The sequence below is a fragment of the Acinetobacter sp. YH12218 genome (assembly GCF_013417925.1).
GTDB lineage: Bacteria > Pseudomonadota > Gammaproteobacteria > Pseudomonadales > Moraxellaceae > Acinetobacter > Acinetobacter amyesii.
This window is the reverse complement of sequence record NZ_VPDB01000005.1, coordinates 1-57,296: the sequence shown is the minus strand read 5'-3', so window position 1 is coordinate 57,296 and position 57,296 is coordinate 1. Positions and strand designations below refer to the sequence as shown.

The window sequence follows — 57,296 nt, the reverse complement described above, 5'->3', positions numbered from 1 at the left end:
TGCGCCAGCCAAATTTGTCTGCTCCCCCTGAGCTTAAAGTCATCCATCCTTTAGGAAAGTCGCCCATATTGCAGGATGATGGACTGGTCTTGGTAGAATCTGCAGCGATCTTGGAGTATTTACAAGAGAAGTACGATCGGCATGATTTTTTTGCAGCCAAGGCGGAACATTCAAAACAACAATATCGCTTTTGGATGCATTATGCCGAAGGTTCTCTGATGCCGTTATTGGTGATGCAGTTGGTCATGAGCAATGTGCCACGCCATGTACCTTGGGTCATCAAACCCGTAGCTAATCGCATTTGTGATGGGGTCAAAAAAGGTTTTGTACGACCTCGCTTAAAAGAACATATCGAGTTTTTAGAAAACCATTTAGCGGAAAATGAATATTTTGCGGGACCGTTTAGCTTTGCGGATATTCAGATGACGTTTCCATTAGAAGCAGTCATGACCCGAACGCAAGGGCGATATCCACAAATTCAGGCTTTCTTACAACGGATGCAACAGCGTCCTGCATATCGCCGTGCCAAACAACAAGAACAACAGTTGGAAGCACAGCAAGACCGGCGGGATGATTCTGCTTAGCTCACATGATACAAGCGTTCTTTAGGGAAGACGACTTTAAACAGCGAACCACGGTTTTCTTTGGACTCAATTTCAAGGTGTGCCTGATGTTGCATCAAAACGTGTTTCACGATGGCAAGACCTAAACCTGTTCCTCCCGTTTGGCGACTACGTGCGCTGTCCACACGGTAAAACCGTTCCGTTAAACGGGGTAAGTGTTTCGGGTCAATCCCGATGCCAGTATCTTCAACGGTAAAATAACCATGCGTACCATCATCATGCCATCCAATGGTCACAGTACCGCCTTTGGGGGTGTATTTAATTGCATTGGTGATGAGGTTACTAAAGGCACTCGCCAATTCCATATCTGATCCGATTAGGTCACAGTGACTATCAATCTCGAGATTCAGTGTATGTCCATAATCCACATTGTAAGCATGTGCATCGTCATATAGTTGGTTCATTAGGCTGGGCATTTCAATGATTTGATTTTTAGCAACTTTTTTATCATTTTCCAGACGAGATAATAATAACAAGTCATTAACCAAAGCATTCATACGGCGGGTTTGAGACTGCATTTGATCGAATGCGCGTTTCCAGCGTGGATTTAAATCTTCCTGATCGGTAAAGGTTTCGATATAACCACTTAAAACCGTGAGCGGTGTGCGTAGCTCATGTGAAATATTATCGACAAAGTCTTTACGCATCTGCTCAAGGTTATGCATACGTGTGACGTCATAGGCCACCAGTAATCGACTTTCGCGACCAAAACGGGTCAATTTCACTTGCACATAATGGTCTTCAAGTACCGATGATTTCATTTTCAAACCATCGGGTGCTAAATCGATATTGGTAAAGTATTCGATAAAACTGGGCTGTCTTAAAATACTTAAAATATTGCGCCCTTGATCGAGCTGTTGAATCCCCAAAAGCTTTTCTGCGGCAGGGTTCCACCATTCGATTTGGTGTAATTCATCAATCAATACCACCGCTTCAGCAAGTGCCACCAAGGAAGATTGAGCGCGGTCGATCAGACCAACCATTTCAGCTTGTACAATGCGTTCTTGACGCTGCGCACGGTATACATTAAAGAGCAAAGCCCCCCAAATACCGTCTAAATTTGGCGGGACATCATAGGGACGATTTGAAATCCATTCGTTGACCAAGTACAGCGAACGCATTTGCAATGCAAAGAACACTGCAAAGGCGATTAAGATGCAGATCCATAAGTACCCGATACCAAAGCCGATGAGTGCAGCAATGAGTAGGAAAAATGCCAGAAGTCTCAAATCCTGCTTGGCAAAAGTCCATAAACTGCTGTAACGGAATTTTTTATGTTCACTGGCAAGTTCAGGGACGGGATACGGTTCGTACATAGAAAATTAAAGACCTAAAATGACTAACCCATCACAGCGTCTGCACGGGTAGAGAAACGGTAACCTGTACCACGAACAGTTTGGACATAACGATCGGCTTGGAAAGGTTCAAGAACTTTACGCAAACGACGAATATGCACGTCAATGGTACGGTCCTCAATATACACGTTTCCACCCCAAACCTGATCTAATAATTGAGCACGGGTATAGGCACGTTCAGGATGAGTCATGAAGAAGGCCAGTAGACGATATTCAGTCGGTCCCATATCTAAAATGGTGTTACCAAAGCTGACACGTTGGCTGACTGGATCGAGGATTAAACCATTGGCATCAATGGTTTTTTCACCACCCAATGCATTTGAGCGACGCAGCACCGCTTTAATGCGTGACACCAACTCACGGGTGGAAAAGGGTTTGGTCATGTAGTCATCTGCGCCTGCGTCTAGACCTTGGACTTTATGGTCTTCTTCACCGCGAGCAGTGAGCATGATGACTGGAATTTCTGACAAATTTTCATCGCGTTTTAAACGACGACATAGGTCTACACCACTCACGCCACCAGGCATCATCCAATCTAATAAAATCAGTGCAGGACGCTGATCCACAATCATTTGGTGCGCTTGTTTGGCATCTTCAGCTTGCTGACATTGAAAACCAGCCATATCCAGTGAAGTATGGATCATTTCCCGAATCGGGAGTTCGTCGTCGACGATTAAAATATAGTCATCTTTCACAGCGCAATACCCTATTTTATGTAAACGGTAGACCGTTTTATATTTATGACAGGCTTATTACAAAGATTAATTATGACAGTATCATTGCAAAAATGATCTTTCATTGGGGTTTAGAAAGAAATTGTGACAATTTAAATCCTGAAATATTCAACAACATGGGCTTTGCATCATGCTGTTGTCACAAAAAAATCATTCAAAAAATTGTAAAGATCAATGTTGAGGACAAAATTTATTTCCTGGGTTTTTCATAAAAAGCATCCAACAAGGCCAAAAAGACCACGCTACATGACGATAAAACTTCATCAATCGGCTGTTTATAACCACTCATGACCCAGCGAATCGCGATTTGGGTGACATAACCATTGAGACCTGTTGCGACCATTGAAATTTCGCGTTCTGAACGATCAATATTTGGCATCATGAGCATGACAAAGGCATGAATCATACGGTCAAAGCGCATCATGGTTTCATGAATCGTGGCTTGGTTATGTAGCTCTTGTACCAACATGGCATCGATATAAATGATGCGCGCCATGCGAGGATTATTTTTTAAGGTTAACAATAGGGCGGTTAAACCTGCTTCAATCATTTTTTTAGAATCGGTTGATGCTTGCATGATGGCTTGCATCACGTTTTGTTGCAGTTCATCGATTAATTTTAAAAAGATGGTCTGGAACAGTTGCTCACTTTTCTTAAATGATTCGTAAAAATAGCGTTCGGTCAGCTTGGCTTCCAAACAAATATCTTTCACGGTCACGGAAAAAAAGCCATGTGTACCATAGGCTTCTATACCGGCTTCAATCAGTTTTTCACGTCGCGCTTGCTTACGTTCACTGAGAGAAAGCCCTTTAAATTGACGTTCCTTCACATTTTTTGCCTGTTGTTGTTCTGTGTGATTTGTTGCATCTGTCATGAAAATATACGCTGAACTAAAGCAGAATTTTGTCTTATTTTAGCAATAATTTCAGTTTAAACCTATGTTTAAGCATTGGCGATTTCAACAGCTTAGCACGTCCTAAGATGACATTGACAATATGTATTGTCAAAACTATATTAAGTCGACGAACTGCACACATTGGCAAATGAGATCACGCTGTGATAAAGCCAAGCGGCAGCATAAAGGAATAAGGAATCACAATGAAAAACTTCAAAAATAAAGTGGCTGCCATTACAGGTGCAGGTTCAGGTATTGGTCAGCAATTGGCAGTGCTTTTGGCGAAACAAGGCTGTCATCTGTCTTTAAGCGATGTGAATGAGCAGGGTCTTGCGGCAACCGTAGACTTAGTGAAAGCCAGCAATGTACGTGTAACCACGCAAAAACTCGATGTGTCAGACCTTGCGGCAATGAAAGCATGGGCAGCACAGACCGTTAAAGATCATGGTTCGGTGAATATGATTTTTAACAATGCGGGTGTGGCATTGGGCACGACCGTTGAAGGCGCAAGCTACGAAGAGCTGGAGTGGATTGTCAATATTAACTTCTGGGGTGTGGTTTATGGCACCAAGGAGTTTTTACCGTATATTAAGCAAAGTGGTGAAGGTCATATCATCAATATTTCCAGCTTGTTTGGCTTAACGGCACAGCCAACACAGTCGGCATATAATGCCACTAAATTTGCAGTACGTGGCTTTACCGAATCTTTACGCCAAGAATTGGATATTGAAAACTGTGGCGTGAGTGCGCTATGTGTTCATCCGGGCGGGATTCGTACCAATATTGCCAATGCCGCAAAAATGAATGATAGCCTGAAAAGTTTAGGCATGAACCCGCAAAAATCGGCACAGTCCTTTAATAAATTCTTGCGCTGTCCACCTGAAGAAGCGGCTCGTCAAATCATTGAAGCAGTACAAAAAGATAAGCGTCGTTTATTGATTGGTAATGATGCAAAAGCGATTGATTTAATTCAACGTTTTCTACCGACGGGCTATCAAAAATTAACAGCGATGGCGACTAAATTTGGTCAATAAGCGGTAATTATAATCGATTGAAAAGAGCCCACGTCAGTGGGTTTTTTTATGCTCTAGTAATATCAGAAGCGCAATTTGATCCAAATAAAAGAACGATACGCGGTAGTGTCATCCGCAATTGTTTGAGACAAGACGACTTTTAATCAAAAATGTTTTTGCGATCCTTTGAATCATTTGATGGTATTGAACGAGTTTTGTCGGTGAGGTGTATTGCACCGCAAGATGGTTTCCTTGCGAAGCACGCTTCTCATTTTGTCGAATGAGAAACAACGTTTCGTAAGAGTACCTCCAGCCGAAGGCTAATCCCGTTATTCAATCCCTAGATGTAAGACTCCATCGAATAGATTTAAAAATCATTTTAAAAATCCGAAATTACTTTGATAGGCGTAACATTAGTTATTAAAAGCCCAAAGCGTATTTCTTATTTCATAAAATGAGATATAAAAATGGAGATATCTGATGATTTGAAATAAGCAACTGTTGAATAACCAACAGTTTTTTGGCATTAAAACCAACAGAATTTATCGGGTTTGAATAATAAAACTTTAAAAAATAACTACTTAAGATGTTGGCACAGTTGTTGCCATATTAGAGTGAACAAAACTCACCACTGTATGGAACATTTATGAGTACTTTTACGCATCGATATCTTTCTGCTTTTCGTGTCCTACAACAGGCATGTTGTTGTGCTATGACACTCGCGATGATGCGCGCTTAAATTCTAAAAGCTGTCTTCGAGTTTCGGTCGTGCATAAGTTGAATAAAACCTACGACCACTCAGATTAATTTTTAAAAAACCCACGCAGTACATTCACTTCATGCACCTTGCATGGGGTTGGGGGATTTTGCGCTTTGGGAAAAATGTTAGTGAAACCAAATCATGAAAAAAACCACATTAACCGTTGCGGTCGGACTGATTTTATCCGCAACCAGTCAGCTGAGTTTTGCTTCGGATGAAGCACTTCAGCAAGAACTGAGCAGCTTAAAACAACAAATTGAGAGTTTGCAAAAACGCTTAAATGCAGTGGAATCTGGTACGACGAAAAGCCAAGTCGTCGAAACGGCCACTGTGACGACAGAAGATACGAGCAACGCCGCTGATGTTGAAGGTGAAACGCAGGTTGCAGAAGTGACCACAGCAACATCCGAAGATATCGACGGCTTACGTGCAGATATTGAAAACTATAAGTACGATCAGTCACGTCAATATGAACGTCAAACCACCAAATCGACCCGTGACACAACCCTGTATGGCACGGTTCAACTACGTGCCAGTGCGCTCGATGAAACGGGTGTGTTGGGTTCAACCAAATCGACATTTGATATTGGGACTGCGCTGATCGGTGTACGCGGGAATTTATTCCGTGATTATAACGAAGGCAAAAACCTCGACTATCAATTGTCCTTTGGTTATGGCAAACGCAATGATGGCACCAATAACAGTAACTTTAACTTACTAGATGCCTTTGTTCGCTATAACGCTTTTGCCACCAATGCGGGCCCTGAAACTGCCAAACTCAACTTTACGCTCGGTCAGCAGTTATTGCCCTTTGGTCTAGATGTGCAGTCTCCTGAAGATTTGCGTCCGACCATTAATACCGCTGCAGCTTCGACCTTTCTAGGACTGTTTAACCGTCAAAATGGATTTATCGTCCGTGGAGATGCCAAACCTTTTGTCGACTTTGCATCGAACTACCGTGCGCCGCTATTTGAGTATGCCTTAGGGTTGACCAATGGGAACGCCAGTAATAAGGCAGATGACAACAACGGCAAAGATTATATCGGTCGTGTGGCTTTTACCTTGCCAGTGGACTACGCCAGCATTTTCCGTGAGTTGAAGTTTGGGGCCTCTTATATCAAAGGCGAATCGAAAATTTCAGCCGGCGGAATCACTGACGATGCTGCAAAACGTGATCGTTTGGGTTTCGATATTTATTATAACCACGCCCCATTTGGTGTGACTTATGAATATGTGCAAGGGAAGACCGATTATGTCGACACCATAGCCCAAGACATCAAAGAAGCCAAAGCGGAAGGGCATACATTTACTGCCTTCTACACCTTGGGCGATCAGTTCTACAACAGTATTAAATCCAACGCCAAATTTGATGATTTCTGGCCAAAGTCAGTCCAAGGCTATTACCGTTTTGACCGCTATAACCCGAATAAAAACAACGCAAGCTATCTCGACACCGCGAGCGGTCGTATTGGTGAATATGACATTCACTCTTTGGGCTTAAATCTGTTTTTTGCGCAAACCACAAAATTCCAATTACAGCTGAATCACTACCTGTTTGATGTCGAAACGGCAAATCAAAAAGACACCAATGAGCTGCAAGCTCAGGTTCAGTACACCTTTTAATTCAAATATTTAAACCATTAAGGAACATTTAAAATGAAAATTATCTCTAAAAAAATCGCAGCTACATTCTTGGCACTTTCAGCACTTGGTTTAAGTGTTCAATTGCATGCTGCCAATCCCAAAGAAATTCGTATTTCTGTATCAGGCGCGGGTGAGGGGGGTAAACCCAAAGTGGGCGGTAGTTTTGTAGCTACAGCACATTTACGAGGTGTGCTCGAACAAGAATTTAAAAAAGATGGCATTAAGGTGAATTGGCTGTTCTTCCCCGGGGCTGGACCTGCAACTAACGAAGCTTTAGCTAATGGCAAAGTTGACTTTGCATTGCATGGCGATTTGCCCTCATTGGTTGGACGTTCAACAGGATTAAAAACCAAAGTGTTGTTCTCGACAGGGCGTTTTGGCCCAACTTATGTGGTGGTGCCTGCCGGCTCTAATGCCAAATCCTTTGCAGATCTTAAAGGCAAAAAATTCTCCGTTTTCAAAGGCACCAATGGTCAGATCGTCTTTAACCGTGTGTTAGCGAAATACAATTTAACAGAGCGTGATTTACGAGTGATTTCGCAAGATGCCTATTCGGCACGTACGGCGTTAGCGACGGGAGATATTGATGCCACGATTACTTCGCCATTTAGTTTGCAAGCACGTGGTGTGGCGAAAACATTATTGGAAATTAAAGATCCGAAAGTTGCGCCGATTGCGCACTTTTGGGTGACAGAAAGCTTTGAAAAACAATATCCAGAGGTGGTGCAACGTGTCGTGACGACACTGATTAAACAGGCGCAGTGGAGTTCTCAAGAAGCCAACCATAGTGCGCAATATAAACTTTGGGCACAAAGTGGCATTCCGTTGGTGGATTATCAAAAAACGTGGGATGGCTGGAATTTAAAAGACCGTACTACACCATTACTCGATGAATTCCATCGTTCACAAATTGACAGTGCTTTAAAAATTGCCAAAGACGCTCGTTTAATCCGTCGTGATGTGGATACCAAAACATGGTATGAGCCGAAGTATCTAAATAATGCCTTGAAAGAGCTGAAGTTAGAGGGTTACTGGCGCCAATTTAATGCTCAAGGTCAACCGAAGTAAGTCACAGCCATGAGTCGTCCGATTGAAAGCAATGTGATTGCCAGTCCATTAACCACCAAATTTATGAGCAGTTTTGTGCTGCTCACGATTTTGGCTGGACTAGGGGTAGGCGTAGCACGGGTATTAATTTCCTTGTATGCCGTGCATTTAGAAGCCACCGAATTGCAATTGGGGCTAATTTCTGCAGCGCAAAATTTTGGCATTTTGATCATGGCATTGCCGATTGGCGTGTTGGTACAGCGCTTTGGGTCTTTGAAAATATTCTGCATCGGCAGTGTGTTGGGCGCTGTGGTCTATAGCTTAACGCCACTGAAAGCTGGTGCATGGTACCTCTTTGCGGTGACAGCCTTGGTGAGTTTTGTCTTACCCATGCGCTTTGTTTCGATCAATACCGTTTTTTTGAGCAACTTAAAACGTTTAGGTCCAGTCCGTGCGGGTTGGTTTCGCGGTTCGCACATGATGGGATATTTCCTGATTGCGCCTGCATTGAGCGTGTTGTTGGTCGAGCATTTCGGCTATGGCGGAAGTTTTTATGTGGTGTCTTTGCTTTTTTTAGGCACCTTGCTGTTGGCTCCGTGGTGCTTTCAACGTAGTACTCCGCAAGCGACGAATCGCCCGCATTTTCAATGGCGAGATATTGTGGCGCCTTTGGCACTCATCAAAACCCATGCCTCGCTGCGGATTGTTTGCATATTGGAATTTTTGAGCAGCGTGGCAAATAACTACTTTGGCTTTTTCATTGTGGTGATTGCTATCCAAAGTTTTGCACTTTCGGAGCCAATGGCAGTGATGCTGCTGACCGTACAAGGCATTGTCTTTGTGGGATCGCTATTTAGCATGGGCGGTTTGGCTGAGCTGATGGGTTATCAAAAGTTTTATTTGATTGGCCTAAGCCTGATGGCAACGGCATTACTGATTTTAGCCTTAACCAAAATCACGCTGTTGATGTGGCCTGCTTCGGTCATGTTTGGACTTGGACTCGGTATGTTGCATATCGCCAATTTTATGTCTTTCGCCCGAGTCGGTGAGCAAACCGCGATGGCAAAGATTTCTCCAATTTTAGCCCTCGTCGGACCTTCAGGTGGACTGTTGGGTGGCTTGATAGGCGCCGTATTTGGCGCACAGGTTGGACTACAAAATTTATTTTTACCAATCGGGCTGGTGTTTATTGGTCTGATTATTTTGATCAGCAAAGATCAGGAATTTATTCAATTTTTAAAACCTGATGTCTCAGAACAGAGCGTAAAAGGACAAGAATTATGAGCCTTACGGATGTATCTGCACATTCGGTTCCCTTGCAAAGTGACCGAAGTGCGTTGGATTTTTTTAAGACCTATTTAAAACTAACTTTGCAAGTGGTGTGTGGACTCCTGATGCCAGTTTTGTTGTTCGGTCTATGGTATGTGGCAACACTTAAACAGTGGTTGCCTGAGCAGATTTTACCTGCACCGAGTCTGGTGTGGCAAAGCACAGTCGAATTATGGCAAAGCGGTGAATTGAGTTTTCATTTTGCCATCAGTGCCAAACGTATTTTATGGAGTGTCTTGCTTGGTGCCAGTGTCGGGATTTTGCTTGGTACTGTGTTGGGATTGGCCAAACGTAGTCGGGACTTTATTTTTCCGACGGTGAATCTTGTTGCGCAATTTCCCATAGTTGGCTGGATTCCATTATTGATGATTTTCTTAGGCATCGATGAGGCTTTGAAGATTGCCGCTATTTCATTGGCTGTTTTACCACCGGTGTTGATTGCAACCTATAAGGGCATTACTCATGTGCCGAATAGTTTGATGGAAGTGGCAGAGGTTTACCAATACAGCAATTGGCAGAAACTCAAAGAAGTGATTTTCCCAGCTGCACTACCCAGTGTGATCAGTGGTTTACGTCAAGGCATTATGCAGGCGTGGTTGGCATTGGTTTTTGTCGAATTATTAGCGAGTAGTGAAGGAATTGGTTATCTCATGGTGTGGGGACGTCAGCTAATGCAGATGGACTTGATCTTCATGGCGATCATCATGATTGGTATTACGGGCTATGTCTTAGATACCTTGCTGGCTTGGTTAGAAAAAACGGCACGCTTTCACGCAACCCGAGTAGGAGGCAACTCATGAGCATTCTTTCATTACACGGGGCAGCGCGCCAAGTCTTAGTTAAAGCAGCAAAAGCACTCGTTCTACCTGTGGCATTTATCGCACTGTGGGCAGTGGCCTCACAGCAAAATTGGGTCGATCCGAAGTTGATTCCTAGTCCATGGCTCGTGCTGCAAAAAGCTGTGACCGTGCTCCAACAACCGAGCTTTTTGACAGGCTTTGCCGAAAGTTTGGCACGTAATTTTATTGGCTATGGCATAGGTGCGATAGCGGGTGTGTTATTTGGGATCTTGATCGCGAGTTCACGCCTTTCGAATTGGTTATTTGCACCGAGCTTTCATGTATTGCGTCAAATTTCGCTGTTTGCATGGTTGCCACTAATTTCGACTTTTTTAGGTGAGGGACATGGCGCCAAAGTGCTGTTTATTACTTTGTCGGTGTTTTACCCCGTGGCGCTACATACCTTTGAAGGCGTGAGCAGTATTTCGCATAAATATCGTGAAGTGGCCGAAGTCTACCAATTTCCCAAGACATACGCGTTTCGTAAATTGATTTTGCCTGGCGCTTCGGCACAGATCTTTGTTGGTTTACAACTTGGGCTGATTTTCGCATGGCTTGCCACCATTGGCTCTGAATTTTTATTGGCGAACTATGGCAATGGTCTGGGCAATATCGTGATTCAAGGGCGTCAGGCTTTTGATGTCGAACTGATTATTTTTGGCATGTTGCTGATAGGAATTGTGGGCGTGTTGCTCAATACGGTACTGACTTGGGTTGAGCGTAAAGTTTTAGCTTGGCAGCAGGTTGGATAGGAGAACATAACAATGAAAAAAATGACAATCCATAACATTCCCCATCTCTGGCGTAGCCTATTTTTAGCTGCCTTGGTCGGTGGCACAGCCTTGGTTGGTTGCAGCACGCAGCAAGTGGATGAACCTCAGCAAATGGCTTTAAAAGAACTACGCTATCAAAGCTATCCGGGACTGGTGTCTTTGCCTGAGTTGGCACAAGACTTGGGCTATTTAGGCGACATTAAACTCAGTTATGTCGGCACAGTACAAGGTGGGCCACAAGATTTACTCACCTTGGTGGCAGGAGATGTTGATTTCGCTGGAGCCTTTAATGGCGCTGTGGTGAAAGTTATTGCCGCGGGTCTAGATGTCGTTCCCGTAGTGGCTTCTTATGGCAGTGATGCTGAACAAAACGTGGGTTTCTACGTGCTAGAAAATAGTCCTATACGTGGCCCACGAGACTTTATTGGCAAGAAAGTCGCAGTGAATGCCTACGGGGCACATTATGACTTTGTGGTGAAAGACTATTTGGCTCGTCATGGCTTAACTGACGATGAAATCCGACAAGTTGAGCTGATTATGTTGCCACCAGTGAGCTCAGAACAAGCTCTACGGAATGGTCAAATTGATATTGCGGTGTTCTCAGGCATTTTGGAAAAACGGGCCTTAAAACATGGTGGTGTACGTAGCATCTTTAAAGATATTGATTTATACGGGCCCTTTACCGCAGGCAGTTTTTCGATGCGTGGAGAGTTTATTCAAGCGCATCCTGAGTTGGCTCGTACTTTTGTCAGTGGCGTGGCCAAAGCTCAGGAATGGCTACACAACACGCCGAAAGAGCAAATCATTGCCCGTATGGAAAGCATTATTGAAAAACGTCAACGCAATGAAAATACAGCACTTATTCCATATTACACAGGCACAGGTGTCCACGAAGTCGGTGGCGTGCAAAAAGATCAAGACTTTGCCCCATGGGTGAGTGCCTTAGAAAAAGAACACAAATTAAAACCAAATCAAATTGAGGTCAGTCGCATCTATAGCAATGAATTTAATCCCTATGCGCAAGACCAAAAATCAAAAGGAATATAACAATGACCAGTGCATTACATTTAGATCACGTGCGTAAGGTATTTCCTGCACAAAACCATGTCGGCAGTAAAAATTATAAGCCTGAATTTGTTGCCGTAGAAAATGTCACTTTGGATATTCAGCCGGGTGAATTTGTTTCAATCGTGGGGCCAAGTGGCTGTGGAAAATCTACATTATTAGACTTAATTGCGGGTTTAACCAAACCGTCTGCAGGGCAGATTTTACTGAGTGGTAAGCAGATTACTCAACCGGGTTTAGACCGTGGCATTGTGTTTCAGCAATATGCGCTCTATCCATGGTTAACCGCACTGGAAAATATTGAATTTGGTCTAGAAGCCAAAGGCGTAGCAAAAAAAGAACGCCGTGAAAAAGCCGAATACTATTTGCAGCTTGTAGGCTTAAGTGGCTTTGAAAAGCATTATCCAAATGAGCTTTCCGGCGGGATGAAGCAGCGGGTTGCGATTGCCCGAAGTTTGGCTTATGAACCAGAAATTTTATTAATGGATGAGCCCTTTGCTGCCCTAGATGCGCAAACCCGAGAAACCTTACAAGCCGAGCTGATCAATATCTGGAAAAGCTCGAAAAAAACCATCGTTTTTATTACTCACAGTATTGATGAAGCAATTTATCTGAGTCAGCGCGTGGCGATTATGACCTCAAGACCGGGGCGAATTAAGGAAGTGATTGAAATTCCGCAAAGCCTGCGCAGCTCCAGTGAAGATGTCCGTTCATTGCCTGAATATGGCCGAATTCGCCATAAAATTTGGTCATTGCTCAGTGAAGAAGTGATTAAAGCGCAAGCCCTCGAAAAACATAAACAGCTTGCACATAACTAAAATATTCAGAGGATTTATTTATGTCATCGACTAAACAAGCCATCAGTTATACGCAATCGTATAACGACATTAAACCCAGACTACAATTCACTTGGTTAAACACGGTCTTTAAACGCACCATTGCCATTGTAGCTTTTTTCTTGCTGTGGGAGATTCTGCCGCGGAGTGGTGTGGTCAATCCGGCTTTTTTACCGCCGTTATCTGTAGTATTGGAAACCACATGGCAGCTATATCAAAGCGGTCAATTAGGCATCCATTTCTTGGCCAGTATAAAGCGTTCAATTATTGGTTTCATTTTGGCCCTAGCGATCGCTATTCCTTTGGGTCTCATCATCGGTTGGTACAAGCTCGTGGCTGAAACCTTAAATCCATTGTTAGAACTGTTTCGAAATACCACAGCACTAGCATTAATGCCGCTGTTCATCTTATTTTTAGGCATTGGTGAAACCTCAAAAATCAGTCTGTTAGTGTATGCATGCACATGGCCGATTTTATTGAACACCATTACAGGCGTACAAACAGTCGATCCTTTACTGATTAAATCGGCACGAACCATGGGCCTAAAACCCTATCAATTGTTCCGAAAAGTGATTCTACCTGCGTCGATTCCGACGATTTTTGTCGGTATCCGTCTGGCAGGGGCGATTTCGATTTTGGCCTTAGTGGCAGTAGAAATGTTTGGTGCCAAAGCAGGTCTGGGATATCTGATTATTTATTCGCAATTTAGCTTTGAAATTCCACAAATGTTTGTGGGCATATTAGTCATTACCCTCGTGGGTTTATCCTTTAACTACTTCTTGATTGGACTAGAAAAATACTTTACAGCATGGAAACGTAACCCTGTGGAATAATCTAGACGAAATGGAAATTAAATAAAAACCTCGGGATATACCGAGGTTTTTTATTGCTGATTTTTTATATTTAAAATAATGCAATGAATAAAGAATGATGTGGATGAATATTTAATTGGAAGTTTTTTTCTGGATTATTATTTTAATGTAGAGAAAATAAAAATATGACTTATTTATAATAAGCCATATTTAATTAGGCGAGTGCGAATCACGTTCCTTGTCACTCCAAGCAAACGAGCCGTATGCACTTGATTGTATTGACAGTGCTGATACGCACTTCGGATAAATTTTTCTTCAATCAGCTCATTAATATTGTCATGCTTAAGTTGATTTGCGGCTTGAAAAATTTGTAAAAAGGTCTGCTCAAGTAACTGTCCAGCATCTTGAATATCTTTGATGTTGGCTACAGCAGAGGTGGCATTTTGTAAGTTAAAAGGTTCTGCACGCGAAAACGACGATGCACTTTGAATACTCGAAAAACTAATATCTTCTGGTTCAATCACACCTTTTTCACTGACTAAAATCGCATGTTGAATGGTATTTTCTAATTCGCGAATATTTCCCGGCCAGCTATGTAAATGGAGTTTCTTGAGCGCCAATGGGCTGAGGCGTAATGGTGTGTCATGTGGGTTGGTTTGATAGACCTGAATGAAGTGTTTAACCAAAGGCAAAATGTCACCACGACGCTCTGAGAGACGTGGAATGCGTAGCAACGCCACATGTAAGCGGTAGAATAAATCTTCCCTGAAACGCCCGTCCTGTACGGCATGCTCTAAATCGACATTGGTTGCGGCTATGATTCGGACATTAATTGGAATGGATTTGAGTGAGCCGACTCGAACGATCTCTCTTTCTTGTAAAACACGGAGTAATTTGACTTGCATAGGCAAGGACAGGTCACCAATTTCATCTAAAAATAAGGTGCCATTATGGGCTGCTTCAAACCAACCGACACGGCTATTAATTGCCCCTGTAAAGGCTCCTTTTTCATGTCCAAATAATTCGCTTTCGACTAATGACTCGGTAAAGGCACCACAGTTCACTGCGATAAATGGACCTTTGGCACGATGGCTCAATTGGTGGATTTGGCGTGCAACCAATTCTTTACCTGTGCCTGTATCACCAATGATGAGTGCATTGGCCTCACTTGGTGCAATTTGTTCAATTCGAGACAACAACGCTTGCGATAACGGATCTGCAAAGACCGTTGCTGTTGCCCGTTTATGTTTCAGTGCAGAGGGCACTGCAGGGTGGGTCAAAATAGACATATCGTTTCTTATAGTTGTTGAAAATGCAGATCATGATGAAAGATTTAAAAATAAAAGATAAATAATAATTCGATATTTAAATATCAGTTTCACCGATAAATTCATGCGTGGATTATTTATCTGATTTTAAGATAAATAAAATCGGGATAACTAAAGGATAAATCAAGATATAGCAAGTGATTGAACTGTTTTATAGTAAAGCTCTCTTAATAACAAAAGGCATAATTAAAATGGCGATTACTTCAGTAAATGTGCGAAACCAATTCAAAGGCGTGATTAATGAAATCGTAGAGGGTCCTGTGGTTTCAGAAATTGATGTGGAAACCAAAGCGGGCTTTTTTACGTCCGTGATCACGACGCGTTCGGTGAAGGATTTAGACTTAAAAGTAGGTTCAGAGGTAGTGGTGTTAATTAAATCGACGGAAGTGTCACTGGCTAAACTCTAAGGTTTAGTCCAGCAAAGTTTGTCAGCACAAATAGAGAATAATGATATGAGCGTAGAACAAGCTGGTTCGGTTTCTATTCAGCAGCTAACGAAACATTATCCCACACAAAAGCAAGAAGACTTAACCGTACTTGAGGACATTAACCTGAATATTCAGCCGGGTGAGTTCATCAGTATTGTGGGAAGTAGTGGCTGCGGAAAATCCACATTATTACGGTTGTTGGTTGGTCTAGAGCGTCAGTTTCAGGGCCAGATTTTGGTTGATGGTCAGCCTATACAGGGCACGAGTTTGGAACGTGGTATCGTGTTTCAAGATCATCGCCTGTTTCCATGGTTGACGGTAAGAGAAAATGTACGGATTGCCTTGCATAAAAGTCAGTTTAGTCGTGCAGAAGAAGATGTATTGATTGATGAGCATCTGGAGTTGGTCAAATTAACCCAATTTAAAGATGCTTATCCTTCGCAGTTGTCTGGTGGGATGAATCAACGTGTGGCGATTGCCCGGAGTTTGGTGAATCGACCACAGATTTTACTGCTTGATGAACCCTTTGGCGCACTCGATGCATTGACGCGGCAAAATTTACAGGATGAATTACAGCGAATATGGCAAAGTGAAAAAATCACCATGATTATTGTCACCCATGATGTCGAAGAAGCGGTATTTTTGGGTGATCGGGTAGTGGTCATGCAGCCACATCCGGGACGAATTAAACGTATTGTAGATATTCATTTAGCCCATCCGCGTAAACGCGAAGATGTCCGTCTGATCAATATTAAAAATGACATTTTGACTGACTTTAGTGATCCAGTAAAAGATCAGTTGCTTGAACCTTTATCTCACCGATTTGCCGATTATAAATTTGCATGGTAAGTCTGAATTGACCATCACCTAAACTTTTCAAAGCCCTGAATTCAGGGCTTTTTTTAGGCTTATCAAATATAGGTCAGTATGATCATCGCTTAAGTTGGATCAATATCAGTCCATAAAAATGCCCCTGTTGAGGCATTTGTTTTTCAGTTTTATTAAACGTTGGTTTATGAGGCTTGGGAGGTATGTCTTTTTTCTAAAACATATTGGTTTTCAGGTCGTTTTAAACCTAAGTTTTCTCGTAAGGTCTTGCCTTCATAAGCCGTTCGGAATAGACCACGACGTTGCAGTTCAGGAACGATGAGATCGACAAAGTCATTTAACCCCGCAGGTGTTGTTGGCGGTAGGATATTAAAACCATCGGCAGCGTCATTCTCAAACCATTCCTGCAGTTGGTCTACGACTTGTTCAGGCGTGCCGATCAAGGTCCAATGTCCACGGGCTGAAGCGATATATTGATAGAGCTGACGAATACTAAAATTGTGCTTCCGGGCAATATCAATCATCATCTGCTGACGACTGGAGAAATTAATGTCTGCATCTTCTATTTTCGGGAAAGGGGCATCTAGATCAAATTTGGCCAGATTAATGCCACCTGCCAAAGCAGACAATAAACTTAAACCCACTTCTGGGTGAATTAAACTATTTAAAAAGTCATATTTTTCTTGGGCTTCTTGTGCTGTCTTGGCAACAAAAATCGAAACCCCCGGCATAATTTTCAGGTCATCTGCATGGCGGCCATATTTCACTAAGCGGTTTTTGACATCACGATAAAAGGCTTGCGCATCTGCTAAGTTCTGCTGTGCTGTAAAAATCACTTCGGCATATTTGGCGGCCAGTTCACGACCATCTTCAGACTGTCCCGCTTGTACAATCACGGGATAGCCTTGCGGTGGGCGAGAGACGTTGAGAGCACCCAGTACCTGATAGTATTGGCCCTGATGATTGGGCTGATGTTGTTTTCGGGCATCAAAAAATTGCCCAGTTTCTTTGTTGTAATGGAAGGTATCATCCTCCCATGAGTCCCAAAGTTTTTGAGTCACCTCAATAAATTCATCGGCACGTTCGTAACGCTCTTTGGGTTCAGGGTGCTGCTGAATGTTAAAGTTTTTTGCGGCATCGGCAGAGGCTGTCGTTACCACATTCCACGCAGCACGACCTTTAGAAATATGATCTAAAGAAGCGAATTTTCGCGCCAAAATGTAGGGGTCTTCATAAGTCGTGGACGCTGTGGCAATAAAGCCAATATTTTGCGTCACAGTAGACAGGGCTGCAAACAATGTGACGGGTTCAAAGCCGACGCCTTTATCGCCCAAACCTTTCTCACCTTCGACAGCAGAACTCCAACGGACAGACAGACCATCGGCAAGAAAGTAGGCATCAAATAGACCACGTTCTGCGGTTTTTGCCAGTTCAATTGCATAATCAATATTGAGATGATCTTGTGGGCGAGATTCTGGGTGGCGCCAACCCGCGACATGCTGTGAGGTGGTTGGAATAAAAGCCCCAAGCTTTATTTGACGTTTAGACATAAAAAATTTCTCATCCCAATTATTCTTAAAAGATAAAAGGGATAAGAACAAAATCTATGCCAAACCGTAATTGTTTGAAAATATGCAATTTTTAATTTTAATTGGTTCTAGGTGTAGATAAATCAACAGGATATAAAACCAAATGTTGAAAAATAAACAGCAGTTTAACGGCAAACTTTATGCATGGATCCGTACAAGATTTTCCATATTGAGATGCAAAGCTGCGGATTGGCATTGAACGCTATTAGCGAGCCTTATAGCAATACTTTGATGGCTTTTCGTCTCCATACCAGTTGGTAATACAGCCCTTGTAAAATACATAAGCTGACAAAAGCCAAAGCATAGGCATACCAAATGCCTTTTAAGCCCCACCATTCACTGAATAGGTAGGCACACGGCACTTCAATGCAAATAATCGCCATAATATTAATAATCATCGGCACGGTCACCGTTCCGCTAGCCCGCATAATGGAAGCAAAAATAGCACTGGCACCAAAAAATAAAATCGACCAAAGCACAATGAACAGCAATTCTTGACCGAGAACCACAACTTCAGGATCTGTAATAAATAGCGCCATTAAATATTTAGAGAATAAATAGCCCAATGCCACCAAGATGCCAGTAATAATGAAATTCATCCCGATGGCCGTACGTTTCACGCGATTAATTAGTTCAGATTGACCCGAACCGATGGCTTGTGCGGCAAAAATAGAAGCTGCAATCGCGATGGACAAGGCCGGGAATTGGATATAGTTCAAAACCTGATTGACCGCGCCATATGCAGCAGTGGCATCAGCACCATGGCGGTTAACTAAACCGACAATCACGAGACCGGCCACAGAGGTCGTGACCATCTGTATACCCGTAGGAATGCCTAGTTTTAAGATAATTTTGCTGAGATCATGTTGATGGCGAATATGACGAATCAACTCGAAGTCGAGTTTGAGCGGGTGATCTTTCTTTTTTAAATAGAAATATAAAAATACCAAGGCAATTAAAAAGCCGATATGACTGGCAATGGCAGGGGCAATAATACCTAAACTTGGAAATCCAAATTTTCCGGCAATCAGCACGGGTGTAATGATCAGCCCTGAACCAATGGTCATACCTGACGCAATCAGCGGTGTTGTACTGTCACCGACCCCACGCAAAATCGAGGTGTAAATAATATAAATAAAGAGTAGTGGACTACCCGCAAGCATCCATTGCACATAAGGCAAAGATAAATGCATCACGTCAGGGGCTGTGCCTAAGGCCAATAAAATGGGCTTGGCAAATATAACCCCTAAAAAGGCAATAATGCTGCCACCAATCAAGGTCATAAAAAGGGTGGAACCCACCACAGTACGAACTTTTTCAAGATTCTGCGCGCCCCAAGCTTGCCCCACCAACACGGTTGCACCTGCCGAGAGTCCAATCACAAAAGCCATTAAACAGAACAAGATCGGGAAAAATACCGCAACGGCTGCAATGGCATGCACCCCAAGCATCTGACCGACAAAAACGGTGTTAATGGTCCCAGATAAATTCTGCAAAATATTGGTGGCGATCAAAGGCACCAGAAAAACTAAAAACGTTTTCCATAAATTTTGCTGAGTAACGAGGGACTGTTGTTTTGACATGCTCAGGTCCTAGACGCGGCTTTTTATGATTTTAAGTTACTGATAACACTATCATGTTGGCATTCAAAAAAGCCTTAGTTTTTGAGTAACCAAGGCTTCATTATTTCTACATGTCTGTTTTAAAAAAACGTTTGGGCAGATACGGCTTTAAACCGCGGAGAGAATCTCTGCAGCTTGATCTAAGGTGGCATCTTGTTTGGCAAAACAGAAGCGTAATAATCGTAAATTTTCCGGCGGTTTTTGATAGAACACTGAGACAGGAATCGCCACGATTTTATGTTGCTCTGCCAACAACTGACACATTTCCACATCGCTTAAATCTGGGCGTATGGCACTGTAATCAAGGTTTTGGAAATAGGTACCTGCGGACGGAATCAACTCAAATTTAGAGTGGCTTAAGCCCGCATTGAAACGGTCACGCTTGGCTTGGTAAAAATCGGCCAATTCAGCAATGTGCTCAGGATGTTCTGCCATAAAGTTAGCCAATGCCATTTGTACGGGCGTAACACCGCAGAAATTTGCAAATTGATAGATTTGGCGAAACACTTGCATCAAGGCTGGCGCTGCAATGCAATAACCAGTTTTCCACCCTGTGACATGAAAAGTTTTACCAAATGAACCCACGACAAAACTACGTTCACGCAGCTCAGGAAATGACAAAGCAGATAGATGCTGACGACCATCAAAAATTAAATGCTCATAGACCTCATCCGACAGCACAATAATATTTTTATCTCGAATCAGTTCGATCAAGTTGAGCCAGTCCTCACGATCCCAAATAGCACCTGTTGGATTATGCGGTGTATTGACAATAATCATCCGGGTTTTATGGTTAATCGCAGCGGCAACACGATTCCAATCCACAGTAAAATGGGGCGTCTCTAAGGCAATGTGAATGGGATGAGCCCCAACCAATTTTACACTGGGCGCATAACTGTCATAGCTCGGATCAAAAATAATCACTTCGTCACCCGCATGAACCACGGCTTGAATGGCACTAAAAATACCAATGGTTGCACCCGGGGTAATGGTCACTTCGGTGTGAGGGTCAATATTTAATTGGTCTCGATGGGCAAACAGTTGGACCAATTGCTCACGTAAATGCATCAGTCCATCGCCGGGTGCATATTGGTTAAAACCCTGTTGCGTCGCATCACTTAGCGCATTTAACAGCGCTGGAGGTGCAGGAAAATCAGGAAAACCTTGAGATAAATTCAGTGCATTTAGACGCTGCGCCATTGCGCTCATGACGCTAAAAATAGTCACACCTTGTGCAGGCAGTTTGGATTCAATTGTGATCATGGAGCTTAAAATTTTTAATAGGTTGCATTTTGAGTGTAGCAGCATCTCAGCGGCTGCGAAAAGTTAGATCAGCAAAATTGATCCAGTATTGACGTTCCTATTCTCTTGAATCCTAAAGTGATGCAAAAGCCAAAAAGAAGAATTCAACAATTTACTTACAAAACAAGGTGGACGAAAAAATAATCATTTTCTAAAATACGAAGTTTATAAAAAATATTTTCCTTATAACAATGCTTAAAAATATTCACGCCATGGTGGAAAACTTTGGCTTTAGCGTACAGAAACGTGCGCTACATATTCATTTTTCAAATGAATCATTAAACACAGAAGTTTTTATTCAACGGATTGAGGGTCAACACCGTATCAATCAAGGCTTTCGTGCGGAAATTATTTGTCTCTCGACCAATGCTCATCTGGCTTTAAAGCAGTTTATCGGTGGCCGAGTGGCTGTCGATCAAGTGACAGATTTGGGACAACTCAGTCGCCTGACTGGTGTAATTACGGGGGCTAGCCAAGGTCAAAGTGATGGTGCACTGACCGTTTATAAACTGGTGATTGAGGATGCCACAGCGCTCTGGCATAAGCGTCGTAACAGCCGTGTCTTTATGAATAAATCGGTACGGGAGATGACCGAGATTATTTTTAGTGAATGGCAGAAAAAAAGCACATTATTTGCCGCGAGCTTGAGCCTCAACATGGATGGATTGACTCGAAACTATGATGTTCGACCATTTACTATGCAAGCCAATGAGAGTGACTACGAATTTCTGACTCGACTGTGGCGCAGTGAAGGGATCAATTGGTTAATTGATGAAGCGGAGTTATTTGTCGCATTTTCGGCTGCACCGATGCAAGCACAGAGGCTGCGTTTAATTGATACGAATCAGGCTTATAGTGCTTTAGAGCGGAAAAAAATTCGCTTTCATCGGAGTCATGCCACGGAACGTTTGGACACGATTACCAGTTTTGTGGCAGAACGCTTTTTACAATCGACCACGATTCAAACGCAGCGTTGGCAAGCTCAACAATTGGCACAAGACCAAAGTAATCCGCTCTTAAGTGCCCATGCACAGAGTGAGCAACAGCATAATGAAACCTTAAGTTTAGAGCAGGCGTGGACCGTAAGTTCGGCTTGGACAACTGACCTTAAAGGTGCAGATCAGGCGACCACTTCAAATACACAGCAATTGGATCAGTTGAATCGGCAACTCAATCAATATCAGGAATTACAAGCCAAATATTTTACCGCCAGCAGTAGCGTAAGGGATGCACAAGTTGGGTATTGGTTTGAATTAGAAAATCATCCTGAAATCGATCAACATCAAACGACAGATCGTGAATTTCTCATATTGGGCAAAGCATTTTATAACCAGAATAATTTACCCAAAGATATTTTGGTTCAATTAGAAAAGTTACTTGCGGCGAGCCGTTGGCTATCTTTAGGGGATGAACGGCAGGCCAATGAGTTGTATGTGGTCCGTCGGCAAATTTCCGTGGTGCCTGAATATGATCCTTTATTACACCGGCCACCTGCGTTTCCACAGCGGGCTAAAGTGGTCGGTCCAGAAGGTGAAAGTATTTATGTCGATGCTTGGGGGCGTATCAAAGTTCGTTTTACGTTTACCCGTAGCGATGACCACAGTCATGATGGCGGAGCAGGGAGTAATGATAATGACAGTGACTCGGCTTGGGTTGATGTACTGACCCCATGGGCAGGTGAAGGTTATGGCGCACGTTTTCATCCTCGTATTGGCGAGATCGTGGTCATCGACTTTTTTGAGGGCGATGTGGATCGACCCTTTGTAGTAGGACGAATACATGAGGCTGAGCGCTCTCAGACCATGTTTGATCTCAAAGGTCAGCTTCCTGAAACCAAAAAGCTCAGTGGTATCCGTTCGCAGGAAGTTGCGGGAGCAGGCTTTAACCAACTACGCTTTGATGACACGACGGGGCAGATCAGTACCCAATTACAGAGTAGTCATGGAAATAGCCAGTTAAATTTAGGAAACCTTAGTCACTCAAAAGAAAACGATACAAGTGAAGGTAGAGGCGCTGGGTTTGAATTAAGGAGTGATTTAGCTGGTGCAATACGCAGTAAAGGGCTATATATATCTACATATGAACAACCCAAAGCTGAAAAAAATCAATTAGAAATTAAAGATGCAATTGATCAACTTTCTGAAAGTTTATCAGAGATGCAAATACTTTCTGAGTATGCTGAAAAGCAAAAGGCTGAGCCTGCTGATATGCTTCAAAATATTGAAATTTATATAAAAAAAATTGAAGAGCAATGGCTTGAATTAAATGCAATGAAAGAAGCTTTTATGTTGATAGCTTCACCTGAAAGTATAGGAATGCTTGCAGGGAAAAATATTCATCTAAATGCATTAGATAGTTTAACAATCGGTAGCGGAAAATCAATAAACTTAAGTAGTAGTGAAAATCTTATTTTAAATGCTAAAAAGAAAGCTAGTTTTTTTGTTGGTGAAGATGATTTAAAAGTTTATACAGCCAAAGGAAAGATGGATGTACAAGTCCAAGATAATACGATGGATTTATCCTCAAGGTTGGACTTAACCATTACATCTTCTGAAGGGAAAGTGGAAATAAACAGCCCAAATGAAATAGTTTTGAAGGCAAAAAACAGTGCTATTAAAATTGATGGTAATGGAGTCACTATTATTACTCCTCAAACATTTACATCAAAAGCAAGTCAACATATTTTCACAACGGGTGTATCTGTAACTCCTAAATTGCCAATTTTTCCAAATAATATTTGTTGGGAATGTCTTGCTCGTAGATCCTCTCAAAGAGGTGCATTTGTAAATAAAGGGGACGGGTTGTAAATGATAGATAATCAAATTAATATTTTATTTAAGACATTTGAAAAATATCCTTTAGAAGATATAGGGTTAAATATATATGCACTTGCAGATGCAGCACAAGACAAGAAGTTTTTAACTAAATTAAATAATTTAAGAATGAAATGTTTATTAAAGGAAGCAAGTGGTGATAAAGCGCGAGAAATCTCTCCTCATTTAATTACATTACCAAAAGACTTTGAAAGTATAGAGTGGAGTTGGATTTCAAAAAATATTTCAGGTACTCCTAAAATGACAATTATAATTAGTAAACTTTCTTTTGAGGAGTTATATGATCATTTACGTAGTTTCCTGGAGGTTAAATTTGAAGGTGGGCTTGAAATGATACTAGCTTTTTGGGATCCATTAATACTGGCAACATTAATTGGTAATGAGAAAGATAAAACTTTATATGTTAATGGACCAGTATTTGATTGTGAGCAAGCTTCAGTTTTATTGGAACCTATTCAAAGTTGGTGGTACTGGGATAGATTAGGCAAGTTACAGGTTTTATTTGGTTTAAATAATGTTTATAACGATTTTAAAGAAAACAAAACCCCCCCATTAGTTTTTACCTCTGATCAGGAAGAATTAATGGTTGAAGCAACCTTTCCTGATAATATAATCTATTATCTGAAATTAAATAACTCTTTCTTAATAAAAGATATCCCTGAAATTGAATTATATGATTTTGTTACTTGTTCAATTCCTGAGGCTAGATTGTATGGATTAAGTGGTACAAGAGATATTTTAAACTTTATTTGTATGAAAATAATTTATGGAAATGATTACTTAAATAATTTAAAAGTTAATGAGGTTCTAAATCTATTAAAAGATAAAAAAATAGATATGGATGAAGCAATGAAATTGTTAGTTATTAAGGCTAGTTAGTATAAATATTTAGGAGAGAATAGTGAATATTTTTAAAATAATAATTTTACCTGTTAGTTTGGCTTTAAGCACTATAGGGTGTGCTGGAGTAAAGACTTCTTATATGATGGCTACTACTTCATTTAATTATAGTCCTCATTATTCCGATTATATGTTGAAAGTAAATGGAGAGGAAATAGGAGGAGGGTTTGGTAAGGCAATTTCTACAAATAAAATTCATGTTGGTAAACAAGAAATAGTATGGGGTGAGACTAATAGTGAAAATATCCACTTTTCTAAAAATGAAATTTTTCTTAATAAAGCTGAATTAAGGAATAAAAAATATCTTGCTGCTCATATTTACCCAGATGATACTGTTGAAATAATTACATCTAATAATTTACCAGTACCGACAGAAAAAGGCTTGAAATGGTTAAATAAACTAAAAAATAATAATTAAGCGAGATTTAAAATGTCTGAAATAAATCGTGTAATTGAAACAAATAGTGATGTTCCAAATAATGAACCTACTGCTAAACAAGATTGTAGCGATGTAGTACATATTTCAGTTTTCTTCGACGGGACTGGAAATAACAAGGACAAGGACAGTGATAAAAAGAAATGGTCTAATCCAGCACGACTATGGCGAAATGCTCGTACATTCATTGATAGTCAAAAGGGAGATTGCTCGAATTATGCGATTTATGCTTCTGGTGTTGGTACTCGTTTTAACGCCGACTTAAATTTTTTTCAACGTGCTATTTCGGTACTTCAAGATCATTTGGGTTTAGGTGCAGGTTTAGGGTTAGGTGGGGCTAGGCGTTTAGATTATAGCGAAGAGCAGTTAAACGATGCACTTAAGCAAGTCATGATTTTTAATGCACAGAAAGCTGAGATTGATGTTAGTAAATATGTTAATGAGAAAAAAGATTATAGTTTTGCTGAAATAGCTAAAAGTTTGGATGAGCATCGTTTAATAAAAAAAATTAATATTTCCACCTTTGGATTTTCTCGAGGAGCTGCTTTAGCAAGGGCATTTACAAATCAGTTTATGTGGCAGTGCGAATCCAGTTGTGATGGTTTAACCTATGGAACAGGTAAATATCCCATTGAGTTTAAATTTATGGGTATATTCGATACTGTTGCATCTTTTGGTTTGCCTGCAGCAAATTTAAACAATAATATTACATTTAAAGGCCGTGATATGGTAATTGATGAGCGCGTAAAAATGTGTGTTCATCATGTGGCTGGTAATGAATTGCGTTTTGCATTTCCTGTTGATTTAATACATAAAAAAAATGGTGAAATATCTAACTCTAATTGGAAAGAGTTGGTATACCCAGGTATGCATTCTGATGTGGGTGGTGGCTATACGCCAGGTAGCCAAAATGTAAATGATAACTTTGCTAGAATTCCGTTAAAAGACATGCTTCAAGAGGCAACAAATGCTGGTGTAAGAATGCTGAGTTATGAGGAGTTAGAGAAAGATCATAGCCAACTTTTTGAACAGCAATTTGAAATTAAAGAAGAAACGCAAAGATTATATAATGCAGTAAAAGATAAAATATCTAATGCTGGAAGTATTGAAGAGCAGATTATTTCATTTATGAAAGTTTATTACAGTGCTTATGGCACCTTATCTAGAAATAATGTGGATTCTGTTAGTGAAAATGCGAGAAAAGGCATAGGTAATAAAGTAAAAGATACTTTGATGTTTTGGAGTCCTCGAGACATGGCTACAGAAATGGACCGGTTGCAGGCATTAAGAAATGGTGCTGGAATATTTAAGGTGACCTCACCCGTATCTGAAAGTTATGAATATCTAATTAATATGGAAAACTGGATTTTAGAGAGTTGGAATGAACCTGCTCATGAAGATGTAACAAAATTTTATTCTGACTTTGTGCATGATTCTAAATATGGTTTTTTATTCAATGCTGAACCATTTAGTTATTTTAGACAAAGAACTGTATATGAATCACGTAGAAGTGATCAAGGTAAAGAAATAGATAAAAAGCTTAGTGAAGAAAAAGCCGTTTGTGAAATTAATGCTGATGATATTCCTCAAGAGGAATTTATTGATTCATATGAATCTGCTGTTGCTAGTAATTATGAAATAGCGTCATGAATGTATAAACATATAATAAATGAAGCCGACACTCGTCGGCTTTTTCTACTTTACCCTTCTAAAACTTCTTCCAACAGCTCTTCACTTGGTGCAAAGTAATACGCTCCGTCCATTGGCGTAACAAAGTGAAGTAAGCGGTCATGAATGCCGTCACCACTGGTGCCAAACATACGAACCAACATACTGTCGATAATGCTGAGATCTTTGGTATAAGCAATAAAGAACAAACCTTGGTCACCGCGGCCATCGCCATAAGGCAATGAATGACGCAAAATTGCGAGTTCTTCACCCTCACCATCTTCAACAACGGTACGTGATATATGTGAGTTTTCAGGTTGTTCGTCTTCGTTCAACTCAATCGATTCAAGTTTGGTACGCCCAATTACATGTTCCTGAGCATCTACCTTTAACTTTTTCCATTTATCTAAGTTGTGTGCATATCGCTGCGCAAACACAAAAGAACCATCTGCAAAAATGCCTGCTTCTTCAGAAAGTAAAGCTGTTTCAGCGCGGTCATCTGGAAATTGAGGGTTTTCAGTACCATCAATAAAGCCAGTTAAGTCACGGCCATCGAAATTACGGAAGCAAACACGCTCATCTAAAACCTCCACTTTATCTTGAATGCCATCAAAGAAAGCTTGGCTTAAAGCAAAGCAAATATCTGTACGCTGTGCTGCAATGTGAATCAGTACATCTGCTGGGGCTACAGGCATGTTAAATGAACCTTGAATTGGATCAAGTTGTTTAAAGCCTGCCGGAGCTTGACTGTAAAGTTGTGCCCAAAGTTCAGGTCCAAAAGCCACAGCTGTTTTAATCTGTGCATTAGGATGTTGGGTAATTAGACGATCACGAGTGCTAAATAAGTCTTCAAGTTGTTCTTTTAATTCGCTAATCGTTAAATCTTTTAAACGTAAAACAATAAAACGAGCATGATCTGAGGGTAATGGCAAAATTACAGATTGAGCAGACATTCATGGCTCCTAAAAATTATAATTTCTGAGTGGCTGTGTATATTGTGCCTTAAGCAGCGCTGAGAGTGTAGCCTTCATTTGGCCTTTTAGCGTGCATTATTGTCATGAAAATAGAGTAAATGTCATATAATACAGACCCATTTCAAACTTGAGCTAATGATGTCCTATCAAATCTGGATTGCATACATGTTGGCATGTTGGGTAATTAGTGTTTCCCCAGGTGCAGGTGCAATTGCGTCTATGTCGAGTGGTTTGAATTATGGGTTTAAGCATGGGTATTGGAATGCAATCGGCCTGCAATTGGCACTTTTGGTTCAGATCGCCATTGTTGCAGCTGGGGCAGGGGTCTTATTTGCGACGACACCATGGGCTTTTCTGATCGTGAAATGGTTTGGAGTGGGATATTTATTGTATCTGGCTTATTTACAGTGGACAGCGCCAACTGAGTCAATTGAAATCCAACAAGATTTACCAAATAAATCACGTTTAAAATTAGTTGTACATGGCTTTTTGGTCAATATGAGCAACCCTAAAGCGATTGTATTTTTGTTGGCGGTTTTGCCGCAGTTTTTAGATTTATCCAAACCCCAATGGATTCAATATGTCATCATGGCTGCAACAATGATTAGCATTGATCTGATTGTCATGGCGGGGTATACCGGTCTCGCTGCAAAAGTACTGCGATTATTAAAATCACCCAAACAACAAAAATATTTGAATCGAACCTTTGCGGTATTATTTGCTTGTGCTGCGAGTTTATTGAGTTTGGTGCATCAATAAATCCAGTTAGATGATTCTGAGCATCGTATTTGACGTGCAAAAAAAAGCCATGCAACTGCATGGCTTTTTTATTTTGATATGTGGCGAATTGAGCAATGAACGTTGCTACTTAAGCCACTTTCTTAAATTTTTGCATAATAAAAATCAGGGCAAAGAGCAGCGCCATGGTTAATACAATAGTCAGTCCTGTAGAGGTGTTTAAACCAGCACTTGACCATAACCCCACGGTCACACCGACTTGGGCAATGATGAAAGACCACAGCACCATTTGTTTCGGGGAATTTGCCAATAAACGAGCGGTTAATGCAGGAATCACTAACAATGCACCCATCAGCAATGAGCCGACAGCACGTAAAGCCAATACGGTAAATAATGCCAGTAATAACATAAAAATCAGACGTTGCCATTTAGCGCTGACACCTTCACTGACCGCAATATCGGGGTCAATGGCAATCTGAATCTGCGATTGCCAACTTTTATACAGCACGGTCAGTGCCACAATGATCACCACTGTAAAGACAGGCAAATCTGACCAAGAAATGGTGAGTAAATCACCAAATAAATAGCTGAGTAATTCAGGTTTTAAGCTGGGCAAACGTTGTATGAAGAGTAAGCCAGAGCACAGGAGTGTTGCTGAACATAGCGCGAGCAAGGCGTCATTGGGCAAGCGAGGGTCGTGTAACACCCATAAGATTGCAACCAATAAGAGCGCAATCAATGTAACGCCTGTCCAAAGCGGTAAACTCATCGCACCGGCAATGGCGACACCGAGTAAAGTGCCATGTGCCATGGTGTCCGCAAAAAATGACATGCGACGCCATAACATTAAACAGCCAAGCGGCGCAGTCAGGAACACCAGCAAAGTGCCCATGATCCATGCTGGCAAAAGGAGTTGTAGCCATTCCATCATGGATTATGCTTCCGGTTCAGGGTGAATATGGGGACGAGAGTCATGCTGGCAAGGCGTTGCACTATCGCCATGCGCACAGTGATCGTGATGGTGTTGATAGAACACACGATTTGTTCCAAAGATCGCTTGATATTCAGGATGTTGCTGTACATTTTCAGGCAAGCCACTGCAACAAATATGTTTGTTCAGGCAAACCACACGGTGCGTGCCTTGCATGACCCACTGTAAATCATGAGAAACCATCAAAACTGCACAGCCATATTTTTCTGGCAAGCTACGCACGTAGTCATACAGTTCCGCTTCAGACTGGATATCCAGACCTTGCATAGGTTCATCCAGAACCAATACATTCGGTTGACGCAATAATGCCCGTGCAATCAATACACGTTGACGTTCGCCGCCCGACAATTGCTGAACTTTAGATTGTTGTAACTTGGCAATGCCTGTATCACGAATAATTTCTTGCTTAATGCTGGCATCACATTTTTCTAGTGCCAATAAATCACACACACGTAGTGGTAAGCTGTGTGATGGATTAAATTTTTGTGGCACATATGAAAATTTTAATTTTTGTGTGCTGATCACTTTGCCAGATACAGGTTTTACAATACCCAACAACACTTTGATTAGCGTGGATTTGCCTGCACCATTGGGACCGATTAAGGTGACAATTTCTTTTTCGTGTAAGGCGAAATCTACATTTTTTAAAATGTCACGTTCATCGATTCGGACATGAACATGCTCTAAAGCCACAATGGGCTTCACATTTAGTGTTTGCTGCGGCACTGCTGACAGATCCCTGAAATTTCAATAATACTGTGATGTGCAGTAAAGCCATCGGATGCAGATAATTCATCGAGTTGCGCCATCAAGCCTTGAGCAGATGCTTCTTTGACTATTTTACAGTCTGTGCAAATCAGAAATGCTGCTTGATGTCCTTCGCGCGGATGGCAACATGGGATGTAAGCATTAATCGACGTTAGACGATGAATCAAACCTTTTTCAAGCAGAAAATCCAGCGTACGGTACACTGTCGGTGGAGCTGCAGGTCGGTCAGACTCACTTTTGATTTTAGCCAAAAGGTCATAAGCGCCCATTGGTCCCGTTGCATTTAAGATCAGTTCCAATACTTCTTTACGCAAGGGCGTAAGTCGAGCACCCGTCGCACTACAGAGACTCTCAGCTTCAGCAAGGCGCTGTTCGACATTATGATGATCGTGTACACCATGCAAAGCATTATGATGTTCGTGTGAACATGCGCTCATAGCCAACCTCGAGTACGAAACTGTATAAAGAAAAAGACTTTAAATCTTAACATGAAGCGTAAGGACTTACGAACAGACGTAGGTTTTTTTACGATTTTGTTATATTATAACACTATTCATTTTATGGTGCTCTCTCCCCATGTCCCGTGTATTTCTTTTTTGTAGTTTGGCTTTATTCAGTGTAATGAGCTGGGCGCAAGGTCTCGTTGTTTCTACACAACCGATTTATCTAATCGCGAAGGATGTACTCAAGGGCGTAGAGCAGCCAAAACTACTGCTTGACCATCAATCTGGACATGATGTGAGTTTGACGCCTGCGCACCGTAAAACCGTGCAAGATGCCAATCTCGTTTTATGGCTAGGCCAAGCGCATGAAGCGCCATTGGCAAAAATGTTGGGTGAAAGTGGCAAAAGTATTGCTATTTTAGACTCAGGCATTATCAGTGCTTTGCCATTACGGGATGTCCGTGGCAATGCATTAAAAGGCACAATCGATACCCATGTTTGGCTTGAACCTAACAATGCAGTTCGAATCGGCTTTTTTATTGCTGCTTTACGTTCACAACAGTTTCCAGAACATCGTGAAAAATATTGGGCTAATGCGCGTGCATTTGCGCAGAAACTCTTGATCACAGCCCAAAAAACAGATGTGTCGAGCCGTGCTCAGCCTTACTGGTCTTACCACGATGCCTATCAATATCTTGAGCGCTCACTGAATTTGAAATTTACCGGTGCGTTGACAGATGATCCACATGTCGCGCCGACATTGGCACAAATCAAATACTTGAAAGACCATCGCGCGCAGCCAAAAATATGCTTACTTGCAGAAGCACATGCCAGTCAAAATCAGTATCAAAAGCTGGGTGGCATCGTCTTTCAGCCGGTGGACGAAACCATGAGTGGGGCAGGGGATTTTGTAACAGCATGGAAGATGTTGGCTGATAAAACCCTTAAGTGCACACTAAATGCGCGAAAGTAATGTAAAAAACAAACAACTATTGATTAGTTTGAAAGCAGTTTACCAATTTAAAAAAACACGACTAAGGTCGGGAAAAGATTGCAAGTTAAGGGGTGTAACTCTATAATGCCTGCGATTAAAAATAATCATCAGTTAAACTTGTCAAGCAGAATTGCTGTGAGTGAACAAAAATGAGTCGAACTAGTCGCATGATTGATCGACGATTAGCGAAAGCTTTAGTCATCTTACAAGCAGTAATGATTCCTGTTTCAGCCCTGATTGGTTGGGTCCTTAAAGACACAATCACAGCATATAGTGCAGCTTTGGGTGCGTTGGTATGCTGGCTAGCAAGTAGCTACTTTTCATGGCAGTCGTTTCGTGCGGCTGGTGCCCGTGCCTCTAAACAGGTGCTGTCAAACATGTATCGTGGCTTAATGGGCAAGTTTGCAATCGTGATTGTTGGATTCATTTTGATTTTGATCAATGTCAAACCGTTGTCAGCGGTGGCATTGTTTTGTGGTTTTATGCTCGTACAAAGTATGTCGTGGGTCGCTCCTTTTTGGGCAACACGCTTAAAAAAACGAGTATAAACACAACAAAAAATTGAAAAGTTTTTTGGAGAGTAACGAGATATCAGGCAGCACGCGATATTCGTTTTCTCTATTAGTTTTGACATTGACCAGGTGTGATTTATGGCTGCTGAAGAACATGCCCTTACTTCGACCGAGTACATTCAGCATCACTTGACTAACTTGACCTATGGCAAAATGCCAGATGGTACTTGGAAGTTAGCTGAGACTGCTAAAGAAGCTCAAGAGATGGGGTTCACTGCTATTCACTTGGATTCAATGGGTTGGTCTATTGGCCTTGGTATAGTTTTCTGTTTGTTGTTCTGGGTTGTAGCGAAAGCTGCAAACTCTGGTGTTCCGACCAAGTTCCAGTCTGCAATCGAAATGATTATCGAGTTCGTTGACTCAAGTGTCCGTGACACTTTCCATGGCAAATCGCGCTTAATCGCGCCGTTAGCGTTGACCATCTTCGTGTGGATTTTCCTCATGAACTTGATGGACTTGATCCCTGTTGACTGGATTCCTTATACAGCTCAATTGATCGGTGCTAACGTGTTTGGTATGGATCCTCACCACGTTTACTTCAAAATCGTTCCATCTACTGATCCTAACATTACCCTTGGTATGGCATTGTCAGTGTTTGCGTTAACTATTTTCTATAGTATCCGTGAGAAAGGTCTTGTCGGATTCGGTGCAGAATTTGCACTTAACCCATTTAACCCAAGTAACCCAGTTTTAAAAGCATTACTTATTCCGGTAAACATTATTCTTGAATTAGTAACTTTTATTGCACGTCCAATCTCATTGGCTCTACGACTGTTCGGTAACATGTATGCGGGTGAGTTGATCTTCATCTTGATCGCATTACTACCGTTCTGGATCCAGTGGGCGTTGTCTGTGCCTTGGGCGATCTTCCATATTCTTGTTATTACGTTACAAGCATTCATTTTCATGATGTTGACTATCGTATATATGAGTATGGCTAGCGAAAAGCATTAATGGTATTGCTCAACTGTCAAAGGGTGGTTGGGCACACAATTTTTTAACTTAATTTGGTATAAACCTAACCTCTGAGGAATTATCATGGAACTCACTTTAGGTCTAGTTGCAATTGCATCTGCTATCTTGATCGCTTTTGGTGCTTTAGGTACTGCGATTGGTTTTGGTCTTCTAGGCGGCCGTTTCTTAGAAGCTGTTGCTCGTCAACCAGAATTGGCTCCACAACTTCAAACTCGTATGTTCTTAATCGCGGGTCTTCTTGATGCTGTGCCTATGATCGGTGTTGGTATTGGCTTGTTCTTCATCTTCGCTAATCCATTTGTAGGTTAATCAGCTTAATTCCTAAATTAAACTATTGAGGAATAGCAATGAATATCAACCTCACATTGATTGGCCAAGCGATTGCTTTTGCGATTTTTGTCGCATTCTGCATGAAATTTGTTTGGCCACCACTAATCAATGCGATTAGTGAGCGTCAGCGTAAAATCGCTGATGGCTTAAACGCTGCTGAAAAAGCGAAAGCTGACCTTGCGGATGCGCAAGCACAAGTGAAAGCTGAATTAGATGCGGCTAAAGCACAAGCGGCTCAATTGATCGAACAAGCGAACCGTCGTGGTGCGCAATTGGTAGAAGAAGCGCGTACTCAAGCTGCGGCTGAAGGTGAGCGTATTCGTCAACAAGCTAAAGAAGCTGTTGATACTGAAATCAATGCTGCTCGCGAAGAATTACGTCAACAAGTTGCTGCTCTTGCAGTTACTGGCGCAGAAAAAATTCTGAACCAGCAAGTTGACGCAGAAGCTCACAATGCCATGCTGACTCAGCTGGCTGCTAAACTTTAAGAGAGGCGGATTATGGCTGAACTCTTGACGTTGGCACGCCCATACGCTAAAGCAGCATTTGCTTACGCTTCTGAGCAAAATGCAACTGACGCTTGGTCAAATGCATTGAACTTGCTCAGTGCTGCGGTGCAAGACGAAGCATTTTCAGCTTATCTAAATCGCCCTGAGCTTACGCCTGCTGAGCAGGTAAGTGTTTTCGCAAAAGTTTTAGGTGAAGACCAGACTGCAGCAGTGTCAAACTTTTTGACATTGCTTGCCGATAATGACCGTCTGGCACTTCTTCCTGAAATTTCAGAAGAATACGAACAGCTCAAATCACAGAATAACAATACTGTGGATGTAGTGATTGAATCTGCATTCCCATTGACTTCTGTACAAGAACAATTACTTGCGCATGCATTAGAGAAAAAATTCGAAGCTGCCGTAAATGTTTCTGTAGAAGTTAACCCAGCGTTAATCGCGGGTGTAGTTATTCGTGCAGGCGACCAAGTGATAGATGATTCTGCGCTTAACAAGCTTGAAAAAATGCGGACTCGTCTTCTTGCTTAACAGCTCGAAGACTGAACTTTAAAAAGATTGAGGTATAGCGCAATGCAACAACTGAATCCATCCGAGATCAGTGCGCTCATTAAACAGCGTATCGGCGATCTGGACACCAGCGCGACCGCTAAGAACGAAGGGACCATTGTTATGGTTTCCGACGGTATTGTGCGCATTCACGGCCTTGCTGATGCAATGTACGGTGAAATGATCGAATTCGACGGCGGCTTATTTGGTATGGCACTGAACCTAGAACAGGATTCAGTGGGTGCCGTTGTCTTAGGTAACTACTTAAGCCTTCAAGAAGGTCAAAAAGCTCGTTGCACAGGTCGTGTATTAGAAGTTCCGGTTGGTCCAGAACTTTTAGGCCGTGTAGTAGATGCTCTTGGTAACCCAATTGATGGTAAAGGCCCTATTGACGCAAAACTTACTGATGCTGTTGAAAAAGTAGCACCAGGCGTAATTTGGCGTCAATCAGTGGATCAACCTGTACAAACTGGTTATAAATCAGTAGATACAATGATCCCTGTTGGTCGTGGTCAACGTGAGTTGATCATCGGTGACCGTCAAACTGGTAAAACAGCTATGGCGATCGATGCGATCATCGCTCAGAAAAATTCTGGCATTAAATGTGTATACGTAGCAATTGGTCAAAAACAATCGACTATCGCTAACGTTGTGCGCAAGCTAGAAGAAACTGGCGCTATGGCGTACACAACTGTTGTAGCAGCTGCTGCAGCTGATCCTGCGGCGATGCAGTATCTTGCTCCGTATGCTGGTTGTACAATGGGTGAGTACTTCCGTGACCGCGGTGAAGACGCGCTTATCATTTATGATGACTTGTCTAAACAAGCTGTTGCTTACCGTCAAATTTCATTGCTTCTACGTCGTCCACCAGGTCGTGAAGCATATCCTGGTGACGTATTCTATCTACACTCACGTTTACTTGAACGTGCTTCACGTGTATCTGCTGACTACGTTGAGAAATTCACTAACGGTGAAGTTAAAGGCCAAACTGGTTCATTAACTGCATTACCGATTATTGAAACTCAAGCCGGTGACGTATCTGCATTCGTACCTACAAACGTAATTTCGATTACTGACGGTCAGATCTTCTTAGAAACATCATTATTCAACGCAGGTATTCGTCCTGCTGTGAACGCGGGTATCTCTGTATCACGTGTTGGTGGTTCTGCTCAAACTAAGATCATCAAAAAATTGTCAGGTGGTATCCGTACCGCTCTTGCGCAATACCGTGAATTAGCTGCGTTTGCTCAGTTCGCTTCTGACCTTGACGAAGCAACTCGTAAACAGCTTGAACATGGTCAACGTGTAACTGAGCTTATGAAGCAAAAACAATATGCTCCATACTCAATTGCTGACCAAGCTGTTTCAATTTATGCATCTAACGAAGGCTACATGGCTGACGTAGAAGTGAAGAAAATCGTTGCATTTGATGCTGCGTTGATCTCTTACTTCCGTTCAGAAAATGCTGCGTTAATGCAAAAAATTGACGAGACTGGTGCTTACGATAAAGAAATCGAAGCAGCAATCAAAGCAGGTATTGAAAGCTTTAAAGCGACTCAAACTTACTAAGATTCAACTGTGTTGAATCTGGTTTTGGTTTGGTTCACGGATCAACCTTCGGAAGCTCGAAAGGGCTTTCGAATACTAGGTTAAGCGTATGGCAAATTTAAAAGAAATTCGCGCCAAAGTAGCTAGTATCAAAAGCACGCAGAAAATTACTCGCGCGATGCAGATGGTAGCAGCTTCTAAGATGCGTCGTGCGCAAGAGCGCATGGCTCAAGGCCGTCCGTATGCCGAAAATATGCACCGTGTAATTGCTCATTTGGTACAAGCGAACCCTGAATACAAACACCGTTATATGGTTGAACGTCCTGTAAAGCGCGTTGGCTATATCATTGTTTCTTCAGATCGTGGCCTTGCTGGTGGTTTGAACATTAACTTGTTCAAAAAAGTGGTAAAACACGTACAACAGCAACAAGAGCAGTCAATTGAAGTTCAATTTGCTTTAATTGGTCAAAAAGCGGTTTCGTTTTTTAAAAACTACGGCGGTAAAGTTCTTGGTGCAACTACAAACGTAGGTGATGCTCCGAGTCTTGAACAGTTAACTGGTTCTGTACAGGTGATGTTAGACGCGTTTGATAAAGGCGAGTTAGATCGTATTTATCTAGTGTCAAACGGCTTTGTCAACGCCATGACTCAAAACCAAAAAATCGAACAGCTTGTTCCTTTAGCAGCTGCTGAGGAAAGCGAAGGTCTAAACCGTCAATACGGTTGGGACTATATCTATGAACCAGAAGCTGAAGAGCTTTTAAATGGTTTATTGGTTCGTTACATTGAGTCTATGGTTTATCAAGGTGTGATTGAAAACATCGCATGTGAACAGTCTGCTCGTATGGTTGCAATGAAAGCTGCAACTGATAACGCGGGTGAATTGATCAAGAGCCTACAACTTATTTATAACAAGCTGCGTCAAGCCGCGATTACTCAGGAAATCTCTGAGATCGTTGGTGGTGCCGCTGCCGTTTAACATTATTAGTTTGAATTGAGGAGACAGCAATGAGTAGCGGTCGTATCATTCAGATCATCGGCGCGGTTATCGACGTCGAGTTTGAACGTAACAGCGTTCCTAAGATCTATGACGCTCTCCATGTTGATGGTACTGAAACTACATTAGAAGTTCAGCAGCAACTTGGTGATGGCGTAGTTCGTACTATTGCAATGGGTTCTACTGAAGGCCTTAAGCGTGGTCTTACTGTAACTAACACTGGCGCGCCTATCTCTGTACCTGTAGGTACTGCATGTTTAGGTCGTATCATGGACGTTCTTGGTCGCCCTATCGACGAAGCTGGTCCTGTTGGTACTGAAGCTCGTTTACCAATTCACCGTCAAGCGCCTTCTTATGCAGAACAAGCGGCTTCTACTGACCTTTTAGAAACTGGTATTAAAGTAATTGACTTACTTTGCCCGTTCGCTAAAGGTGGTAAAGTTGGTCTGTTCGGTGGTGCCGGTGTTGGTAAAACTGTAAACATGATGGAGTTGATCAACAACATCGCGAAAGCTCACTCAGGTTTATCTGTGTTTGCTGGTGTTGGTGAACGTACTCGTGAAGGTAACGACTTCTATCACGAAATGAAAGACTCTAACGTTCTAGACAAAGTAGCAATGGTCTACGGTCAGATGAATGAGCCACCAGGTAACCGTTTACGCGTAGCGTTGACTGGTTTGACTATGGCTGAGTACTTCCGTGACGAAAAAGACGAAAACGGTAAAGGCCGTGACGTTCTATTGTTCGTTGACAACATCTATCGTTATACACTAGCGGGTACTGAAGTATCAGCACTTCTAGGTCGTATGCCATCTGCAGTAGGTTACCAACCGACTCTTGCAGAAGAGATGGGTGTTCTTCAAGAACGTATTACGTCTACTAAGTCTGGTTCTATTACGTCAATCCAAGCGGTATACGTACCTGCCGATGACTTAACTGACCCATCGCCTGCGACTACCTTCGCTCACTTGGACGCGACTGTTGTATTGAGCCGTGACATCGCATCTTCTGGTATTTACCCAGCGATCGATCCACTTGACTCTACTTCACGTCAGTTAGATCCACTTGTAGTGGGTACTGAGCATTACGAAATCGCTCGTTCAGTTCAAAACGTTCTTCAACGTTACAAAGAATTGAAAGACATTATCGCAATTCTTGGTATGGACGAATTGGCAGAAGAAGACAAACTTACTGTATACCGTGCACGTAAGATCCAACGTTTCTTCTCTCAACCGTTCCACGTAGCTGAAGTGTTTACTGGTGCGCCTGGTAAACTTGTACCGCTTAAAGAAACGATTCGTGGCTTTAAAGGTCTTCTAGCTGGTGAATACGATCACATCCCAGAACAAGCGTTCTACATGGTTGGTGGTATTGACGAAGTGATTGCTAAAGCTGAGAAACTTTAATTAGTTACCTAATTTAGGAGATTCTCATGTCAACGATGCAATGTGACGTTGTAAGTGTTAAAGAGTCTTTGTACTCAGGCACTGTAACTATGCTAATTGCTAAAGGTGCTGGCGGTGAGTTGGGTATTATGCCTGGCCATGCTCCGTTGGTAACTTTGCTCAAGCCGGGCGCAATCCGCGTTCTGCTTGAAAATGGTACAGAAGAATTGATCTATGTATCAGGTGGTGTACTTGAAGTTCAACCGCACGTTGTTACAGTACTTGCAGACACTGCAGTACGTGCTGACAACCTTGATGAAGCAGCAATTATTGAAGCTCGTAAACAAGCTGAACAATTGTTAGCAAATCAAAAGAGCGATTTGGACGCTGCTGCTGCATTGGCTGCTCTTGCAGAAACTGCTGCTCAGTTGGAAACCATCCGCAAAATCAAAAACCGCGCTCAATAAGACACGGTTTGAGATTGAAAGAGCCACCCGAAAGGGTGGTTTTTTTATGCCTAAAGTATTTGAAAAAACTGATCAATCTAAAGTTGCATATATTTTATTCATATTTTGATTTATTCTCATTCAATTCAACTGCCTAACACTGCCTTATGAATCTCATCGCTTTTGAACCTCACTTTTGGGAACTTTACCAAGACTTTGATCACTATTATTTAAGTATTGCGGTCGATATGAGTTCGGTGGTGTCTTGTTGGGATGTGGAATTGACGCATGAAGAAGTGCAGCAATATGAGCATCGTGGTCGTGTCAGTATTCAAGAACTGGCAAAAGAGATGGTGGCTGAAACCTATAGAGGTGATTTTAGTTCTTTGGAAAGTCGCTTGGTGAAACCGTATGAACGACAAGCCATGCAAGCTGCGTTTAAAACATGGCAACAGCAGCAACAAGCTGAGTAACTGGTTTATGCGGTTATGGGTTCATCGGTAAGATTGAGAACTCGCCATTTGCAATAATTTTAAGCTTAAAAATTTCAGTAAAACCTTCTTCATAGCAGGGAATTTCTGATTTCTTATAGGTGGCTCGAACTCCAACTTCGGGAATATTGGCTTTACCTTCTCTATAGCTATTACGTTCTAAAGTACTGGCCAAATCAGTGTCAAAATAATAAGCAATTACATCAAAGCCAGCATCTCGCGTACGTTGAATATACCGCGCACGATCCATACGTGTCGGGTTGGTGTTATCAATTACCATTTTGGTTTTAGACACCAAACCAGCTTCAAAAATTATATTTTCACGATGTCGGGTTTTCAGCATATCAAGATTAATACGCAAATGACTGTGATATAAATTCAACATATAAAATGTGGATTTACCCGATGCTTGTACACCGGTGAAAATAATCAGTTGCATAGTGGATGAAAAAATCTGTAGACCTTATATTACATATTAAAGCAGCTACGGGCTTTTGCTACAATTTTTGCACTGCCAATAACAACAAAATAGGTCAGGACTTTTTATGTATACACTTCGATTATGTTTCTGCTTATTGCTGGCAACGCCGCTGCTTGCCTGCCAAAGCCAATATGTCACCACACCGAATGTCGCGACTGAAGCCGCATTGGTAGCGGAATCAGTGGATAATGGCATCAGTACAGAACTTGAAATTCCCTATTTATCCGCTTTTCGCAACCTAAGACAAGCCTATAACCACTGTGTGGCGTTCACCTCAGCAGAAGCTTATGTGTATACTGACAATCGACTGGAAGAACATTTAGAGCAGGGCACGCTGATGGCGCGTACAGAAAATGGCGCTTTTCTACATAAAATGTTGGTGGAGGGAATGGGAGCTGACAAAACTCGAATTACCCTGTTTCTGCCAGCCAAATTTCATTTTGCCCAAGCCCGTTTTAAGCAAGATGTGCAACGTGCACTTGGACAAGATAAAAACTGTAATACCTATGAGTTTGCTCAATCTTAAAATAGGAAAAAGAGGCAGTTGTTTATTTTCTGGTTGGGAGATTTTCTATGCTTAAAAATTCTATGCGTTTCAAATATTTGAATATCGGTTCTTAACACTATGTGGGAAGTTTTAGATTAAAAAATATTGTGAATTTACAGCATGGCACTTTGTGATGTGTGGTCGATCAACCGATCATCAGGTACTGAATCACAAGAAGTAGCAAACCGAGAGAATTGCTTACAAATTCATCACGCCGACCAATTTATTCTTCCTCTATAGTAGAGCTAGGTTGTTTAAAAAATAATCTCAACACTTATAAGATGGAGAGAATAAATATGGCAACAATGAAAGCAGCCGTAGTGACTGCATTTAATCAACCACTACAAATACAACAAGTCGAAATTCCTAAAGTCACGCCGGGCAAAGTCTTGGTCAAAATTATCGCGACAGGTGTCTGTCATACCGACTTACATGCCATGCATGGCGATTGGCCTGTTCAGCCAACCTTACCTTTTATCCCTGGACATGAAGGTGTCGGTGAAGTAGTTGAAATTGGTGAAGGAATTGAACATTTAAAAGTTGGTGATATCGTCGGGATTCCTTGGTTATATTCAGCGTGTGGGCATTGTGATCATTGCTATGCGGGCTGGGAAACCTTATGTAAACAACAACAGAACTCAGGCTATTCAGTCAACGGCAGCTTTGCAGAATATTGCTTAGCAGATGGTGATTACGTCGGTGTGATTCCTGAAGGTGTCGATCTATTAGAAATCTCACCTATTCTATGTGCTGGTGTCACTGTTTATAAAGGATTGAAAATGACCGAGGCCAAAACAGGGGATTGGGTCGCCATTTCCGGTATTGGTGGTCTAGGTCATGTGGCAGTGCAATATGCCAAAACAATGGGCTTTAATGTCGTAGCGATTGATGTTGATGACTCAAAACTTGAATTGGCCAAAAATCTCGGTGCCGATGTCGGCATTAATGCCTTAAAAACCGATGTAAAAGAAGCAGTGTTGCAGGCAACGGGTGAAGGCTGTCATGGTGTCTTGGTGACGGCGGTTTCTCCGAAGGCCTTTGAGCAGGCTGTTGCCATTGTCCGTCGTGGAGGTACCATGGTCTTAAATGGTTTGCCACCCGGAACTTTTGACTTGTCGATCTTTAATATGGTGCTGGAGGGAATTACGGTATGTGGTTCAATTGTTGGGACACGTCTGGATTTAAAAGAAGCACTAGATATCGCTGCGCGCGGTAAAGTCAGAGCACATATTCATGTTGAACCGCTCGAAAATATCAACGATATTTTTGATCGTATGGAAAAAGGTAAAATTGATGGCCGTATCGTGATTGATATGCGGCTTTAATGCAAAATCCCACAGGCAACATAACATAGAGCAAAATCAAGACAGACCGATTCAGTATGATTGAAAGGTCTGTCTTGCATGTTTAGAGCTAAGAGAAAATTAGCTTTCTGATGTTTTTTCTTGAGCTGAATGATCTGAAATGATCATGCTGGCAAGTTTAACCATCTCCAGTTGGATATTACCCATTTGATTTTTAATTTTCTGAATATCGACTTGAGTTAAATCCATTTGACCATTTAAAAAGGGTGAAGCCAAAACTTGCTGATTGGCAGCTTGTAAATTGCTGCGAATATCATTGATTTCAGTACTTTTTAGGTTCAGTCCACTGAGTGCCTGATTAAAACCTTTCAATTGTTGTTGCAGCTGATCGGCTGCTTTTTGTAGTTGAATCGGGTCTTGGCTATTGACTGCCGTTTCAATATCGCTTTGGGTTTGTTTCAATTGCTCAACATAGCTGCCCGCTTTCAATTGCATGTCGGCGACATCACGGACAATGTAAAACATATTGCCGCTTTTTAGATTTTGTTGCTGAGCCGCTGATTCTGTTTCAGTTGCTTCATGATGCTCAGAGGAAGCCGTATTGGATAATTCAACTTCTTCAGTGGTAGTTTGAATGTCTTGCTCAGGTGCTGTTGCAGGGTCACAACCGATCAGCACCAAAACACCACTAAAAATGGCAAAAGGGAGAAGGGCATTCTGCACTAGCTTTTTCATTCAATCATCACTATGTGTTAAGTCTATGCTTTGAATATAGGGGCAGAATGTGGATTAAAAATAGATTGTTGCAAAGCAATAACAAAATAATCGCTTGAACAAAAAAAAGAGGGCATTTGCCCTCTTTTGATGTTTTGGTGGGTTTAACCCGCAATGATTTTGATAATGGCGTGGCTGACGGCATTCATTAAAATGTAGTCGCCATTCACTTTAATCCATTGTTGGTTTTTGCCTGGTTTAGATAATTTTTTGTATTTGGTGTGGTCTACTTTGTAGCTATGACCACGGTATTCAGAAGGTACTTTTTGTCCAGAACGCCAATCATGTGAAGGATTTACGGCTTTTTTCTTGTTCTGGCTTTGGTTTTTTACTGGTGTGTTTTGTTTAGTGTGCTGTTGAGCTTTCGTATTTTGATTATGCGCAGGTGCATGTTGTTGGCTATTTTGCGGTGCAGCCATTGCTGGAGCAGCAACAAGTGCTGTCGAAATAGATAAAACGATAGCTTTCATTAATGTATTCATAAGTTCACCTGTTTACTGCTGGATGTGATTTGATAAGACTCATCATAATGAGTATTTACAGGGAAACTTTGAACAATGTATATGTGAAATATTAAAATAATGGATAAACTATGTAAATTATCATTATGTGATAATTGATAACTATTATTGTGATAATTTAAAATGATCAATCTCAGTTAAAATCAAAATAATCTTAACTGAGAGATTGAGATATTGGCGAATTATTTGGCTAATTCAGCATTAATGGCATCGACAATACGTGCATCATCTGCCTTGATGTCAGGTGCAAATCGAGCCACAACTTCACCTTGTTTATTCACGAGGAATTTTTCAAAGTTCCAGAGCACTTCAGGCTTTGGATTTGGTGTTAAACCGTATTCAACTAAATCATCCCACCATGGGCCTTCACCAATGCGTTCAGGAATGGCTTGGGTTAAGGTTTGATAAAGGGGGTGTTTATCCGCGCCTGCAACAGAAATTTTTGCAAAAAGTGGGAAATCGACCTTGTAGTTGATCGAGCAAAATTCTTGAATTTCCGCTTCAGAACCAGGTTCTTGTTCTAAAAAGTTATTGGCAGGAAAACCTAAGACTTCAAAACCTTGTGATTTCTTTTCTGTATAGAGTTTTTCTAGGCCTTCATATTGCGGTGTTAGCCCACATTTAGAGGCCACATTGACCAATAATAAAACCTTGCCTTGGTATTGATTGAGTGTGGTGTCATCACCTTGGATGGTTTTTACCGGGATATCGTAAACTGAAGCTGACATATTCGTTCCTAATTGAAGTTGTGCCTTTCATCCTTGTTTTAAAGGGAAATCTGGTGAACAGCAAGCTTTTATCGATAGGTTTTTCGCATAATTTTTGTAGTACTTTGCAGAATTCGAGCTGATGCTTGCTTGAGTGCTTGGCATTTAACTAGTGGCACGGTGTTGGTTTGGGGTTTTTCCTGTATAGCGTTTAAAAAACTCAATAAAGCTTGAGCTGTGTTGATAACCCAATTCATAGCTGAGAGCTTTAATAGACTGACCAGCGCGGAGTTGTTGAATGGCATAAATAATTTTCGCACGGTTTCTCCATTCAGAAAGGCTCATTTGCAGTTCGTTCTGACTCAGCCGCAATAACTGACGCTCACTCAAAACAACATTGGATAAGCATCGCTGTAGGCTCAAGCTAAAATGATCTACATCTGCGAGCTGCGCTAAGATCGGCTTTAACACCGCATCATGGCTTTGCGGCAAATAATGTTGATGTTTGGGCGCTGTTTTTAACTGGTCGAATAAGACTTGTAGCAGGTGTCGATAGGGTGGTGTGGTATGTTGCTCTGTAGGAAAGGCCAAAATTTCTTGCACCAACAAACGAAAGAAAGGCTGGATGCTAAACACTTCAGTCTGCTTGGGAAAATCTACGCAGAGATCTGGTGCCAGTCGGATTGCCACATAATGAATGGGTTGTTCATCAATCGCGACCGAGCAATGTTCTGTATGTGGGGGAATCCACACCCCATAACTGGCAGGTGAGAGATGGTGTTGTCCTTGTATCTCATACTCGAAAATACCATCGAGACAAAAATTAAAATCACCCCAAAGACAACTGTGCGGATAGACCGTATCTAATGTGGTGTAGTGCGCTTCAAAAAGCTCGATTTGTTGTTCAATCGGTGCTGATGTCATATATGCCTAGGTGTCGATGTCTGAACTACAATATAAATGTCTGAAATCATGTATTTCAATTAAAACAGACATCACTCAAAATACCTAGACCAATCTTTGCACAATATATTGAGGAGTCAGACATGTTGCTTCAAGCGCGTTGGGCGAAATTTGCAATTTGTTTGCCTCTGATCGCGGTATTTATATGGTCGTTGAATATTACCGTCACCCGCTATGTAACTGATTATATTTCACCGGTCAGTATCAGTTTTTATCGATGGTTTATTGCATTTTTGATCCTGACCCCCTTTATGCTGAAAACCGTTTGGCAGCAAAGACAGTTAATCATGCAGCATTGGCAGCAATTGGCTGTGCTGAGTGCTTTTGGCATGGTGTTATATCAAGGCTTGGGCTATACCGCTGCGCATTATACGACGGCGACCAATATGGGCATCATCAATGCCTTTATCCCTGTTTTTACGATTGCCGTTGCATTTTTCATACTTAAAGATGTGCCCAACCGCTATGCCATCTTAGGCTGTGCGATTTCATTTACGGGGCTATTGTTTGTCATTGCGCAAGGCGATTTCAGTCAATTACTGAATATGGGCGGACATTTCGGCGATATCCTCATGATCTTCGCAGTGTTCTTTTATGCCTTTTATGGGGTGTTTTTAAAAAAATGGCAATTGAAACTTCCGCTACTGTTGAGCTTATATGTACAAATTTTCTTTGCCGTTTTATATCACTTGCCATTCGTGTTGTATTTAGGCATTGACGCGATTAATCCTGCGAATGCGCCAAGTGTATTTTATGCGGCAATTTTTCCATCATTGATTGCACCGTTGGTATGGATGTTGGCTGTGCAACATCTCGGGCCGAATCGCACCAGTATTTTTATGAATTTGATGCCGGTATTTACCGCGATTATTGCCTATTTCTGGTTGGCTGAGCAGTGGATGTTTTATCATACCGTCGGCACAGTGATGACGATTACTGGGGTGATCTTGGCGCAGCGTAAGTAAATCTAGTAAAAAGATGAAAATTTACGAGAAGTATTGATTAAAAAATAAACAAACAAACTTATTTTTTTATAGAGCAAATCTTTTGAAAATGGATTTTTGAGTGTAAAACTGAATTAAAAAAACAAATGCTCGTCTTAAAAATCAATCAAAAATAGATACATATTTTGACTAAGTAGTTATAAAATCACAAATAAAGTGCTTATCAGTAGTTTTATTTATATAAAAAATCTATTTGTTAAATTTAAAAAAATATTACATAATACTTTCATCGTAAATGATGAAGTAATTCTTAATAATTACTTGATATTTACCCAGAGATTGTAAGACCCTCTGGATGTGATTTTATACACATCCTTTTTTATGCTCAGCCATCCCTATATGGCTGAGCTTTTTTTTGTCTGTATTTTCCCGAAAGGCAGGTGTAGACAGGCATCCGAGCTTATGCGCGGATGATTTCACCTGTTTCAGCATCAATAATTTTGCTTGGTTCTTGGCTTAGGCCGAGATCACCATTTAAATAATTGAGTTCATTGGCAAAATACTGATTGGCTTCTTGTAAGGAACGTGCAGGGGTTAATCCCGCAGGATTGGCACTGGTAGACACAATAAAGCCATTAAAAGCTTGGCATAAAGCCACACATAAAGAGTGGGTAGTCACACGGACTGCGACTTTTGGATGATTGCCTTTAATCCATGTTGGAATATGGTCACCAGCTGGTAATAACCATGTGGTTGCACGCTCATTGGGTTTACGGTTGGTCCATGTCGCAATGACTTGCTGACGCATATCTTCTGTTAAGCCTTGGAGCAGGTGTTCAACTTGAGCGACATTGGCAGCCAATAAAATCACGCCTTTTTCAATGGGACGTTGTTTTAAGCGCAAAATTTCGAGAAAGGCTTGCTCATTGTAGGGATCACAGCCCAATCCCCAAACAGCCTCTGTAGGATATGCGAGAACCTGACCTTTTTTAAGACAGGAAGCTGCTTCTGCAACAGAGGTGGTAATCATTTCTATAGACCTTAACTGATTCGACAAAGGACTATTGTGAACCTAATTTACCCATTCGACAACGTAAGTAGTGTCCGGCTTGTTGTGTGGCATAGCCCATTAACTCTAATTCCATCAGTTGACTGGTCAATGTCGCGGTATCAATTTTGAGTTGAATGGACAATTGATCAAGGCTTTGGCCGACCCAATCAAGCTGCCGATACAGCGCAATTAAATGTTCTGGGATAGGTGCGGGTGGCGGGGTGTCCGGTGTTGCTGTTTCGGGTGTCGCTATTTCGGTGGTTGTTAAGGTTTTGGCAGCCTGCGATTGCCACTGTGTGGCCAGAGCTAGGTCTTCAATGACCTGTTGTGGATGATCAATCAAAATTGCACCTTCGCGTATGAGTTGATGGCAACCTTGATGCGATTCACTATAAATATGGCCTGGGATGGCAAAAATAGATTTGCCTTGTTCGGCAGCGCGTTGAGCTGTGATCAGTGAACCACTTTTTAATGCCGCTTCCGCCACGATGACACCAAGGCTGAGCCCACTCACGATACGATTTCGATGTGGAAAATGGTATTGCAATGGGGGAGTGTGTGGAAGAAACTCACTGATTACGGTTCCCCCATGTTGGATGATTTCTTGTCTTAAACGCTGATGTGCGGTCGGATAAGTTTGATCTAAACCTGTACCCATCACGGCAATGGTTCTGTGGTGTTGTATGGCAGCGCGATGTGCCGCTTCATCAATTCCTTGTGCTAAACCGCTATTAATATAGAACCCTTGCTCACTCAGATAATAAGCAAAATCATAGGCAATTTGCCGACCTTGGGGACTGGGTTTGCGACTACCTACAATCGCAATCTGTGGTTGCATCAAGGCTTGGGCATTGCCTTGTCCAAATAGAATGGGCGGCTTGTCGCTATAAGGTAAAAGCTGTTGTGGATAGTTTAGGTCTTCAGGAATCAGTACAAAGTCACTGTATTGTTGAATATCCTGGAGACATTTTTCAAAGCTAAGCTGTCCACTTGGACTATGAAATTCTTCAAAGCGCTGTAAATGATTTTTATGCAGTCCTAATTTTTGCCATGTGGTGATTTGATCAGGCTTAAGGGCGTGGTGTAGGGCAGGATAGTGCTGCTGAATTTTATAGAAACTACGAAGTGAGTGTTGCACCACAAACCACAGGCGAATGTAATCTAAATGCAAGTCAGTCAATGAGTTGAGCATAATGAGACCTTTGAATCTGTCTTCTTTTTATGGTTTAAAATTATTAGTGATATTGTTGTTGGATAATAAAAAATGAGGCTGAAATACAACCTCATTTTTGTGGATTTAGAATTAGTCATCCATCAGTGGGGGCTGAATTGTTGCACCTACGTTGATTGGTAATTCGCTTTCAAGTACATAAGCATAGCTTAAGTTATCAAACGTTTTGAATACCATGATGTTACCAATACGTTGTCCTGGAAGTTGAACACGTTCTTTGGTTTTTGGATCAGTCACGATTTCACCTTTTTGGTTCACGCTAAAGACTTGACCAGATTGAACGCCTTGCAAGCTACCACGGTCTATCGTCACCACACTGTGAACCGCTGCGGTACCAATAGAACCCATGACACGGACAACACTACCGCCAGCAGTGACATTTTCAGCATTGGTTGGATAGAACAGCGTTGGCAGCATTGGGTCATATTCAGGAAGAACACGATCACCACGACGAACTTCGGCATTATAAGTATCGGTCAGTTCTAAAGTGGTAATGTCATTTTCACCACGAACGGCAACACCTGAAGCGACTTGAGTCAGTTCTAAACCTGCGTTGTATTTTTTGCCGTTTGCATCGGTAAAGATGTACGGTTCGCCTTCACGATAAACAGCATAACGTTGACCGACTTGCATGCCTTGGCCGCGTGCATAAACTGTTTGGCCTTTGGCAGCTAATACACGTTGATCAGCTGTACCTAAAATGTAAGGTGTACCTTCAACAGAATCAGCGGCAACAATCATGCTGCGCTCAAGCCATTGCTTAATATATTCCAATGGAATAACCGGAATCGCACTATTTAGGGATTCAACACGAACTTGTGGTTGAAGTTTAGTGCCACCTGTATAGCGACGAATAATACCTTCACAGCCATCACCTTCATCCTTGCCGATGATTGGGCGGCCATTGTAGGTACACATTAATAGGCGGTCACCTGGGAAAATCCAGTGTGGATTTTTCACGTGTTTATTGCTCGCCCAGATTTCAGGCCAGCGCACAGGATTTTTTAAGAAACGCTTGGAAATATCCCACAACGTATCGCCTTTTTTCACCACATAAACTTGAGGCGCACCTGCCTTCAATGACGGTGGATTGACGTTACGAGCAGGGGCAGCTTCTGCAACACTGACCATTCCCATCCCCACACTTACACAGACTGTAAGTGCCAATAATTGTTTTTTAAACCCCAAGGCACTAAAAGTTGGCATGCCCTTCAAAACCTTTTTCATTATCATAATTCCTAAAATTATGTATGTAACTGCGTTATAATAACGATATTACACACAATTTTTTGATGAAGCATTCCTTCATTTTGTTTTTTGATCAATGGCATAAGTGAGGACGTCGTATGGCCTTATTACCTATTTTAAGTTTCCCCGATCCCCGTCTTCGTACCATTGCAAAACCAGTCGAAGAAGTTACTGATGAAATTCGTCAGTTAGCAGCCGACATGTTTGAAACTATGTATGAAGCACCGGGAATTGGCCTGGCAGCAACACAGGTAGATCACCATATTCAGCTGATAGTCATGGATTTATCTGAAGAAAAAGATCAACCCATGGTGTTTATTAACCCCAAAATTACGCCATTGACGCAAGAGACGCAGCCCTATGAAGAAGGCTGTTTATCAGTGCCTCAAATATACGATAAAGTTGAGCGCCCGTCACGTGTAAAAATTCAGGCAATTAACCTTGAAGGTCAATCATTTGAAGTGGAAGCGGACGGACTTCTCGCAGTTTGTATCCAACATGAAATGGATCACTTAAATGGTAAGTTATTCGTCGACTATCTATCGCCTTTGAAACGTCAACGTGCACGTGACAAAGTGGAAAAATTGGTTCGCCAACGTCAAAAAGATAAAGTCGCAGTTAAACGTTAATTGATCGCGGTTAAAAAATACCTGAGACAAGCCCAATTTCGATTGGGCTTTGTTATACTTGGGTCAGACAAATGTTAGGGTTTGCCTGTATTGTTTCGTAGTGGAGTGCTGCTGTCCTTTGCAGCCGTTTTTTTGCAGATTGCTGTTTTTTTACAGCCATTGTTGCCCAAGCAATATCAAGTTGCTCCGGTCTGCGAAACCATTACGCGTGCACTTTTACTTCCCAATGTTCATGCTGAACATACCGCACATTCACACCATTCCTCTTCCGCTCACGCAGAGCAGGTTCAAGTCGATCATACTGCCCATGAACATGATGCCAGTCATCAATGTCAGTATTGTACGGTCTATGGCAATTTGGTTTTGCCTCCTGAACTTGATGTAAAAGAAGTGCTTGATCGAATTCAAGTTCGTTTAATTGCTTTTCAAAAAGCTTTCAAGCATGTCTGGTTTGTTCTTCAACAACTCTTTTTACTTCCGCAAGGTCGAGCCCCACCACTCGCTGCATAAATCCGACGTTTTTTTTAACTTGGGTCGTTGAGGACTCAGGTACGCCTTTATTTATGTATTTTGTGAGATAAACATGGCTCAGCCTAAATTTTTTCTACAGCCTCTTGCGGCTGCAATTTGTGTTGCCTGCTATTCAACTACGGTGATGGCTGACGAGATGTCAGTAGAGATGACGGAAACCAATGCCGTTCAGACTTTGGCACCGATTGTGGTGACGTCACATCAGGGGAATGATGCCAATGGCCTGATTGTTCGTGCCAACCCCAAACAGCCGATTCAACCGATACCTGCCAGTGATGGGGCCGATTATTTAAAAAGCATTGTGGGGTTTAGTGCCATTAAAAATGGGGGAACCAATGCAGATCCAACCTTCCGTGGCATGTTTGGTTCACGCATTAAAATTTTGACCGATGGCACAGAAAATCTCGGGGCGTGTCCAAGTCGTATGGATGCACCAACGTCTTATATTTCCCCTGAAAGTTATGACCGAATTTCAGTGATTAAAGGCCCTCAAACGGTTCAATATGCCAATACAGGTTCTGCTGCAACAGTCTTGTTTGAACGAAAACCTGAACAATTCGATGCTGATAAAAACTACCGTGGTCAAGCCAGTGTGATGATCGGTTCTTATGGTCGTTTAGATCACAATGTCGAAGCGGCAGTCGGTGATGAGAAAAAATATGTCCGTTTGAATGCCAGTCGTTCTGTTGCGGATAGCTACCAAGACGGAGATGGTAATACTGTGCCGTCAGACTGGGAGCGGTGGAATACAGATTTGGCTCTTGGTTGGACGCCAAACGAAGATACATGGGTAGAACTTACTGGAGGTAAAGCCGATGGTGAGGCGGTATACGCAGGCCGTTCAATGGATGGTTCGCAATTTGCCCGTGAAAGCTTAGGCCTTCGTGTCGAGAAAAAGAATGTCACGGAGGTGATTAAAAAAATCGAAGCACAGGTCAACTATAGTTTTAATGATCATGTCATGGATAACTTCAGCTTACGTGAGTTTCAACCAAGTGGCATGATGAATATGCCAATGGCATCGAATGTTGCTCGCAGAACATTAAATGCACGTATGGCTATGACACATGAATGGGATAAGATTGACTTTGTCACAGGCATTGACACACAGAACAATGAACATAGCATTCGCAAAGGGATGCGCAATAGCTATAAAGACAAAGCACGTGAACCCGATATGAAGTTTCAGTCATATGGTGGTTTTGGAGAAGTCAGTTATCAATTGAGTGACAACAATAAGTTGGTTTCGGGACTTCGTCTCGATCAAGTGCAAGTGAAAGATGAGCGCGCCGCTTCGAAAGCGAGTGGCTATAACACGGAGCTGAATGAAACATTACCAAGTGCTTTTATTCGTTTTGAAAATAAGCACCCTGAACATGACAATGGTAAAACCTATATCGGTCTAGGCTATGTAGAGCGCATGCCAGATTATTGGGAATTATTCAGCCCAAAATCAGGAAATGGTCATAACAATACATTCAATCATATTGATACAGAAAAAACGCTTCAGTTAGATATGGGTTATCAACATGAACATAGCGCTTTGAATTCCTGGGTATCGGCTTATGCAGGTTTAGTGAGAGATTATATTTTAACAAGTTATAAGTCTGGATCAGGAATGATGAAGGGTATGGAAGCACATAGCCGAAATGTGGATGCCACCATTGCGGGAGCTGAAGCAGGGATTGGCTATCAATTTAGCGATCATATTCAAGCCGATGTCAGCGCAATGTATGCGTGGGGTAAAAACACCACAGATGGCAAGCCGTTACCGCAAATCTCACCTTTAGAAGCACGTATCAACTTACGTTATATTCAAGATAATTATACTTTGGGAGCGTTTTGGCGTGTGGTTGATGGGCAAAATCGTATCAGTGCGTACCAAGGCAATATCGTGGGTTATGACCTGAAAGAAAGTGCAGGTTTTGGCACACTGTCTTTAAATGGTACTTATCATATTGATGAGGGTGTAGATGTATCTGTGGGTGTAGATAATCTCCTGAATAAAACCTATACCGAACATCTAAATAAACTGGGTGATGCAGGGACAGGTTTAGCGACCGATCAACAGTTTAATAATATTGGTCGCAATTATTGGGCACGTATTTCGATGAAATTCTAAATCTTGATATTTGTTATCCAAAAAGCAGAGCGATCGCTCTGCTTTTTTTATTGGTGCATACTGGCCAGTTGTTTGGCCTTACTTTGATACAGTGCTAAACCGAGTTTTTGAATCGCACGGCCTTTTTGCTGTAATTTTTGACTTAAACTTGGGACATGCTTAGCGCCTGAATACAGGACAAGATTTCTAGCCAATAAATAATAGGCAAACCATGCGGCGGACTGTGGTTTGAGCCCTAATTTATGCATGCGTTTTTTGCCAATAAAAAATTGTGTCAGCTCCAGATGTTGTCGATAAGCCAGTTTTTGCTGAAGTGCTCGGAGGTATTTGTACTGTCGTTCAAAAGGTTCTTTAGAGAGACTGGCGCCGAGAGCCATACTGCTTGCATCAGATTGAGGATGTACAAATTGCATCCAATACAACAGTTTCCAACCATCAGATTCTTTTTCAATTAACCATTTGTCATCAATACCCATCAACCAACCCACATAACGCCAAAAGTGCAAAAAGCTTTCAGTCTCTTGTTTTGATGGAAAAATCCCTAAAGCGCGAATGCCCAAAAGTACCACACTGCTAAAGGCAAGATTGGTCATCGCCAAGTCAAATTGATTCATCGGCACCCCCCACGTTGCAAAATCCCAGTCTTTACCTTTTTGGAGTTGATGCCGTACCACAGCATGAATAAAACGCACATAAATCGTCGATGTAAATCCCGCATACAAACGTTCGAGTCCGCGTTCTTCAGTGATATCTACCCACCATTTTGTGGTTTCAGCCAGACGTGTACCTGCTTGTTTATTTAAAGCACCGGTCAGCATGAGCGGCTGATTGAAACCGGGGAAGAGATAACCCACCATGAGTGAAAGATCTCGCAATATAAAGCCATTGTTAATCCCTAGGCGATGGGTGAATTCAAGGGCTTGCTGTATTTTTTCTGGCTCTAACCAAGGCGGTGTTTGTTCAACATGCTTAAAAAAATGCTCGAGCTCAGGAATAGGAAAGGGGAGCTGCTCGACACCTTTAAATAAGGCGATTTCAAAATATTCACGATGCTGTTTAGGGTTCTGCATCATCCACGTGAGCACTTTTTCCATCTGTGGATCACCACATTGCAAGGCTTTATTGAGGGCAAGATATTGAGCGTAATTTGGCTGTGCAGCCTGACCCGTCAAATGAGACAACAGAAAACTCAGTAGATTAGATTGCTGCGTGGCCTGAAATGAAGCCAGTCGGGTATTGAAGTGAGTGGTCATGTTTTGATCTTCAATGTTATTGTTGCATACCACACTAATATGAATATTTATTCGCATTCAATTCGCATAACACTATCGCATTGGAGAGCAATAGAATGAGAAAAAGACCACAACAACAACGCGCGAAAATGATCGTGGAAAGCATTTTGCAAGCAGCGCAGTTGTGTATTGCAGAACAAGGTTTACTGGAGCTGACGACGCCCAAAATTGCGGAAAAATCTGGTGTGAGCGTTGGATCGATTTATCAATATTTTGAAAATAAGGAACAAATCGTAGACGAGTTACTGCTCAGAAAATCAGAACAATTGGGGTTAGCACTAAAAAATATAGTCGTGGAGCAAGAGCAGCACAGTATTTATGAGGTGATCCCACTTTGTATTCAGTTTGGCTTTGATATGTTGAAAGCTGATCGTGGCTTCTTCATTGAGATCTTAAAACATTGGCATCAATACAGTCATTCAGATGCCTCTCAGGTTTTGGAAAAGCATTTTTTTGAAGTTGGGATGTATTTATTTAATCGTTATTATTCACATTGGAACTTTGAAACGCTGAAACATCGCTCTTTTGTGATTATTAACAGTACTTTATTTACCATGATGCGCTATGTGAGCAATAATAGTTTTTTAATTACAGAACAGCAGCTTAAAGTTGAATTGTCAAAGATGATTTTGGCGTATTTAGATAGTGAATAACACTGAAAAAATAAATTTGTCTATTAAAGAATCTATTAAATTCTGATCCAAGATATGTGAAGATAGATTAATAATAAATCAATAACTTAAGATAATAAATCAGGAACATCATCATGGTTTCTTTGAGTTTGCAGCAACTGTCCAAATCTTTTGCGGGAAAACGTATATTTTCAAATTTAAATTTAGAGTTAAACGAATTCGGAATTGTCGCTGTTGTTGCTGAGAATGGAGCAGGGAAGTCCACCTTACTTGCGATGATTGCTGGGATGTTGGATTTTGATGCAGGCAATATTTTGATTAATGATCAGCAATATGCCCCTCACAATAATGAATACAAGAAACTTGTGGCCTATGTGCCAGATAAAAGCCCTATTTATGATTTTTTACAAGGGCAGGAGTTTCTGAATTTAATGTGTGATATTCGAGGGATAGCGCATGAGCAGTATCAAATCTTCATTGAAAAATTTAAATTAGAAAACTATTTAGCCACGCCGCTTGCTGAAATGTCTTTTGGTACTACCAAAAAGTTTTTATTGGTCGCAGCCTTAATGACCACTGCACCATTACTGATTTTAGATGAACCGAGCAATGGCTTAGATCAAAATGCCTTGGCTGAATTAACAAGCATACTTTTACAGCAGAGCCAATCGAAATTGATTTTATTGTCTTGTCATGATCATGTATTTAGAAACAGTCTTGCAGCAAAAATCATCGAGCTAGATCGGCTAAAGTCCAATGAGCAGGCAGCATGAATAGACAAATATATGTTGGGCAGCGAACAATCATAAAAACGCTTTTGAAATACCGGTGGACATTTTATGTCAAGACCACAGCAGACGCAGTTGCACGGCAAAAGCATTTACTTATTTTGGTCGCATTAATTCTCGGGCCAATGCTATTCGGACTGCTCTTATCATTAGTGCAGCCCATGATTGATTTGGTTTATTGCAAATCATTAATCACAAATCTGTTTCTTTGGACTGGCTTTCTTGCCTTAAATGTATTTTGGTGTGCGATACAGCGTAAAGCTTTGAGTGGTGGGGAAGGGTATCGCTATCTAGCGCTATTGCCCATCACGCTTAAAAGTCGCTTTGCCGTGGAAATCAAATTGTTAGGCAGTTTAAGCTTTTTGCTGTTATTGCCTTTTGTTTTAGCACTTTTATATGTTTGGGTTGAGTATGAGCTTCTAGCTTCCATTGGCATCAGTGTATTGATGCTTCTTTGGATCTTTAATTTATTAATCATACAAATGCTGTTTTTACAACAGAATCAATATTGGGTTTTAGTCTGTCTTTTGACATATTTGCCCATTTTGAGTCTAGCGATATTGGACGCTCAACTCGTTGCGCTGTTGTTATCTACTTTCATCTGTATAGCGGTAATAAAATTTTGGCTGCTCGGCAGAAAATCAAAACCAATAAAGCTGCAAGTACCTAACGTATTTGTGATACAGAAATATAACCCACTCTGGCTCAGTCAAAATAAACTCATTATTCGTCAGGTATTTCATAAAAGATTTCTTACCCATCGTATTGCCAGTATCGGTATATCAGTTACAGCGGTCGTGATTTTGCATTGGTTCGCCACACAGGTGGATACTTGGAACATCATGAGCCTTGATTTTACTGCTTCACAATTATTCCAATTGATGTGTGCCATCTATATTGTACTGAGTTTATTCAATCTAGGCGTGATAAAAATGGACTTAAAATCAAATTTTGAATATACAGAGCGATTCTGGATCATTCAAGGATTCACACTATAGCAGCTCAGAAAATACGAGTACTGTGTTTTATTAATAATTGGTTTAATGATGAGTGTGCCAGTCTTGATGTGGCAACTGCTGAAAGGTGGATTCGTTGATGTGCTATTGATGGCGACATTATTTTGTATCGCCATTCCATTTATTCAATGGTTGTATAGAAAACCTGAAGAAGTGCACGGTGTTATGCCAAATTTAATGTTTATCATATGGGTGCCTGTGGCGTATTGCATGCTTTCTGTACGCTAAAAACACTTTTTTAAGTAAAAAACACTGATTTAGTAGAATAAATAAACAAACGTAATGAAAAACTAAAAATAAATGGAAAAAGGTGTTGCAACGAATATGAAATGCTGTAGAATGCACATCCATCGGCGGTGATGAAGATTAAAACTTCTGATAAAACAATAACTTGGTTAAATTGATTGAGTTGGGTTTTATTTGATAAGTTTAAAAATAATTTGAATTACCGGTTGACTCTTTAGAAATAAAGAGTAATATAGCCGACCTAGCTTGCTGGTGACGAACCAATAAGAAGATCATTAAGAGATTATGAAGAACAACTTGTGTGGATTTTTACTGATTGATCGATCGAAATTATTTTCATTGATTGATGGTAGAAATTACTCGAAGTTTATTTGAGCAAATTTTTGTCAGTAATTGATGAGCCAAGATTGGTACACTATATGTACTATTGATTTTAAACTGAAGAGTTTGATCATGGCTCAGATTGAACGCTGGCGGCAGGCTTAACACATGCAAGTCGAGCGGGAATAGGTAGCTTGCTACCGATTTCTAGCGGCGGACGGGTGAGTAATGCTTAGGAATCTGCCTATTAGTGGGGGACAACATTTCGAAAGGGATGCTAATACCGCATACGTCCTACGGGAGAAAGCAGGGGATCTTCGGACCTTGCGCTAATAGATGAGCCTAAGTCGGATTAGCTAGTTGGTGGGGTAAAGGCCTACCAAGGCGACGATCTGTAGCGGGTCTGAGAGGATGATCCGCCACACTGGGACTGAGACACGGCCCAGACTCCTACGGGAGGCAGCAGTGGGGAATATTGGACAATGGGGGGAACCCTGATCCAGCCATGCCGCGTGTGTGAAGAAGGCCTTTTGGTTGTAAAGCACTTTAAGCGAGGAGGAGGCTACTTTGGTTAATACCTA

58 protein-coding genes and 1 rRNA gene (1 of these 59 running past the window's edge) are annotated in these 57,296 nt (G+C 41.6%); 39 read left to right on the top strand and 20 right to left on the bottom strand.

Annotated features, from left to right (window positions below; all coding sequences use genetic code 11):
- A protein-coding gene (locus FTV03_RS02445; protein WP_180003539.1) for a glutathione S-transferase family protein crosses the window boundary here: on the top strand, positions 1–584 show its 3' portion. 94 nt of this gene lie to the left of the window's left edge; only the last 584 of its 678 coding nucleotides appear in the window; its start codon lies off the left edge, out of view; the stop codon is at positions 582–584.
- Here FTV03_RS02445 and phoR read toward each other — a convergent pair.
- The 3 genes from phoR to FTV03_RS02430 form a co-directional block, all read right to left on the bottom strand.
- On the bottom strand, positions 581–1,939 hold the full coding sequence (gene phoR, locus FTV03_RS02440; RefSeq protein ID WP_078191505.1) for a phosphate regulon sensor histidine kinase PhoR: 1,359 nt from the start codon (positions 1,937–1,939) through the stop codon (positions 581–583). The genes FTV03_RS02445 and phoR overlap by 4 nt on opposite strands.
- Before the next feature lie 23 nt (positions 1,940–1,962).
- The gene (gene phoB / locus FTV03_RS02435) at positions 1,963–2,673 is read right to left on the bottom strand and encodes a phosphate regulon transcriptional regulator PhoB (RefSeq protein ID WP_078194048.1); all 711 of its coding nucleotides are present in this window, start codon (positions 2,671–2,673) and stop codon (positions 1,963–1,965) included.
- 229 nt (positions 2,674–2,902) lie between these two features.
- Positions 2,903–3,586 carry a TetR/AcrR family transcriptional regulator gene (locus FTV03_RS02430; protein ID WP_180010802.1) on the bottom strand — a complete coding sequence of 228 codons (684 nt, stop codon included), beginning with the start codon at positions 3,584–3,586 and terminating at the stop codon, positions 2,903–2,905.
- Positions 3,587–3,810: 224 nt separating this feature from the next.
- On the opposite strand from FTV03_RS02430, the gene FTV03_RS02425 reads away from it, so the two are divergent.
- From FTV03_RS02425 to FTV03_RS02385, 9 genes are all read left to right on the top strand, one after another.
- Positions 3,811–4,641 (top strand): SDR family oxidoreductase, encoded by an 831-nt coding sequence (locus FTV03_RS02425; protein ID WP_180022186.1) that lies wholly within the window; start codon positions 3,811–3,813, stop codon positions 4,639–4,641.
- A gap of 880 nt (positions 4,642–5,521) precedes the next feature.
- On the top strand, positions 5,522–7,003 hold the full coding sequence (locus tag FTV03_RS02420) for a carbohydrate porin (protein WP_180039788.1): 1,482 nt from the start codon (positions 5,522–5,524) through the stop codon (positions 7,001–7,003).
- Positions 7,004–7,036: 33 nt separating this feature from the next.
- The gene (locus FTV03_RS02415) at positions 7,037–8,092 is read left to right on the top strand and encodes an ABC transporter substrate-binding protein (RefSeq protein ID WP_180039786.1); all 1,056 of its coding nucleotides are present in this window, start codon (positions 7,037–7,039) and stop codon (positions 8,090–8,092) included.
- A gap of 9 nt (positions 8,093–8,101) precedes the next feature.
- The gene (locus FTV03_RS02410) at positions 8,102–9,355 is read left to right on the top strand and encodes an MFS transporter (protein ID WP_180039784.1); all 1,254 of its coding nucleotides are present in this window, start codon (positions 8,102–8,104) and stop codon (positions 9,353–9,355) included.
- Positions 9,352–10,200: an ABC transporter permease gene (locus FTV03_RS02405; RefSeq protein WP_180039781.1), complete on the top strand. Its 849-nt coding sequence runs from the start codon at positions 9,352–9,354 to the stop codon at positions 10,198–10,200. Before FTV03_RS02410 ends, FTV03_RS02405 begins: the two co-directional genes overlap by 4 nt.
- A complete protein-coding gene (locus FTV03_RS02400; RefSeq protein WP_180039779.1) occupies positions 10,197–10,991 on the top strand; it encodes an ABC transporter permease in 795 nt (264 codons plus the stop codon). Before FTV03_RS02405 ends, FTV03_RS02400 begins: the two co-directional genes overlap by 4 nt.
- A 12-nt stretch (positions 10,992–11,003) precedes the next feature.
- Positions 11,004–12,059 carry an ABC transporter substrate-binding protein gene (locus tag FTV03_RS02395; protein ID WP_257220657.1) on the top strand — a complete coding sequence of 352 codons (1,056 nt, stop codon included), beginning with the start codon at positions 11,004–11,006 and terminating at the stop codon, positions 12,057–12,059.
- Positions 12,060–12,061: 2 nt separating this feature from the next.
- Positions 12,062–12,895, top strand: a complete 834-nt coding sequence (locus tag FTV03_RS02390; RefSeq protein ID WP_078191496.1) for an ABC transporter ATP-binding protein — start codon at positions 12,062–12,064, stop codon at positions 12,893–12,895.
- A 20-nt stretch (positions 12,896–12,915) separates the two neighbouring features.
- On the top strand, positions 12,916–13,746 hold the full coding sequence (locus FTV03_RS02385) for an ABC transporter permease (protein WP_180003520.1): 831 nt from the start codon (positions 12,916–12,918) through the stop codon (positions 13,744–13,746).
- Between the two features lie 173 nt (positions 13,747–13,919).
- Here FTV03_RS02385 and FTV03_RS02380 read toward each other — a convergent pair whose 3' ends face one another.
- Entirely contained in the window at positions 13,920–15,014 is a 1,095-nt protein-coding gene (locus FTV03_RS02380; protein WP_078194038.1) for a sigma-54-dependent Fis family transcriptional regulator, read from the bottom strand.
- Between the two features lie 230 nt (positions 15,015–15,244).
- Between FTV03_RS02380 and FTV03_RS02375 the strand changes: the two genes are divergently transcribed.
- Both FTV03_RS02375 and FTV03_RS02370 read left to right on the top strand, forming a co-directional pair.
- Positions 15,245–15,460, top strand: a complete 216-nt coding sequence (locus FTV03_RS02375; RefSeq protein WP_067765474.1) for a molybdopterin-binding protein — start codon at positions 15,245–15,247, stop codon at positions 15,458–15,460.
- Between the two features lie 45 nt (positions 15,461–15,505).
- Positions 15,506–16,330 (top strand): ABC transporter ATP-binding protein, encoded by an 825-nt coding sequence (locus tag FTV03_RS02370; RefSeq protein WP_180035131.1) that lies wholly within the window; start codon positions 15,506–15,508, stop codon positions 16,328–16,330.
- A gap of 164 nt (positions 16,331–16,494) precedes the next feature.
- On the opposite strand, the gene FTV03_RS02365 is transcribed toward FTV03_RS02370, so the two are convergent.
- The 3 genes from FTV03_RS02365 to FTV03_RS02355 all read right to left on the bottom strand — a co-directional run bounded on the left by FTV03_RS02365 (position 16,495) and on the right by FTV03_RS02355 (position 20,783).
- Entirely contained in the window at positions 16,495–17,859 is a 1,365-nt protein-coding gene (locus FTV03_RS02365; RefSeq protein ID WP_180039776.1) for an LLM class flavin-dependent oxidoreductase, read from the bottom strand.
- Between the two features lie 254 nt (positions 17,860–18,113).
- Positions 18,114–19,481: an MATE family efflux transporter gene (locus tag FTV03_RS02360; protein WP_180035133.1), complete on the bottom strand. Its 1,368-nt coding sequence runs from the start codon at positions 19,479–19,481 to the stop codon at positions 18,114–18,116.
- A gap of 147 nt (positions 19,482–19,628) precedes the next feature.
- Positions 19,629–20,783: a methionine aminotransferase gene (locus FTV03_RS02355; RefSeq protein ID WP_180039774.1), complete on the bottom strand. Its 1,155-nt coding sequence runs from the start codon at positions 20,781–20,783 to the stop codon at positions 19,629–19,631.
- 230 nt (positions 20,784–21,013) lie between these two features.
- Here FTV03_RS02355 and FTV03_RS02350 point away from each other — a divergent pair, with 230 nt between their 5' ends.
- Genes FTV03_RS02350 through FTV03_RS02335 form a run of 4 tightly spaced genes read left to right on the top strand, consistent with a single transcriptional unit; the run spans position 21,014 to position 26,642 of the window.
- Positions 21,014–23,629: a type VI secretion system Vgr family protein gene (locus FTV03_RS02350; protein ID WP_180039772.1), complete on the top strand. Its 2,616-nt coding sequence runs from the start codon at positions 21,014–21,016 to the stop codon at positions 23,627–23,629.
- Complete coding sequence (locus FTV03_RS02345) at positions 23,630–24,535, top strand: DUF4123 domain-containing protein (protein ID WP_180039770.1); 906 nt, start codon at positions 23,630–23,632, stop codon at positions 24,533–24,535.
- A 22-nt stretch (positions 24,536–24,557) separates the two neighbouring features.
- Entirely contained in the window at positions 24,558–24,974 is a 417-nt protein-coding gene (locus FTV03_RS02340) for a hypothetical protein (RefSeq protein ID WP_180039768.1), read from the top strand.
- A 12-nt stretch (positions 24,975–24,986) separates the two neighbouring features.
- A complete protein-coding gene (locus FTV03_RS02335) occupies positions 24,987–26,642 on the top strand; it encodes a DUF2235 domain-containing protein (protein WP_180039766.1) in 1,656 nt (551 codons plus the stop codon).
- 50 nt (positions 26,643–26,692) lie between these two features.
- Here the strand turns inward: FTV03_RS02335 and FTV03_RS02330 are convergent, their stop codons facing one another.
- Positions 26,693–27,613, bottom strand: coding sequence for a Dyp-type peroxidase (locus FTV03_RS02330; RefSeq protein WP_180039764.1), 921 nt, complete (start codon positions 27,611–27,613; stop codon positions 26,693–26,695).
- 159 nt (positions 27,614–27,772) lie between these two features.
- On the opposite strand from FTV03_RS02330, the gene FTV03_RS02325 reads away from it, so the two are divergent.
- The gene (locus FTV03_RS02325) at positions 27,773–28,393 is read left to right on the top strand and encodes a LysE family transporter (protein ID WP_180039762.1); all 621 of its coding nucleotides are present in this window, start codon (positions 27,773–27,775) and stop codon (positions 28,391–28,393) included.
- 109 nt (positions 28,394–28,502) lie between these two features.
- On the opposite strand, the gene znuB is transcribed toward FTV03_RS02325, so the two are convergent.
- Genes znuB through FTV03_RS02310 form a run of 3 tightly spaced genes read right to left on the bottom strand, consistent with a single transcriptional unit; the run spans position 28,503 to position 30,568 of the window.
- The gene (gene znuB, locus FTV03_RS02320; protein WP_180039760.1) at positions 28,503–29,303 is read right to left on the bottom strand and encodes a zinc ABC transporter permease subunit ZnuB; all 801 of its coding nucleotides are present in this window, start codon (positions 29,301–29,303) and stop codon (positions 28,503–28,505) included.
- Positions 29,304–29,306: 3 nt separating this feature from the next.
- Positions 29,307–30,098 (bottom strand): zinc ABC transporter ATP-binding protein ZnuC, encoded by a 792-nt coding sequence (gene znuC / locus FTV03_RS02315; RefSeq protein WP_180039825.1) that lies wholly within the window; start codon positions 30,096–30,098, stop codon positions 29,307–29,309.
- Positions 30,071–30,568, bottom strand: coding sequence for a transcriptional repressor (locus FTV03_RS02310; protein ID WP_078191481.1), 498 nt, complete (start codon positions 30,566–30,568; stop codon positions 30,071–30,073). Before FTV03_RS02310 ends, znuC begins: the two co-directional genes overlap by 28 nt.
- A 139-nt stretch (positions 30,569–30,707) precedes the next feature.
- Between FTV03_RS02310 and FTV03_RS02305 the strand changes: the two genes are divergently transcribed.
- From FTV03_RS02305 to FTV03_RS02255, 11 genes are all read left to right on the top strand, one after another.
- A complete protein-coding gene (locus FTV03_RS02305; RefSeq protein WP_180039758.1) occupies positions 30,708–31,547 on the top strand; it encodes a metal ABC transporter solute-binding protein, Zn/Mn family in 840 nt (279 codons plus the stop codon).
- Positions 31,548–31,717: 170 nt separating this feature from the next.
- Positions 31,718–32,116, top strand: a complete 399-nt coding sequence (locus tag FTV03_RS02300; protein WP_078194025.1) for an ATP synthase subunit I — start codon at positions 31,718–31,720, stop codon at positions 32,114–32,116.
- Positions 32,117–32,218: 102 nt separating this feature from the next.
- A complete protein-coding gene (gene atpB / locus FTV03_RS02295) occupies positions 32,219–33,094 on the top strand; it encodes a F0F1 ATP synthase subunit A (RefSeq protein WP_078191478.1) in 876 nt (291 codons plus the stop codon).
- Positions 33,095–33,178: 84 nt separating this feature from the next.
- Entirely contained in the window at positions 33,179–33,424 is a 246-nt protein-coding gene (gene atpE / locus FTV03_RS02290; protein ID WP_000424060.1) for a F0F1 ATP synthase subunit C, read from the top strand.
- 38 nt (positions 33,425–33,462) lie between these two features.
- Entirely contained in the window at positions 33,463–33,933 is a 471-nt protein-coding gene (locus FTV03_RS02285; protein ID WP_078191477.1) for a F0F1 ATP synthase subunit B, read from the top strand.
- Positions 33,934–33,945: 12 nt separating this feature from the next.
- Complete coding sequence (locus FTV03_RS02280) at positions 33,946–34,482, top strand: F0F1 ATP synthase subunit delta (protein WP_078191476.1); 537 nt, start codon at positions 33,946–33,948, stop codon at positions 34,480–34,482.
- Between the two features lie 42 nt (positions 34,483–34,524).
- Positions 34,525–36,069, top strand: a complete 1,545-nt coding sequence (gene atpA, locus FTV03_RS02275; RefSeq protein ID WP_078191475.1) for a F0F1 ATP synthase subunit alpha — start codon at positions 34,525–34,527, stop codon at positions 36,067–36,069.
- An 88-nt stretch (positions 36,070–36,157) separates the two neighbouring features.
- A complete protein-coding gene (atpG, locus tag FTV03_RS02270) occupies positions 36,158–37,027 on the top strand; it encodes a F0F1 ATP synthase subunit gamma (RefSeq protein ID WP_078191474.1) in 870 nt (289 codons plus the stop codon).
- Between the two features lie 29 nt (positions 37,028–37,056).
- Positions 37,057–38,451 (top strand): F0F1 ATP synthase subunit beta, encoded by a 1,395-nt coding sequence (gene atpD / locus FTV03_RS02265; protein WP_078191473.1) that lies wholly within the window; start codon positions 37,057–37,059, stop codon positions 38,449–38,451.
- A gap of 26 nt (positions 38,452–38,477) precedes the next feature.
- Positions 38,478–38,897: a F0F1 ATP synthase subunit epsilon gene (locus FTV03_RS02260; RefSeq protein ID WP_180022171.1), complete on the top strand. Its 420-nt coding sequence runs from the start codon at positions 38,478–38,480 to the stop codon at positions 38,895–38,897.
- A gap of 146 nt (positions 38,898–39,043) precedes the next feature.
- On the top strand, positions 39,044–39,349 hold the full coding sequence (locus FTV03_RS02255) for a hypothetical protein (protein WP_180022170.1): 306 nt from the start codon (positions 39,044–39,046) through the stop codon (positions 39,347–39,349).
- Between the two features lie 13 nt (positions 39,350–39,362).
- Here the strand turns inward: FTV03_RS02255 and FTV03_RS02250 are convergent, their stop codons facing one another.
- Positions 39,363–39,806 carry an AAA family ATPase gene (locus FTV03_RS02250; RefSeq protein ID WP_180039756.1) on the bottom strand — a complete coding sequence of 148 codons (444 nt, stop codon included), beginning with the start codon at positions 39,804–39,806 and terminating at the stop codon, positions 39,363–39,365.
- Positions 39,807–39,912: 106 nt separating this feature from the next.
- Here FTV03_RS02250 and FTV03_RS02245 point away from each other — a divergent pair, with 106 nt between their 5' ends.
- Together FTV03_RS02245 and adhP are read left to right on the top strand one after the other, a co-directional pair.
- Entirely contained in the window at positions 39,913–40,374 is a 462-nt protein-coding gene (locus tag FTV03_RS02245; protein ID WP_180022168.1) for a hypothetical protein, read from the top strand.
- 317 nt (positions 40,375–40,691) lie between these two features.
- A complete protein-coding gene (gene adhP / locus FTV03_RS02240) occupies positions 40,692–41,720 on the top strand; it encodes an alcohol dehydrogenase AdhP (protein ID WP_180039754.1) in 1,029 nt (342 codons plus the stop codon).
- Positions 41,721–41,819: 99 nt separating this feature from the next.
- Here adhP and FTV03_RS02235 read toward each other — a convergent pair whose 3' ends face one another.
- The 4 genes from FTV03_RS02235 to FTV03_RS02220 all read right to left on the bottom strand — a co-directional run bounded on the left by FTV03_RS02235 (position 41,820) and on the right by FTV03_RS02220 (position 44,625).
- Complete coding sequence (locus FTV03_RS02235) at positions 41,820–42,434, bottom strand: hypothetical protein (protein WP_180022166.1); 615 nt, start codon at positions 42,432–42,434, stop codon at positions 41,820–41,822.
- A 143-nt stretch (positions 42,435–42,577) separates the two neighbouring features.
- Positions 42,578–42,955: an RcnB family protein gene (locus FTV03_RS02230; protein ID WP_078191466.1), complete on the bottom strand. Its 378-nt coding sequence runs from the start codon at positions 42,953–42,955 to the stop codon at positions 42,578–42,580.
- A 221-nt stretch (positions 42,956–43,176) separates the two neighbouring features.
- A complete protein-coding gene (locus FTV03_RS02225; RefSeq protein ID WP_111885877.1) occupies positions 43,177–43,722 on the bottom strand; it encodes a glutathione peroxidase in 546 nt (181 codons plus the stop codon).
- A gap of 144 nt (positions 43,723–43,866) precedes the next feature.
- Positions 43,867–44,625 (bottom strand): helix-turn-helix transcriptional regulator, encoded by a 759-nt coding sequence (locus FTV03_RS02220; RefSeq protein ID WP_180039752.1) that lies wholly within the window; start codon positions 44,623–44,625, stop codon positions 43,867–43,869.
- A 122-nt stretch (positions 44,626–44,747) separates the two neighbouring features.
- Between FTV03_RS02220 and FTV03_RS02215 the strand changes: the two genes are divergently transcribed.
- Positions 44,748–45,629, top strand: a complete 882-nt coding sequence (locus FTV03_RS02215; RefSeq protein ID WP_180039750.1) for a DMT family transporter — start codon at positions 44,748–44,750, stop codon at positions 45,627–45,629.
- Between the two features lie 439 nt (positions 45,630–46,068).
- Here the strand turns inward: FTV03_RS02215 and FTV03_RS02210 are convergent, their stop codons facing one another.
- The 3 genes from FTV03_RS02210 to FTV03_RS02200 form a co-directional block, all read right to left on the bottom strand.
- Complete coding sequence (locus FTV03_RS02210) at positions 46,069–46,638, bottom strand: L-threonylcarbamoyladenylate synthase (RefSeq protein WP_111885874.1); 570 nt, start codon at positions 46,636–46,638, stop codon at positions 46,069–46,071.
- 31 nt (positions 46,639–46,669) lie between these two features.
- Positions 46,670–47,851, bottom strand: coding sequence for a DNA-processing protein DprA (gene dprA, locus FTV03_RS02205; RefSeq protein ID WP_180039748.1), 1,182 nt, complete (start codon positions 47,849–47,851; stop codon positions 46,670–46,672).
- A gap of 111 nt (positions 47,852–47,962) precedes the next feature.
- On the bottom strand, positions 47,963–49,117 hold the full coding sequence (locus FTV03_RS02200; protein ID WP_180039746.1) for a LysM peptidoglycan-binding domain-containing protein: 1,155 nt from the start codon (positions 49,115–49,117) through the stop codon (positions 47,963–47,965).
- Positions 49,118–49,236: 119 nt separating this feature from the next.
- Between FTV03_RS02200 and def the strand changes: the two genes are divergently transcribed.
- The 3 genes from def (at position 49,237) to FTV03_RS02185 (ending at position 52,420) form a co-directional block, all read left to right on the top strand.
- Positions 49,237–49,767: a peptide deformylase gene (gene def, locus FTV03_RS02195; RefSeq protein WP_078191459.1), complete on the top strand. Its 531-nt coding sequence runs from the start codon at positions 49,237–49,239 to the stop codon at positions 49,765–49,767.
- Between the two features lie 90 nt (positions 49,768–49,857).
- On the top strand, positions 49,858–50,277 hold the full coding sequence (locus tag FTV03_RS02190) for a DUF2946 family protein (protein ID WP_180026133.1): 420 nt from the start codon (positions 49,858–49,860) through the stop codon (positions 50,275–50,277).
- A 73-nt stretch (positions 50,278–50,350) separates the two neighbouring features.
- Positions 50,351–52,420 (top strand): TonB-dependent copper receptor, encoded by a 2,070-nt coding sequence (locus FTV03_RS02185; protein WP_180039744.1) that lies wholly within the window; start codon positions 50,351–50,353, stop codon positions 52,418–52,420.
- Between the two features lie 47 nt (positions 52,421–52,467).
- On the opposite strand, the gene FTV03_RS02180 is transcribed toward FTV03_RS02185, so the two are convergent.
- Positions 52,468–53,673: an oxygenase MpaB family protein gene (locus FTV03_RS02180; protein ID WP_180039742.1), complete on the bottom strand. Its 1,206-nt coding sequence runs from the start codon at positions 53,671–53,673 to the stop codon at positions 52,468–52,470.
- 95 nt (positions 53,674–53,768) lie between these two features.
- On the opposite strand from FTV03_RS02180, the gene FTV03_RS02175 reads away from it, so the two are divergent.
- The 5 genes from FTV03_RS02175 to FTV03_RS02155 form a co-directional block, all read left to right on the top strand.
- A complete protein-coding gene (locus FTV03_RS02175; RefSeq protein ID WP_180039740.1) occupies positions 53,769–54,365 on the top strand; it encodes a TetR/AcrR family transcriptional regulator in 597 nt (198 codons plus the stop codon).
- Between the two features lie 113 nt (positions 54,366–54,478).
- Positions 54,479–55,117 carry an ABC transporter ATP-binding protein gene (locus FTV03_RS02170; RefSeq protein ID WP_180039738.1) on the top strand — a complete coding sequence of 213 codons (639 nt, stop codon included), beginning with the start codon at positions 54,479–54,481 and terminating at the stop codon, positions 55,115–55,117.
- Entirely contained in the window at positions 55,114–56,130 is a 1,017-nt protein-coding gene (locus tag FTV03_RS02165; protein WP_180039736.1) for a hypothetical protein, read from the top strand. Before FTV03_RS02170 ends, FTV03_RS02165 begins: the two co-directional genes overlap by 4 nt.
- 48 nt (positions 56,131–56,178) lie before the next feature.
- Complete coding sequence (locus tag FTV03_RS02160; RefSeq protein ID WP_180039734.1) at positions 56,179–56,376, top strand: hypothetical protein; 198 nt, start codon at positions 56,179–56,181, stop codon at positions 56,374–56,376.
- A 453-nt stretch (positions 56,377–56,829) separates the two neighbouring features.
- Positions 56,830–57,296 (top strand): 16S ribosomal RNA (locus FTV03_RS02155); the annotation flags it as partial.

Excerpts from the sequence above, each read along its gene's own strand:
- FTV03_RS02410 (WP_180039784.1), top strand. The coding sequence starts at position 8,102 with ATGAGTCGTCCGATTGAAAGCAATGTGATTGCCAGTCCATTAACCACC.
- FTV03_RS02370 (WP_180035131.1), top strand. The coding sequence starts at position 15,506 with ATGAGCGTAGAACAAGCTGGTTCGGTTTCTATTCAGCAGCTAACGAAA.
- FTV03_RS02285 (WP_078191477.1), top strand. The coding sequence starts at position 33,463 with ATGAATATCAACCTCACATTGATTGGCCAAGCGATTGCTTTTGCGATT.
- FTV03_RS02330 (WP_180039764.1), bottom strand. The coding sequence starts at position 27,613 with ATGTCTGCTCAATCTGTAATTTTGCCATTACCCTCAGATCATGCTCGT.
- FTV03_RS02350 (WP_180039772.1), top strand. The coding sequence starts at position 21,014 with ATGCTTAAAAATATTCACGCCATGGTGGAAAACTTTGGCTTTAGCGTA.
- atpE (WP_000424060.1), top strand. The coding sequence starts at position 33,179 with ATGGAACTCACTTTAGGTCTAGTTGCAATTGCATCTGCTATCTTGATC.
- FTV03_RS02180 (WP_180039742.1), bottom strand. The coding sequence starts at position 53,673 with ATGACCACTCACTTCAATACCCGACTGGCTTCATTTCAGGCCACGCAG.
- atpB (WP_078191478.1), top strand. The coding sequence starts at position 32,219 with ATGGCTGCTGAAGAACATGCCCTTACTTCGACCGAGTACATTCAGCAT.
- FTV03_RS02335 (WP_180039766.1), top strand. The coding sequence starts at position 24,987 with ATGTCTGAAATAAATCGTGTAATTGAAACAAATAGTGATGTTCCAAAT.
- FTV03_RS02250 (WP_180039756.1), bottom strand. The coding sequence starts at position 39,806 with ATGCAACTGATTATTTTCACCGGTGTACAAGCATCGGGTAAATCCACA.
- FTV03_RS02390 (WP_078191496.1), top strand. The coding sequence starts at position 12,062 with ATGACCAGTGCATTACATTTAGATCACGTGCGTAAGGTATTTCCTGCA.
- FTV03_RS02420 (WP_180039788.1), top strand. The coding sequence starts at position 5,522 with ATGAAAAAAACCACATTAACCGTTGCGGTCGGACTGATTTTATCCGCA.
- FTV03_RS02255 (WP_180022170.1), top strand. The coding sequence starts at position 39,044 with ATGAATCTCATCGCTTTTGAACCTCACTTTTGGGAACTTTACCAAGAC.
- atpA (WP_078191475.1), top strand. The coding sequence starts at position 34,525 with ATGCAACAACTGAATCCATCCGAGATCAGTGCGCTCATTAAACAGCGT.
- FTV03_RS02170 (WP_180039738.1), top strand. The coding sequence starts at position 54,479 with ATGGTTTCTTTGAGTTTGCAGCAACTGTCCAAATCTTTTGCGGGAAAA.
- phoR (WP_078191505.1), bottom strand. The coding sequence starts at position 1,939 with ATGTACGAACCGTATCCCGTCCCTGAACTTGCCAGTGAACATAAAAAA.
- FTV03_RS02300 (WP_078194025.1), top strand. The coding sequence starts at position 31,718 with ATGAGTCGAACTAGTCGCATGATTGATCGACGATTAGCGAAAGCTTTA.
- FTV03_RS02400 (WP_180039779.1), top strand. The coding sequence starts at position 10,197 with ATGAGCATTCTTTCATTACACGGGGCAGCGCGCCAAGTCTTAGTTAAA.
- FTV03_RS02345 (WP_180039770.1), top strand. The coding sequence starts at position 23,630 with ATGATAGATAATCAAATTAATATTTTATTTAAGACATTTGAAAAATAT.
- FTV03_RS02200 (WP_180039746.1), bottom strand. The coding sequence starts at position 49,117 with ATGAAAAAGGTTTTGAAGGGCATGCCAACTTTTAGTGCCTTGGGGTTT.
- FTV03_RS02325 (WP_180039762.1), top strand. The coding sequence starts at position 27,773 with ATGTCCTATCAAATCTGGATTGCATACATGTTGGCATGTTGGGTAATT.
- def (WP_078191459.1), top strand. The coding sequence starts at position 49,237 with ATGGCCTTATTACCTATTTTAAGTTTCCCCGATCCCCGTCTTCGTACC.
- FTV03_RS02430 (WP_180010802.1), bottom strand. The coding sequence starts at position 3,586 with ATGACAGATGCAACAAATCACACAGAACAACAACAGGCAAAAAATGTG.
- FTV03_RS02280 (WP_078191476.1), top strand. The coding sequence starts at position 33,946 with ATGGCTGAACTCTTGACGTTGGCACGCCCATACGCTAAAGCAGCATTT.
- adhP (WP_180039754.1), top strand. The coding sequence starts at position 40,692 with ATGGCAACAATGAAAGCAGCCGTAGTGACTGCATTTAATCAACCACTA.
- atpG (WP_078191474.1), top strand. The coding sequence starts at position 36,158 with ATGGCAAATTTAAAAGAAATTCGCGCCAAAGTAGCTAGTATCAAAAGC.
- FTV03_RS02360 (WP_180035133.1), bottom strand. The coding sequence starts at position 19,481 with ATGTCAAAACAACAGTCCCTCGTTACTCAGCAAAATTTATGGAAAACG.
- dprA (WP_180039748.1), bottom strand. The coding sequence starts at position 47,851 with ATGCTCAACTCATTGACTGACTTGCATTTAGATTACATTCGCCTGTGG.
- FTV03_RS02185 (WP_180039744.1), top strand. The coding sequence starts at position 50,351 with ATGGCTCAGCCTAAATTTTTTCTACAGCCTCTTGCGGCTGCAATTTGT.
- FTV03_RS02415 (WP_180039786.1), top strand. The coding sequence starts at position 7,037 with ATGAAAATTATCTCTAAAAAAATCGCAGCTACATTCTTGGCACTTTCA.
- FTV03_RS02395 (WP_257220657.1), top strand. The coding sequence starts at position 11,004 with ATGAAAAAAATGACAATCCATAACATTCCCCATCTCTGGCGTAGCCTA.
- FTV03_RS02245 (WP_180022168.1), top strand. The coding sequence starts at position 39,913 with ATGTATACACTTCGATTATGTTTCTGCTTATTGCTGGCAACGCCGCTG.
- znuB (WP_180039760.1), bottom strand. The coding sequence starts at position 29,303 with ATGATGGAATGGCTACAACTCCTTTTGCCAGCATGGATCATGGGCACT.
- FTV03_RS02210 (WP_111885874.1), bottom strand. The coding sequence starts at position 46,638 with ATGATTACCACCTCTGTTGCAGAAGCAGCTTCCTGTCTTAAAAAAGGT.
- FTV03_RS02385 (WP_180003520.1), top strand. The coding sequence starts at position 12,916 with ATGTCATCGACTAAACAAGCCATCAGTTATACGCAATCGTATAACGAC.
- FTV03_RS02225 (WP_111885877.1), bottom strand. The coding sequence starts at position 43,722 with ATGTCAGCTTCAGTTTACGATATCCCGGTAAAAACCATCCAAGGTGAT.
- FTV03_RS02305 (WP_180039758.1), top strand. The coding sequence starts at position 30,708 with ATGTCCCGTGTATTTCTTTTTTGTAGTTTGGCTTTATTCAGTGTAATG.
- FTV03_RS02230 (WP_078191466.1), bottom strand. The coding sequence starts at position 42,955 with ATGAATACATTAATGAAAGCTATCGTTTTATCTATTTCGACAGCACTT.
- FTV03_RS02425 (WP_180022186.1), top strand. The coding sequence starts at position 3,811 with ATGAAAAACTTCAAAAATAAAGTGGCTGCCATTACAGGTGCAGGTTCA.
- FTV03_RS02220 (WP_180039752.1), bottom strand. The coding sequence starts at position 44,625 with ATGACATCAGCACCGATTGAACAACAAATCGAGCTTTTTGAAGCGCAC.
- FTV03_RS02405 (WP_180039781.1), top strand. The coding sequence starts at position 9,352 with ATGAGCCTTACGGATGTATCTGCACATTCGGTTCCCTTGCAAAGTGAC.
- FTV03_RS02235 (WP_180022166.1), bottom strand. The coding sequence starts at position 42,434 with ATGAAAAAGCTAGTGCAGAATGCCCTTCTCCCTTTTGCCATTTTTAGT.
- FTV03_RS02175 (WP_180039740.1), top strand. The coding sequence starts at position 53,769 with ATGAGAAAAAGACCACAACAACAACGCGCGAAAATGATCGTGGAAAGC.
- FTV03_RS02260 (WP_180022171.1), top strand. The coding sequence starts at position 38,478 with ATGTCAACGATGCAATGTGACGTTGTAAGTGTTAAAGAGTCTTTGTAC.
- atpD (WP_078191473.1), top strand. The coding sequence starts at position 37,057 with ATGAGTAGCGGTCGTATCATTCAGATCATCGGCGCGGTTATCGACGTC.
- FTV03_RS02380 (WP_078194038.1), bottom strand. The coding sequence starts at position 15,014 with ATGTCTATTTTGACCCACCCTGCAGTGCCCTCTGCACTGAAACATAAA.
- FTV03_RS02215 (WP_180039750.1), top strand. The coding sequence starts at position 44,748 with ATGTTGCTTCAAGCGCGTTGGGCGAAATTTGCAATTTGTTTGCCTCTG.
- FTV03_RS02310 (WP_078191481.1), bottom strand. The coding sequence starts at position 30,568 with ATGAGCGCATGTTCACACGAACATCATAATGCTTTGCATGGTGTACAC.
- FTV03_RS02165 (WP_180039736.1), top strand. The coding sequence starts at position 55,114 with ATGAATAGACAAATATATGTTGGGCAGCGAACAATCATAAAAACGCTT.
- FTV03_RS02355 (WP_180039774.1), bottom strand. The coding sequence starts at position 20,783 with ATGATCACAATTGAATCCAAACTGCCTGCACAAGGTGTGACTATTTTT.
- FTV03_RS02160 (WP_180039734.1), top strand. The coding sequence starts at position 56,179 with ATGAGTGTGCCAGTCTTGATGTGGCAACTGCTGAAAGGTGGATTCGTT.
- FTV03_RS02375 (WP_067765474.1), top strand. The coding sequence starts at position 15,245 with ATGGCGATTACTTCAGTAAATGTGCGAAACCAATTCAAAGGCGTGATT.
- FTV03_RS02365 (WP_180039776.1), bottom strand. The coding sequence starts at position 17,859 with ATGTCTAAACGTCAAATAAAGCTTGGGGCTTTTATTCCAACCACCTCA.